The organism is Duganella lactea (assembly GCF_009857505.1).
Classification (GTDB): domain Bacteria; phylum Pseudomonadota; class Gammaproteobacteria; order Burkholderiales; family Burkholderiaceae_D; genus Rugamonas; species Rugamonas lactea.
The window spans coordinates 57,672-114,932 of the sequence record NZ_WWCP01000002.1; the positions used below are offsets into that span (position 1 = coordinate 57,672).

Annotated in this window: 53 protein-coding genes (1 of these 53 cut by a window edge); 22 read left to right on the forward strand and 31 right to left on the reverse strand. The window is 63.6% G+C overall.

Features of this window, described 5'->3' with window-relative positions; translation table 11 throughout:
* The 3 genes in view from GTP44_RS27800 to GTP44_RS02920 are tightly spaced (at most 1 nt apart) and all read left to right on the forward strand, a layout consistent with a single transcriptional unit that may run on beyond the window.
* Positions 1–527 carry the 3' end of a serine protein kinase gene (locus tag GTP44_RS27800; RefSeq protein WP_371867130.1) on the forward strand. 949 nt of this gene lie to the left of the window's left edge, so the window shows 527 of its 1,476 coding nt (coding positions 950–1,476); its start codon lies off the left edge, out of view; its stop codon occupies positions 525–527.
* A gap of 1 nt (position 528) precedes the next feature.
* Positions 529–1,650 carry a DUF444 family protein gene (locus tag GTP44_RS02915; RefSeq protein ID WP_161018251.1) on the forward strand — a complete coding sequence of 374 codons (1,122 nt, stop codon included), beginning with the start codon at positions 529–531 and terminating at the stop codon, positions 1,648–1,650.
* Positions 1,647–3,038, forward strand: a complete 1,392-nt coding sequence (locus GTP44_RS02920; protein ID WP_161018252.1) for a SpoVR family protein — start codon at positions 1,647–1,649, stop codon at positions 3,036–3,038. The genes GTP44_RS02915 and GTP44_RS02920 overlap by 4 nt, the downstream gene beginning before the upstream one ends.
* On the opposite strand, the gene GTP44_RS02925 is transcribed toward GTP44_RS02920, so the two are convergent.
* Positions 2,995–4,056: an SDR family oxidoreductase gene (locus GTP44_RS02925; RefSeq protein ID WP_161018253.1), complete on the reverse strand. Its 1,062-nt coding sequence runs from the start codon at positions 4,054–4,056 to the stop codon at positions 2,995–2,997. The two genes, GTP44_RS02920 and GTP44_RS02925, sit on opposite strands and share 44 nt — an antisense overlap.
* Positions 4,056–5,666 (reverse strand): TIGR03013 family XrtA/PEP-CTERM system glycosyltransferase, encoded by a 1,611-nt coding sequence (locus GTP44_RS02930; RefSeq protein WP_161018254.1) that lies wholly within the window; start codon positions 5,664–5,666, stop codon positions 4,056–4,058. The genes GTP44_RS02925 and GTP44_RS02930 overlap by 1 nt, the downstream gene beginning before the upstream one ends.
* Positions 5,667–5,831: 165 nt before the next feature.
* Here GTP44_RS02930 and nadB point away from each other — a divergent pair, with 165 nt between their 5' ends.
* Entirely contained in the window at positions 5,832–7,442 is a 1,611-nt protein-coding gene (nadB, locus tag GTP44_RS02935; protein ID WP_160990392.1) for an L-aspartate oxidase, read from the forward strand.
* Positions 7,439–7,978, forward strand: coding sequence for a GNAT family N-acetyltransferase (locus GTP44_RS02940; protein WP_160990391.1), 540 nt, complete (start codon positions 7,439–7,441; stop codon positions 7,976–7,978). The genes nadB and GTP44_RS02940 overlap by 4 nt, the downstream gene beginning before the upstream one ends.
* Here the strand turns inward: GTP44_RS02940 and GTP44_RS02945 are convergent.
* The 9 genes from GTP44_RS02945 to queE all read right to left on the reverse strand — a co-directional run bounded on the left by GTP44_RS02945 (position 7,965) and on the right by queE (position 16,070).
* Positions 7,965–8,744 carry a substrate-binding periplasmic protein gene (locus GTP44_RS02945; protein WP_160990390.1) on the reverse strand — a complete coding sequence of 260 codons (780 nt, stop codon included), beginning with the start codon at positions 8,742–8,744 and terminating at the stop codon, positions 7,965–7,967. The genes GTP44_RS02940 and GTP44_RS02945 overlap by 14 nt on opposite strands.
* Positions 8,745–8,795: 51 nt before the next feature.
* The gene (nadC, locus tag GTP44_RS02950; protein ID WP_161018255.1) at positions 8,796–9,662 is read right to left on the reverse strand and encodes a carboxylating nicotinate-nucleotide diphosphorylase; all 867 of its coding nucleotides are present in this window, start codon (positions 9,660–9,662) and stop codon (positions 8,796–8,798) included.
* Positions 9,659–10,813 carry a quinolinate synthase NadA gene (nadA, locus tag GTP44_RS02955; RefSeq protein ID WP_161018256.1) on the reverse strand — a complete coding sequence of 385 codons (1,155 nt, stop codon included), beginning with the start codon at positions 10,811–10,813 and terminating at the stop codon, positions 9,659–9,661. Before nadA ends, nadC begins: the two co-directional genes overlap by 4 nt.
* Before the next feature lie 6 nt (positions 10,814–10,819).
* Complete coding sequence (locus GTP44_RS02960) at positions 10,820–12,421, reverse strand: ABC-F family ATPase (RefSeq protein WP_160990387.1); 1,602 nt, start codon at positions 12,419–12,421, stop codon at positions 10,820–10,822.
* 149 nt (positions 12,422–12,570) lie between these two features.
* The gene (locus tag GTP44_RS02965; RefSeq protein WP_161018257.1) at positions 12,571–13,491 is read right to left on the reverse strand and encodes an LD-carboxypeptidase; all 921 of its coding nucleotides are present in this window, start codon (positions 13,489–13,491) and stop codon (positions 12,571–12,573) included.
* 10 nt (positions 13,492–13,501) lie between these two features.
* Positions 13,502–14,446 carry an alpha/beta fold hydrolase gene (locus GTP44_RS02970; protein WP_161018258.1) on the reverse strand — a complete coding sequence of 315 codons (945 nt, stop codon included), beginning with the start codon at positions 14,444–14,446 and terminating at the stop codon, positions 13,502–13,504.
* A gap of 50 nt (positions 14,447–14,496) precedes the next feature.
* Positions 14,497–14,979: a tRNA adenosine(34) deaminase TadA gene (tadA, locus tag GTP44_RS02975; protein ID WP_161018259.1), complete on the reverse strand. Its 483-nt coding sequence runs from the start codon at positions 14,977–14,979 to the stop codon at positions 14,497–14,499.
* Positions 14,969–15,418, reverse strand: coding sequence for a 6-carboxytetrahydropterin synthase QueD (gene queD, locus GTP44_RS02980; protein ID WP_161018260.1), 450 nt, complete (start codon positions 15,416–15,418; stop codon positions 14,969–14,971). Before queD ends, tadA begins: the two co-directional genes overlap by 11 nt.
* A 16-nt stretch (positions 15,419–15,434) precedes the next feature.
* On the reverse strand, positions 15,435–16,070 hold the full coding sequence (gene queE, locus GTP44_RS02985; RefSeq protein ID WP_161018261.1) for a 7-carboxy-7-deazaguanine synthase: 636 nt from the start codon (positions 16,068–16,070) through the stop codon (positions 15,435–15,437).
* 141 nt (positions 16,071–16,211) lie between these two features.
* Between queE and GTP44_RS02990 the strand changes: the two genes are divergently transcribed.
* Both GTP44_RS02990 and GTP44_RS02995 read left to right on the forward strand, forming a co-directional pair.
* Positions 16,212–16,988 carry a sensor histidine kinase gene (locus GTP44_RS02990; RefSeq protein WP_161018262.1) on the forward strand — a complete coding sequence of 259 codons (777 nt, stop codon included), beginning with the start codon at positions 16,212–16,214 and terminating at the stop codon, positions 16,986–16,988.
* Between the two features lie 18 nt (positions 16,989–17,006).
* Entirely contained in the window at positions 17,007–17,999 is a 993-nt protein-coding gene (locus GTP44_RS02995) for a sensor domain-containing diguanylate cyclase (protein WP_202423954.1), read from the forward strand.
* Here GTP44_RS02995 and GTP44_RS03000 read toward each other — a convergent pair.
* The 3 genes from GTP44_RS03000 to GTP44_RS03010 all read right to left on the reverse strand — a co-directional run bounded on the left by GTP44_RS03000 (position 17,996) and on the right by GTP44_RS03010 (position 20,839).
* A complete protein-coding gene (locus GTP44_RS03000; protein WP_161018263.1) occupies positions 17,996–19,714 on the reverse strand; it encodes a DUF4214 domain-containing protein in 1,719 nt (572 codons plus the stop codon). The two genes, GTP44_RS02995 and GTP44_RS03000, sit on opposite strands and share 4 nt — an antisense overlap.
* 97 nt (positions 19,715–19,811) lie before the next feature.
* A complete protein-coding gene (locus GTP44_RS03005; protein ID WP_161018264.1) occupies positions 19,812–20,060 on the reverse strand; it encodes a hypothetical protein in 249 nt (82 codons plus the stop codon).
* Positions 20,057–20,839: a DNA/RNA non-specific endonuclease gene (locus GTP44_RS03010; RefSeq protein ID WP_161018265.1), complete on the reverse strand. Its 783-nt coding sequence runs from the start codon at positions 20,837–20,839 to the stop codon at positions 20,057–20,059. The genes GTP44_RS03005 and GTP44_RS03010 overlap by 4 nt, the downstream gene beginning before the upstream one ends.
* Positions 20,840–21,163: 324 nt before the next feature.
* On the opposite strand from GTP44_RS03010, the gene GTP44_RS03015 reads away from it, so the two are divergent.
* Entirely contained in the window at positions 21,164–23,857 is a 2,694-nt protein-coding gene (locus GTP44_RS03015; RefSeq protein ID WP_161018266.1) for a sensor domain-containing diguanylate cyclase, read from the forward strand.
* On the opposite strand, the gene GTP44_RS03020 is transcribed toward GTP44_RS03015, so the two are convergent.
* Positions 23,854–24,492 carry an FABP family protein gene (locus GTP44_RS03020; protein WP_161018267.1) on the reverse strand — a complete coding sequence of 213 codons (639 nt, stop codon included), beginning with the start codon at positions 24,490–24,492 and terminating at the stop codon, positions 23,854–23,856. The genes GTP44_RS03015 and GTP44_RS03020 overlap by 4 nt on opposite strands.
* Before the next feature lie 151 nt (positions 24,493–24,643).
* Between GTP44_RS03020 and GTP44_RS03025 the strand changes: the two genes are divergently transcribed.
* Entirely contained in the window at positions 24,644–25,942 is a 1,299-nt protein-coding gene (locus GTP44_RS03025) for an NCS2 family permease (RefSeq protein WP_161018268.1), read from the forward strand.
* Here the strand turns inward: GTP44_RS03025 and GTP44_RS03030 are convergent.
* On the reverse strand, positions 25,927–26,211 hold the full coding sequence (locus GTP44_RS03030) for a hypothetical protein (RefSeq protein ID WP_161018269.1): 285 nt from the start codon (positions 26,209–26,211) through the stop codon (positions 25,927–25,929). The two genes, GTP44_RS03025 and GTP44_RS03030, sit on opposite strands and share 16 nt — an antisense overlap.
* 118 nt (positions 26,212–26,329) lie before the next feature.
* Between GTP44_RS03030 and GTP44_RS03035 the strand changes: the two genes are divergently transcribed.
* Both GTP44_RS03035 and GTP44_RS03040 read left to right on the forward strand, forming a co-directional pair.
* Positions 26,330–26,788, forward strand: a complete 459-nt coding sequence (locus GTP44_RS03035; protein ID WP_161018270.1) for an Lrp/AsnC family transcriptional regulator — start codon at positions 26,330–26,332, stop codon at positions 26,786–26,788.
* Positions 26,789–26,890: 102 nt separating this feature from the next.
* On the forward strand, positions 26,891–27,241 hold the full coding sequence (locus GTP44_RS03040) for a DUF3325 domain-containing protein (RefSeq protein ID WP_161018271.1): 351 nt from the start codon (positions 26,891–26,893) through the stop codon (positions 27,239–27,241).
* Here the strand turns inward: GTP44_RS03040 and GTP44_RS03045 are convergent.
* On the reverse strand, positions 27,203–28,174 hold the full coding sequence (locus tag GTP44_RS03045; RefSeq protein WP_161018272.1) for an NAD(P)H-binding protein: 972 nt from the start codon (positions 28,172–28,174) through the stop codon (positions 27,203–27,205). The genes GTP44_RS03040 and GTP44_RS03045 overlap by 39 nt on opposite strands.
* 90 nt (positions 28,175–28,264) lie before the next feature.
* Between GTP44_RS03045 and GTP44_RS03050 the strand changes: the two genes are divergently transcribed.
* Positions 28,265–29,164 (forward strand): LysR family transcriptional regulator, encoded by a 900-nt coding sequence (locus GTP44_RS03050; RefSeq protein ID WP_161018273.1) that lies wholly within the window; start codon positions 28,265–28,267, stop codon positions 29,162–29,164.
* On the opposite strand, the gene GTP44_RS03055 is transcribed toward GTP44_RS03050, so the two are convergent.
* Positions 29,151–29,471, reverse strand: a complete 321-nt coding sequence (locus GTP44_RS03055; protein ID WP_229256542.1) for a DUF4124 domain-containing protein — start codon at positions 29,469–29,471, stop codon at positions 29,151–29,153. The genes GTP44_RS03050 and GTP44_RS03055 overlap by 14 nt on opposite strands.
* Before the next feature lie 177 nt (positions 29,472–29,648).
* Between GTP44_RS03055 and GTP44_RS03060 the strand changes: the two genes are divergently transcribed.
* On the forward strand, positions 29,649–30,413 hold the full coding sequence (locus GTP44_RS03060) for a DUF481 domain-containing protein (RefSeq protein ID WP_160991254.1): 765 nt from the start codon (positions 29,649–29,651) through the stop codon (positions 30,411–30,413).
* 16 nt (positions 30,414–30,429) lie between these two features.
* The gene (gene purT / locus GTP44_RS03065; protein WP_161018274.1) at positions 30,430–31,641 is read left to right on the forward strand and encodes a formate-dependent phosphoribosylglycinamide formyltransferase; all 1,212 of its coding nucleotides are present in this window, start codon (positions 30,430–30,432) and stop codon (positions 31,639–31,641) included.
* Between the two features lie 17 nt (positions 31,642–31,658).
* Here purT and GTP44_RS03070 read toward each other — a convergent pair whose 3' ends face one another.
* The 5 genes from GTP44_RS03070 to GTP44_RS03090 all read right to left on the reverse strand — a co-directional run bounded on the left by GTP44_RS03070 (position 31,659) and on the right by GTP44_RS03090 (position 37,277).
* Positions 31,659–32,420, reverse strand: coding sequence for a LytR/AlgR family response regulator transcription factor (locus GTP44_RS03070; RefSeq protein ID WP_229256776.1), 762 nt, complete (start codon positions 32,418–32,420; stop codon positions 31,659–31,661).
* Between the two features lie 20 nt (positions 32,421–32,440).
* Positions 32,441–33,607, reverse strand: coding sequence for a sensor histidine kinase (locus GTP44_RS03075; protein WP_161018275.1), 1,167 nt, complete (start codon positions 33,605–33,607; stop codon positions 32,441–32,443).
* A complete protein-coding gene (locus GTP44_RS03080; protein ID WP_161018276.1) occupies positions 33,604–35,073 on the reverse strand; it encodes a carotenoid oxygenase family protein in 1,470 nt (489 codons plus the stop codon). The genes GTP44_RS03075 and GTP44_RS03080 overlap by 4 nt, the downstream gene beginning before the upstream one ends.
* Before the next feature lie 10 nt (positions 35,074–35,083).
* Positions 35,084–35,491 carry a DUF2141 domain-containing protein gene (locus GTP44_RS03085; RefSeq protein WP_161018277.1) on the reverse strand — a complete coding sequence of 136 codons (408 nt, stop codon included), beginning with the start codon at positions 35,489–35,491 and terminating at the stop codon, positions 35,084–35,086.
* A 76-nt stretch (positions 35,492–35,567) separates the two neighbouring features.
* Complete coding sequence (locus GTP44_RS03090) at positions 35,568–37,277, reverse strand: PAS domain-containing hybrid sensor histidine kinase/response regulator (RefSeq protein WP_229256749.1); 1,710 nt, start codon at positions 37,275–37,277, stop codon at positions 35,568–35,570.
* A 117-nt stretch (positions 37,278–37,394) separates the two neighbouring features.
* Between GTP44_RS03090 and GTP44_RS03095 the strand changes: the two genes are divergently transcribed.
* On the forward strand, positions 37,395–40,919 hold the full coding sequence (locus tag GTP44_RS03095) for a CHASE domain-containing protein (protein WP_161018278.1): 3,525 nt from the start codon (positions 37,395–37,397) through the stop codon (positions 40,917–40,919).
* 71 nt (positions 40,920–40,990) lie between these two features.
* Complete coding sequence (locus tag GTP44_RS03100; RefSeq protein ID WP_161018279.1) at positions 40,991–41,272, forward strand: TehB family protein; 282 nt, start codon at positions 40,991–40,993, stop codon at positions 41,270–41,272.
* Here GTP44_RS03100 and GTP44_RS03105 read toward each other — a convergent pair whose 3' ends face one another.
* The 5 genes from GTP44_RS03105 to GTP44_RS03125 all read right to left on the reverse strand — a co-directional run bounded on the left by GTP44_RS03105 (position 41,273) and on the right by GTP44_RS03125 (position 49,132).
* The gene (locus GTP44_RS03105) at positions 41,273–42,619 is read right to left on the reverse strand and encodes an MATE family efflux transporter (RefSeq protein WP_229256751.1); all 1,347 of its coding nucleotides are present in this window, start codon (positions 42,617–42,619) and stop codon (positions 41,273–41,275) included.
* Between the two features lie 69 nt (positions 42,620–42,688).
* Entirely contained in the window at positions 42,689–45,439 is a 2,751-nt protein-coding gene (locus GTP44_RS27985) for a sensor histidine kinase (RefSeq protein ID WP_161018281.1), read from the reverse strand.
* A 104-nt stretch (positions 45,440–45,543) separates the two neighbouring features.
* A complete protein-coding gene (locus GTP44_RS03115; protein ID WP_161018282.1) occupies positions 45,544–46,206 on the reverse strand; it encodes a hypothetical protein in 663 nt (220 codons plus the stop codon).
* 50 nt (positions 46,207–46,256) lie between these two features.
* Positions 46,257–47,651 (reverse strand): alkaline phosphatase, encoded by a 1,395-nt coding sequence (locus GTP44_RS03120; RefSeq protein ID WP_160991244.1) that lies wholly within the window; start codon positions 47,649–47,651, stop codon positions 46,257–46,259.
* A 26-nt stretch (positions 47,652–47,677) separates the two neighbouring features.
* On the reverse strand, positions 47,678–49,132 hold the full coding sequence (locus GTP44_RS03125; RefSeq protein WP_161018283.1) for an alkaline phosphatase: 1,455 nt from the start codon (positions 49,130–49,132) through the stop codon (positions 47,678–47,680).
* Positions 49,133–49,316: 184 nt separating this feature from the next.
* Here GTP44_RS03125 and GTP44_RS03130 point away from each other — a divergent pair, with 184 nt between their 5' ends.
* Together GTP44_RS03130 and GTP44_RS03135 are read left to right on the forward strand one after the other, a co-directional pair.
* Positions 49,317–49,784: a GNAT family N-acetyltransferase gene (locus tag GTP44_RS03130; RefSeq protein WP_267875222.1), complete on the forward strand. Its 468-nt coding sequence runs from the start codon at positions 49,317–49,319 to the stop codon at positions 49,782–49,784.
* A 40-nt stretch (positions 49,785–49,824) separates the two neighbouring features.
* The gene (locus GTP44_RS03135) at positions 49,825–49,998 is read left to right on the forward strand and encodes a hypothetical protein (RefSeq protein ID WP_161018285.1); all 174 of its coding nucleotides are present in this window, start codon (positions 49,825–49,827) and stop codon (positions 49,996–49,998) included.
* Between the two features lie 68 nt (positions 49,999–50,066).
* Here GTP44_RS03135 and GTP44_RS03140 read toward each other — a convergent pair whose 3' ends face one another.
* Entirely contained in the window at positions 50,067–51,686 is a 1,620-nt protein-coding gene (locus GTP44_RS03140; protein WP_161018286.1) for a methyl-accepting chemotaxis protein, read from the reverse strand.
* A gap of 250 nt (positions 51,687–51,936) precedes the next feature.
* Here GTP44_RS03140 and GTP44_RS03145 point away from each other — a divergent pair, with 250 nt between their 5' ends.
* Genes GTP44_RS03145 through GTP44_RS03160 form a run of 4 tightly spaced genes read left to right on the forward strand, consistent with a single transcriptional unit; the run spans position 51,937 to position 54,838 of the window.
* Positions 51,937–53,094 carry a SpoIIE family protein phosphatase gene (locus GTP44_RS03145; RefSeq protein WP_371867131.1) on the forward strand — a complete coding sequence of 386 codons (1,158 nt, stop codon included), beginning with the start codon at positions 51,937–51,939 and terminating at the stop codon, positions 53,092–53,094.
* 10 nt (positions 53,095–53,104) lie between these two features.
* Positions 53,105–53,662, forward strand: a complete 558-nt coding sequence (locus GTP44_RS03150) for a SiaB family protein kinase (protein WP_161018288.1) — start codon at positions 53,105–53,107, stop codon at positions 53,660–53,662.
* 19 nt (positions 53,663–53,681) lie between these two features.
* A complete protein-coding gene (locus tag GTP44_RS03155) occupies positions 53,682–54,068 on the forward strand; it encodes a DUF1987 domain-containing protein (RefSeq protein WP_160991236.1) in 387 nt (128 codons plus the stop codon).
* The gene (locus GTP44_RS03160; protein ID WP_161018289.1) at positions 54,068–54,838 is read left to right on the forward strand and encodes a GGDEF domain-containing protein; all 771 of its coding nucleotides are present in this window, start codon (positions 54,068–54,070) and stop codon (positions 54,836–54,838) included. Before GTP44_RS03155 ends, GTP44_RS03160 begins: the two co-directional genes overlap by 1 nt.
* On the opposite strand, the gene yjjJ is transcribed toward GTP44_RS03160, so the two are convergent.
* Together yjjJ and GTP44_RS03170 are read right to left on the reverse strand one after the other, a co-directional pair.
* On the reverse strand, positions 54,792–56,174 hold the full coding sequence (gene yjjJ / locus GTP44_RS03165; RefSeq protein ID WP_161018290.1) for a type II toxin-antitoxin system HipA family toxin YjjJ: 1,383 nt from the start codon (positions 56,172–56,174) through the stop codon (positions 54,792–54,794). The genes GTP44_RS03160 and yjjJ overlap by 47 nt on opposite strands.
* A 98-nt stretch (positions 56,175–56,272) precedes the next feature.
* Complete coding sequence (locus tag GTP44_RS03170; RefSeq protein ID WP_161018291.1) at positions 56,273–57,223, reverse strand: 2-hydroxyacid dehydrogenase; 951 nt, start codon at positions 57,221–57,223, stop codon at positions 56,273–56,275.
* Between the last annotated feature and the right edge of the window lie 38 nt (positions 57,224–57,261).

Genomic DNA, 57,261 nt, shown 5'->3' on the forward strand with positions numbered 1-57,261 from the left:
ATTATCTGGTGCTGACCCGCAAGGAGTTCTACAACCGCTGGGTCAAGGAGGATGTGCACAAGGCGCTGTTCGTGTCCTTCGAGCAGGAGGTCGCCGACCTGCTGGACAAATACCTGGACGAGGTGGAAGCCATGCTCGACAACCGCCAGGTCAAGGACCCGATCACCAATGAGGAGCGTCGCCCGGACGAGCGCTTCCTGCGCGCGGTAGAGGAAAAAATCCACATTTCCGACTCCGGCAAGCAATCGTTCCGCCAGGAAGTGGTGCGCAAGGCGATGAGCGCCTACAAGCGTGGCGAGCGCTTCGGCCTGGGCAGCCACGCGCAATTGCGGGACGCCCTGCAACACTATCTGTTTGAGCAGCGGCGCGACGTGCTGCGGCTGGTCAGCTCCTCCAAGCGGCCCGACGACGAGGTGCGGGCCAAGATTTCCGCCGTCGAGCAACGCCTGGTGGACGAATACGGCTACGACCGCCATGGCGCGCGCGAAGCGCTGAACTACGTCACCACCTTGCTGGCACAGGAGTGATATGCGCACCGACTGGTACGACCTGTTCTCACGCGGCGCCCGCGACTGGCTGCGCCACAACGACAAGGTGCGCGACGCGGTCCGCGCGCACCTGCCGGACGCCATCTCATCGCCGGACCTGATGACCGGCAATGGCCAGCGTGGCGTGCAGGTGCCGGTCAAGTTGCTGGAGCATGCGCGCTTTCGCCTGTCCGACGACTATGCGCACGCCGGCGCCGGCCAGGGACCGGGCCAGCCGGGCGACATCCTGCGTTCACCCTACTTCGATGACGACGACAAAGGCGCCGGCAACGACAGCGGCGCCATGACACTGCTGATGGAGTTTGCCATCGACGACATCATGGACTGGTTATGGGAAGACCTGGCGCTACCGCAACTGGAACCGCGCGGCAACGCCACGCTCGACGACACCGACATGGTGCGCGCCGGCTGGGACAAGCGCGGCGCCCGCTCCAGGCTGGACCGCCGCCGCACCGTCAAGGAAGCCGTCAAACGGCGCGCCGTGCAAGCGGCACCGGCCGCCTTCACCAACGACGATCTGCGTTTCCACCAGCTGGTGCGACAGCCCAAGCCGAGCTGCAACGCGGTGGTGTTTTTCATGCTGGACGTTTCCAGCAGCATGACCACCGCCGAGCGCCGGCTGGCCAAAACGTTTTTCTTTCTCGCGCTGCAAGGCTTGCGCCGCAAATACCAGCGCATCGACATCCGTTTTCTTGCCCACGCCGCCGAGGCCTGGGAATTTAACGAAGGCGATTTCTTCGAAGCCAGCGGCATGGGCGGCACGATGGCGTCCACCGGTTTCAAGCTGACGCTGGAATTGCTGGGACAGCGCTACGCCCCGGCCGGCTGGAACAGCTACCTTTTCTATGCCTCGGATGGCGACAATTTCTCGGAAGACCGCGGCAGCGCCAAGCTGCTGCTGGGGACCCTGGCGCAGCAAGTCAACTACCTGGGCTACGTGGAAACCTTGCCGGGCATGCCGCGTATTCAGGAAACCGAAATGAGCCGTCTGTGGAGAGAAGGCGAAAGTCAGGGGTGGCCGATGTCCACCGTGGTGCTGACCAGCGGCGACGATGTGTTCACCGCCATCCGCCAGTTCCTGATCCGTCAGGCGCAAACATGAACCTCGACGACTACACCGAACAGCTGCAGCCATTGGCCGCAAGCCTGGGGCTGGATTACTATCCGGTCGATTTCGAACTGGTGCCGCAGAACTTCATGCTGGAGATCGCCGTCTACGGCATGCCGGTGCGCATGCATCACTGGTCGTTCGGTCTGCGCTACATTCATCAACTGCTGCATCAGAACATGGGACACTCGCGCATCTTCGAGGTGATGTTTCCCGGCAATCCCTGCCGCGCCTACATGATGGACCGCAATTCGCTGGCGGAAAACGCGCTGGTGACCGCCCATGTGATCGGCCACGCCGACTTCGTCAAGCGCAACGAGCTGTTCGCCCGCTTCATGCGCATGGCCGGCGGCCATATCCTGGAACAGAGCGCCGCCCGCGCCCACAATCTGGAGAACGCACTGTTACGCCACGGCCAGCAAGCGGTCGAAACCGTGCTGGACGCGGCGCTGGCGCTGGAGCCGCACATCGACGTGCATCAGCGCTTGTACCGGCCGCCCTACTCCGCGCCACCGCAAGACCAGCCGCCACCACCGCGGCAGGACGCCTTCCGCCAGCGCTACCACCAGTTACCCGGCGAGCCGACGCCCATTCCCGCCGCTCCCAGCCGGCGCGCGATACCGCCGCATCCAGAGCAGGATTTACTGTGGTTCATCGCCCACTACGCGCCGGAACTGCAGGACTGGGAGCGCGACATCTTCCTGGCCGTGCGTGAGGAAGCCTTCTACTTCTTCCCCGTCCACGCGTGCCAGATCATGAACGAGGGCTGGGCCTCCTACTGGCACGCGCGGCTGCTGCGCGAGGCCGATTTCCTGCCGCATGAGCTGTACCTGCAAGCGCTGCGCGCTCATTCCGACGTGGTGCGGCCCTACGACAACGAACAGCAGTTGGCGCTGTCCATCAATCCCTACCACCTGGGATTTTGCATCTGGGAAGACATCATCGAGCGCGAAGGCATTGAGGCGGCGCGCCGCGTCTGCGCCGAAGAGGATGATTTCGGCTTCATCCGCAATTATCTGAGCCCGGCATTGGCGGACAAGCTCGATCTGTTCAGCTACCAGGAACGCAAGGACGGCGAAACCCGCGTGCTGAGCCGCGACATCCATGAGGTACGCGAAGCCATACTCGCCCCCAAGTACAATTACGGCGCGCCGTGCATTGTGGTCGAACAGATGAACGATGATTTCAGCCTGGTGCTGCGCCACGATCATGCCCGTGACGGCCGCGGGCTGGACCTGGCGCAGTCCGAGCAGGTGATGCATTACGTGGCGCGCGTCTGGCGCCGGCCGATGACGCTGCGCACCGTGGACTTTCGAGGGGCGCCGCGCTCGGTCGAAGTCAAACCGGCAGATTCTGCTCGTACCAGCGCAAAGCCTGCCTGAGACCACGCCGCAGATCGTGGGTCGGCACGTAGCCCAGCAGACTCGTTGCCTTGGCGATGTCGGCCTGCGAATGGCGCACGTCGCCAGGCCTGGACGGCGCGTACTGCGGCTGATAGTCGCGCAGATGCGCATGCCGCTCGACCAGCAGCTCGTGCAGCAGCAGGTACAACTCGTTGAGGCTGGTCCGCGCGTTCAGCGCCACGTTGTAGACCTGATTGACCGCGGCCGGCTTAACGGTCATGGTCGCCAGCAAATTGGCCTGCACGGCGTTGGCCACGTAGCAAAAATCACGGCTGGTCTCGCCATCGCCGTTGATCACCAGTTGCCGCTTGCCGATCATGGCCGCGATCCATTGCGGAATCACGGCGGCATAGGCGCCGTTGGCGTCCTGGCGCGGACCGAACACGTTGAAATAGCGCAGGCCGATGGTTTCCAGGCCGTAGCAACGCGCGTAGACGCCGGCGTACAGCTCATTGACGTACTTGGTCAGCGCATACGGCGACAAGGCGCAGCCGATATGCTGTTCCTGCTTCGGCAGTCCCGGATGGTCGCCATAGGTGGCGCTGGAGGCGGCGTACACCACGCGCCGGACGCCGGCATGGCGGGCCGCCTCGAACACGTTCAGTTGGCCGGTGATGTTGATGTCGTTGCACAGCAAGGGATCGTCCAGCGAGCGGCCGACCGAGCCTAGCGCCGCCTGATGCAGCACGTAATCGGCGCGGTCGCATGCCTGGCGGCAGACAGCCATGTCGCGTACGTCCCCTTCGATCAGCTCGAAACTGCGCCAGGCGCCGGGACCGACCAGCTCGCACACTTGGTCCAGATTGTGCCGATAGCCGGTGAGGAAGTTGTCCACGCCCACCACGCGCTGGCCCAGCTCCAGCAGCGATTGCAGCAGGTTGGAACCGATAAAGCCCGCCACGCCGGTGATCACCCAGCGATATTGCGCATTCTGCAGATGCTCGCGCACCAGTTGATAGGCGCAGGTGTCGGACGTGCCGTTTTCGTAGTCGCTCATCACAGCCTCCATACGCTCAGACCGCTCTCGCGCAGCGGCGTGGGATCAAATTGCGACTTGAGGTCGATGAAGCAGCCGCCAGGCGCGACTTTCGTCAGCATCTGCGACAGCGGCCGCGCCATCAGTTCGCGGTGCGCGACGGCGCAGATCAGGGCTTCCGCAGCGGGCAGGTCTTCCCATGCCGCCAGTTGCACCCCGTATTCGTGCAAGGCCTCGTCGGCATCGGCGACGGGATCGTGCACGTGAACGTGCAGGCCGTAGGATTCCAGCTCGTGGATCAGGTCGGCCACCTTGGAATTGCGCAGGTCCGGACAGTTCTCCTTGAAGCTCAAGCCCAGCACATTTTGCAGCGCATCCTCCACCGACGCGCCATAGCGGTAGCGTACCTGCGCCAGGCCGGTGATGCCAGGCTTGATCCCATGCCGCACGTTGTAATACGCAATTTGCTCGCACAACTGCTCGACGAAATACGCCCGCTCCGGCCGCGGCCCGACAAAACTCATCTCGCCCTTGAACACATTCAGCATCTGCGGCAGTTCGTCGATGCGCAGCTTGCGTATCCAGTGCCCGACCGCAGTCACTCGCGGATCGTCCTGCTCTGCCCATTTCGGCCGGCCATCGCGCTCCGCATCCTGGCGCATGCTGCGGAATTTCAGTACCTTAAACAGACGCATATCGCGGCCTACCCGCTCCTGCCGGTAAAACACCGGACCTCCGTCCTCGATCTTGATCGCCAGCGCGGTGAACAGCATCACCGGCGCCGCCAGTACAACGATGGCGGCGCTGGCCAACAGGTCGAACAGCCGCTTGACGGTGGCGCGCAACAGGCTCTGATCGAAGCCGCCGCCAAAAATCAGATAGCTGGGCTGCAGCGAATCCACCCGGATCTGACAGGCTTCGCGTTCAAAGAAGCTGGCGGCGTCGGTCACCGGTACGCCGCCCAGCGCGCACTCCAGCAACTGGCGCACCGGGAAGGCGCCGTTGCGGCGATCGCTCACCGTCACCACGATTTCGTCGGCGGCGTAGCGCCGCGCCAACGTAAGCAGCGGCAGGTCGGCGGGCAGCAACATGGCGGGCGGCACCGCCCGCATCTCCCCCTGCACCGGCACGAAGCCCACCACGCGAAATGGATGAAAACCGGCGCTGCTGCCGGCAAGCGCCAGGCATTCTCGCGCGAGGGCGCCATCGCCGACGATAATCAGGCGCTGTTCCAGCATGCTCGATTGCGCCGAGGTGAACACCACCAGCCGCGCCAGCAGCACGGCGCCGCCGCTCAGCAGAAACACCATGCTGCCCGGCCGTCCCAGTTGCATCGCCGGCAACAGCACCGCCAGCAAATGCATCAGACAAAATCCCAGCACGAAGGACGGCATGATGCGCAGGCAAGTGCTTTTGATATGTTCACGCGATTGATCGTGCTGATACATGCCCAAGGTGCCCATGCTGAACACCATCACCAGCGCAAACGCCAACGCCGGCAGATACAGCTGGCTCTGGTTCGACAACCACAACGGCGCGCTGGCGACCGCGGCGGCAAGCAGAATACATAGCTCCAGCAGCAACAGCATGAAGGCTATCTTCGACACATAATGATGAAAGATCCTGATCACGATACGCTCCCAAAAAGGAGCTTTCATGATGCGCAAGCGCTGCAACGCCACTTTGAGCCTACACAACCGTCACGCAATCCCCGTCGTCAGAAGGGCTTTTTATGACGGAACTGTGACAAATGGACTATAGTCATGGTTCATTTACCTTCGAGTAACGACGTAATCATGAAATTTGATGTTGCAATTGTCGGCAGCGGCTTGGCCGGCCTGTCAGTCGCCCTGCATCTGGCAGAGACGCGTACCGTAGCGATTATTTCCAAACGTGCCCTGAAGGACGGCGCCAGCAACTGGGCCCAGGGCGGCATCGCCGCCGTGCTGGACTCCGGTGACAGCCACAACCAGCACATCGACGACACGCTGATCGCCGGCGGCGGCCTGTGTGACGAAGGCGCCACCCGCTACATCGTCGAGCATGGCCGCGAAGCGATCGAATGGCTGATCGAGCAAGGCGTGCCGTTTACCCGCGACGAATCGGCGGAACTGGGCTTTCACCTGACCCGCGAGGGCGGCCACAGCCAGCGCCGCATCATCCACGCCGCCGACGCCACCGGCAACGCGGTGCAGACCACGCTGGAAGAAAAAGTGCGCGCCCACCCGAACATCACCCTGTTCGAACACCATTGCGCCATCGACCTGATTACCTCGGACAAAGTCCACCCGGCAAAGAAAAACGCCCAGCCGAAGTGCTACGGCCTGTATGTACAGGACGAGAAGACCGGCCAGGTGCACACCTTTGCGGCCGAACACACGGTGATGTGTACCGGTGGCGCCGGCAAAGTGTACCTGTACACCACCAATCCAGACACCGCCAGCGGCGACGGCATCGCCATGGCCTGGCGCGCCGGCTGCCGCGTGTCGAACATGGAATTCATCCAGTTCCACCCGACCTGCCTGTATCACCCCTACGCCAAGTCCTTCCTGATCACCGAGGCCATTCGCGGCGAAGGCGGCTTGCTCAAACTGCCGCCGGAAGCCGGCGCCGCCGCCGGCCAGCGCTTCATGCTGGCGCATGACGAGCGCGCCGAACTGGCGCCGCGCGACGTGGTGGCGCGCGCCATCGACTTTGAGATCAAAAAGCGCGGTCTGGATTACGTCCACCTGGACATCAGCCACAAGTCCGCCGAATTCCTGATCGAGCACTTCCCGACCATTTACGCCCGCTGCATGGAGCTGGGCATCGACATCACCAAGGAACCGATTCCGGTGGTGCCGGCCGCGCACTACACCTGCGGCGGCGTGGTCACCGACATGCACGGCCGCACCGACCTGCCCGGCCTGTACGCGGTGGGCGAAACCGCCTGCACCGGCCTGCACGGCGCCAACCGCCTGGCCAGCAACTCGCTGCTGGAATGCGTGGTGATCGGCCGCGCCTGCGCGCTGGACATCACCGCCAAGGAAAAAGGCGAAGTGCCTTATCTGCCGGACTGGGACGAAAGCCGCGTCAGCGACGCCGACGAGGAAGTCGTCATCTCGCACAACTGGGATGAGCTGCGCCGTTTCATGTGGAATTACGTCGGCATCGTGCGCACCACCAAGCGCCTGGAGCGCGCCCAGCACCGCATCACGATGCTGAAGGAAGAAATCGACGAGTACTACCGCAACTTCCGCGTCACGCACGATCTGCTGGAGTTGCGCAACCTGGTCGACGTGGCGAGCCTGATCGTCAGCAGCGCCCTGCTGCGCCGTGAAAGCCGCGGCCTGCACTTCAGCCGCGATTATCCGGAAACGCTGGCCAAGGCCTTGCCGACCATCCTCACGCCGCCGGCACGAAAATGATCGCGGTCCGCCACGCCACGCACGCCGACATTCCCGCCATGGAGGCGCTGATCGCGCGCTCCGGCATTGAATTGAGCGCGGGTTTTTACACGCCCGAGCAGGCGCAAGCGGTAACGCGTTACGTGTTTGGCGTGGACACCCAACTGGTGGCGGATCAGACCTACTTCGTCATCGAGAAAGATGGCCGGCTGGCGGCATGTGGCGGCTGGAGCAAACGCAGCACGCTATTCGGCGCCGACCGCACCAAGCAAGGCGCCGATCCGCTGCTGGACCCGGCCACCGAGCCGGCGCGCATCCGCGCGTTCTTCGTCGAGCCATCGGCGGCGCGACAAGGCCTGGGTCGCATGCTGCTGCAACACTGCACCGAGGCTGCCGCCGCCGGCGGCTTTCACACGCTGGAACTGGCAGCCACCATGCCCGGTGTGCCACTGTACACCGCCTGCGGGTTCGAGGTCGTTGAACCGATCGAAATCACTTTGCAAGGCGACGTCAAAGTCCCGCTATCGAAAATGCGCAAGTCGATCAAGGCGGTATAGCGCCATTGCGGCGCGCCAGCTTTTGCAGCTCGCCATTCTTCTTCATCTCCAATAACATCTGATCCATCTGCGCCGTCAGCTCGGGGTAACGCGGCGTAAGCGGAAAAGTGAAGTAGGCTTGCTGTACATCGATCAGCGGCGCCAGCGCCATTACCTTGTCCTGCAGGCCCAGCGCCGTCAACGCCGGTTCGGTATCGCGCCGGTTGGAGGCAAACAGTTCGACATGGCCGCGTTCCAGCATGCGCAAGCCGTTGGCCACTGTATTGGTCACACTGATCAGCAGTTGCGGTGCGGCGCGGGCGAATGCCGGACCATAGCTCCAGCCGTTGATGACGGCGATGCGCCGCCCTTCCAGCAACGCATAGTCTCCCTGCCAAAGCGGCAAGCCGTCGATACGCCCGTAAAACGCCAGTTCATCGCGGAAGAAATCCTGCTGGCTGTAGCGCATGACCCGCTGCCGTTCAGGCGTCTTGTATGCCGCCGCCAGTATGTCGGCCTGGCCGCCGGCGACCACTTCCAGCGCACGGCGCCACGGATAAATCTGGAAACGGACCTGATAGCCGTGGCGTTGCGCCAGCAGCCGGATTAACTCCACCGCCATGCCGGAGAACTCGCCGTTGTCGTTGCGCTCGAAGATGCCTTCGTTGCGGGTGCCGGCGGCCACCAGCTCGCGCACCGCTGGTGGGCGTGCAAATGACAAAAACGGCAGCGCGCTCAGCGCCATGCCGCATAGGCCAGTCAAATACAACCGACGTGCATTCCGCAAGCGGTCCTCCTCTGCCGGGAATCCGGCGTCCTTCGTTTTATTCTACGCGGCTTAGCCGACGATGCGCAAAGAATAATCGGTGGCCCGAATGTCCTTGGTCAGGCTGCCGATGGAGATGCGGTCGACGCCCGTTTCCGCAATCGCGCGCACGGTATCGAAGTTGATGCCGCCGGAAGCCTCCAGCAACGCGCGACCGGTGTTCAGCGTCACCGCCTCGCGCATCATATCGGTGCTGAAGTTATCCAGCAGGATCGAGACGGCGCCGGCATCCAGTGCTTCCTTCAGCTCATCGAGCGATTCCACCTCCACCTGGATGGACACACCCTTGTTCAGCGCCTTGGCCGCCAGCACCGCATTGGTGATGCCGCCCGCCGCCGCGATATGGTTTTCCTTGATCAGGATGCCGTCGTACAGCGCCAGGCGCTGATTCTGACCGCCACCCACGCGCACCGCGTACTTCTGCGCCAGGCGCAGACCCGGCAAGGTCTTGCGGGTGTCGAGAATCGCGGCGCGGGTGCCGGCGATAACGTCCACGTACTTGCGGGTGGCTGTGGCCACGCCGGACAGCAGCTGCATGAAATTGAGGGCGCCGCGTTCCGCCGTCAGCAGCGCGCGCGCCGGGCCTTCGATGGTGCAGACCACGCTGTCGGCCTTCATCAAATCGCCTTCCGCATACCGCCAACCGACTTCGATCCCGGCCTGCATGCAGTTCATCACGCCTTCAAACCACGGCGCGCCGCATAGCACCGCGTCTTCGCGCACGATCACGCGCGCCTTGGCGCGACCGCCTTCCGGCACCAGCAGGCCGGTCAGGTCGCCACTGCCCACGTCTTCCAGCAACGCGGCCAACAGATTGGCCTCGAAAGCCGACTTCAATGCGTCATCAAACGGCGCGAATTTGTTGATCAGAGTACTCATGCCGGACCGATTCCCGAAAACAGTTGTGCTTCTTGCGCCAGATCCGGACCTGGCTGCACCTTGGCTTTTCTGGCCGCAGCGAAGTCCAGCATGCGGGTGATCGAGGTCACCGCCTGCTTGCCGACTTCCGCATCGACGAAGACTTCATTGGCAGCGCTGATCGCCGGGCTGTCGATATTCTCCAGCAGGTCGGCCAGATTCTGCAGGCCGTTCATCGCCATCCATGGGCAGTGCGCGCAGCTCTTGCAGGTGGCGCTGTTGCCGGCGGTCGGCGCGACGATGAAGCGCTTGTTCGGCGCGGCGGCCTGCATCTTGTGCAGAATGCCGTTGTCGGTGGCGACGATGAAGGTGTCGGCGTCCATCGTCACGGCGGCGTTGATGATCTGCGTGGTCGAGCCGACGACATCGGCCAGCGCCACCACATTGGCCGGCGACTCCGGGTGCACCAGCACCTTGGCGTCCGGATACTGCGCCTTCAGCAGGTCCAGCTCAACGCCCTTGAATTCATCATGCACCAGGCAGGAGCCCTGCCACAGCAGCATGTCGGCGCCGGTCTGCTTCTGGATGTAGGAGCCCAGATGCTTGTCCGGCGCCCACAGAATTTTCTTGCCCTGCTCGTGCAGGTGCTTGACGATCTCCAGGCCGATCGACGACGTTACCATCCAGTCGGCGCGCGCCTTGACGGCGGCACTGGTGTTGGCATACACCACCACCGTGCGGTCCGGATGCTGATCGCAAAAGGCGGTGAATTCATCGGCCGGGCAGCCCAGATCCAGCGAGCAGGTGGCGTCCAGGTCCGGCATCAGGATGCGTTTTTCCGGGCTCAGAATCTTGGCGGTTTCGCCCATGAAGCGCACGCCGGCGACGATCAGCGTTTTGGCCGGATGATCGCGGCCGAAGCGCGCCATCTCCAGCGAGTCGGAAACGCAGCCACCGGTTTCCTCAGCCAGATCCTGCAGATCGGCGTCCACGTAGTAGTGCGACACCAGAACCGCCTGCTTTTCCTTCAGCAGGCGCTTGATACGTTCCTTGAGTTCCACGCGCTGTTCGGCGCTGGGAGTCGCTGGCGTGCGCGCCCACGCATGGGCAACGCAGCTGGCGCCGTCTTGTGGATGCTCATACTCGACGGGTTTGATCTCGATGGCTTGCATGGTGGTTTAATCGATGCCTTGGCTGGTCAGATAATCCTCGTAGCCGCCGCGGAAATCGACGACTTCATTGTCTTTGATCTCGATGATGCGGGTCGCCAGCGACGACACGAATTCACGGTCGTGCGAAACGAAGACCAGCGTGCCGGCGTATTTGTCCAGCGCGATGTTGAGCGACTCGATCGATTCCATGTCCATGTGGTTGGTCGGTTCGTCCAGCAGCAGCACGTTGTGACGGCCCAGCATCAGCTTACCGTACATCATGCGGCCCTTCTCACCGCCGGACAGCACGGTGACCGACTTCTTCACCTCGTCGCCGCCGAACAGCAGCCGGCCGAGGATCGAGCGCACCGCCTGATCATCGTCGCCCTCCTTGGTCCACTTGCCCATCCAGTCGGTCAGCGTAATCTCTTTGGCGAAATCCTCAGTCGGGTCTTGCGGCATGTAGCCGACGTTGGCGTTTTCCGCCCACTTGACGGTACCGTGATCCGCGTTCAGACCGGTGATGTCCTCGCCGCCGATGCAGCGCAGCAGCGTGGTCTTACCGGCGCCGTTGGCGCCGATGATGGCAATGCGCTCGCCCGCTTCCACCATGATGCTGAAGTTATTGAACAGTGTGCGGTCGTATTTTTTGCTCAGGCCTTCGGTCTCCACCGCCAGGCGGTGCAGCTTCTTCTCGCCTTCGAAGCGCACGAACGGATAGGCGCGCGACGATGGTTTGATATCTTCCACCTTGATCTTGTCGATCATCTTGGCGCGCGACGTCGCCTGACGGGCCTTGGACTTGTTGGCCGAGAAGCGGCGCACGAAGTCCTGCAGTTCGGCGACTTTCTCTTTCGCCTTGGCGTTGTTGGCCAGCTGCTGGTTACGCGCCTGGGTCGATGCCAGCATGTAGTCGTCGTAGTTGCCCGGATAGATCTTCAGCGTGCCGTAGTCCATGTCCGCCACGTGGGTGCACACCTGATTCAGGAAGTGGCGATCGTGGGAGATGATGATCATGGTGGAGTTGCGCTCGTTGAGCACATCTTCCAGCCAGCGGATGGTGTTGATGTCCAGGTTATTGGTCGGTTCGTCGAGCAGCAGGATGTCCGGATTCGAGAACAGCGCCTGCGCCAGCAGCACGCGCAGTTTCCAGCCCGGCGAGACGGCGCTCATCGGCCCCTGGTGCAGGTCGATGGCGATGCCCACGCCCAGCAGCAGCTCACCGGCGCGCGATTCGGCGGTGTAGCCGTCGTACTCGGACACTTTGCCTTCCAGGTCGGCGGCGCGCATGTAGTCGTCGTCGGTGGCGTCCGGGTTGGCGTAAATCGCGTCGCGTTCGGAAATGGCGGCCCACATCTCGGTGTGACCCATCATGACCACGTCCAGCACGCGCATTTCCTCATAGGCGAACTGGTCCTGGCGCAGCTTACCCAGACGCTCGTTCACATCCAGCATCACGTTGCCGGCCGACGGTTCGAGGTCGCCGCCGAGGATTTTCATGAAAGTGGACTTGCCACAACCGTTGGCGCCGATCAGGCCATAACGGTTGCCATCGCCGAACTTGACGGAGATGTTTTCAAACAACGGCTTGGCGCCGAATTGCATCGTGATGTTTGCTGTAGAGAGCATTGTGGAATTGGACCTTGCAGAATGGGTATAGCGGAAAGGCGAGATTATACAGTACACCAGGCGCTTTGCGTGTTATGCCATACAAAACAAGCACTTACACCAATTGAACCACCTCAGGCCCTGATCACCCAGCCCTCCCCAAGGGCTGACTACAACGTCGGATAGTCGCTGATGGTCAGCTCGAAAGCACGCTCGCCGGAAACCAGATGCGCCAGACCGCCATACGGCAGCGTCGCCCGCTCCTTGATGTGACCGAACGGCAGGCCGGTGAGCACCGGCATCGGCAGCCGCTCGCGCAAATAGGCCACCATCGCCTCGAAGTCGTAACCATTGTCCATCGGATTCAGCTTGTAGGCGGAGAAGTCGCCCAGCACCAGCGCCCGCTGGCCGTCCAGCGCGCCGGCGTAGAACAGTTGCAGCACCATGCGTTCCACACGGTACGGATGCTCGCCGACATCCTCGATGAAGCAGATGCCATCCTCCAGCACATGAAAATACGGTGTGCCGAGCAGGCTGACCATCATCGCCAGATTGCCGCCCCACAGCCGGCCGCTGACATTGACCAGCGGGTTATCCGTCCCGCCCTCCGCCACCGCGCCGCGCACCGCGTGCGTCGGTCCACGCAGACAATCCCAGAACTGGCGCAAGGTGTACTCCACCGGCTCCGGACGAATGAAGTCATCGCAGATCATAGGCCCGGCGAAACTGATCCGGCCGGTCTGCTTCATCAACGGCATCTGAAAGGCGGTGAAGTCGCTGTAGCCGACAAACAGCTTGCCGCTGTCGGCCATCTTGTGAAAATCGATCATCGGCAGCAGGCGCGACATGCCGTAGGAGCCGCGCAGCGCGATCACCAGCTGGACCTGCGGATCGGACGCCGCCGCGTTCAGTTGCGCCAGACGCCACGCGTCGGTGCCGCCGAAGCGCTGGAATTTCTTGTCGTCGTCGTAATAGTTGTGAACCCGGAAGCCCTGCCGCTCCAGCCGTTGCACGCCTTGCAGGAAAGCGTCGTTGTCAGGCGGGCGGCCGCTGGGCGCCGCAATCGCGATACCGATAGTCGAAGTGCTCACAATATCTCTGTCAGTGATGTGTGCCGCTGCCCGCGCGATGCGCCGTCAGCGGAGGAAGGTCCGGCGTCATATTACCGCGCAGGTGCTGGTCCAGCAAGGCCAGCAGACGTTCGGTCAGTTGCGCCGGCAAATCGTGGCCCATGCCCTCGATGATATGCAGGCGCGCGCCCGGTATCGCCTGCGCGGTATCGATGCCGCACGCCACCGGGACCAGCGGATCGGCCGCGCCATGGATCACCAGCGCCGGACAACGGATCTTGCGCAGCAGCGGCGTGCGGTCGCCACTCGCGACAATGGCCAACAGCTGGCGCACCATGCCGTCCGGGCTGACACTGCGGTCGAGCGCTCGCTCGATGGCGGCACGCAGCGCGCGTTCCGGCGTCGGGAAAGACGGGCTGCCGATCAGCCGGAAGATCGCCACACCCCGCTCCACCACCTCGTGACGGTTAGCGGGATAGGCGGGCGGCCGCATCAGCGCCATGCGCGCCGCCGGCGTCGGGCCGGGCAAACCGCGCCGGCCGCTGCTGGACATGATGGAAGTCAGGCTGAGCGTGCGCCCCGCGAAGCGCGACGCGAATATCTGGGCGATCATGCCGCCCATCGACATGCCGATGATGTGCGCCCGGTCGATGCCGAGCGCATCGAGCAAGCCGGCGGCATCGTCCGCCATATCGTTGAGCGTGTAAGGAACAGCCTGCTTCCAGCCCAGCAGCGATTTCAGATACGCCCGCCACAGGCTCGGCTTTTTGTGATGATGAAGTTTGGTGGACAGCCCAATATCCCGGTTGTCGAAGCGAATCACGTAGTAGCCCTGCTCAACCAGCCCATCCACCAGATCCCGCGGCCAGGCGATCAACTGCATCCCCAGCCCCATGATCAGCAGCACCGGCGGATCATGCGGATTACCACTGGTTTCGTAGGCAATCGTGATGCCGTTTGCATGCGCGGTAGCCAAAGCGAGGTCCCTCCATCCCATTCAAATACTTGGGATCGAGCATACCACTTTTACTCCGGCACGGCGCGTCTGGCTGCCGCGAGCGCGGCGCGGCGCGCGGCGAAAAACTGCTTCAGCATGGCGCCGCACTCGTCGGCCAGCACGCCGCCTTCGATTTCCGTGTGATGATTGAGTTGCGCCTGCTCGAACAGATTCACCACGGAGCCGCAAGCGCCGGTTTTCGGGTCGGCGGCGCCGAACACCACTTTCGCCAGGCGCGCATGCATCATCGCGCCCGAGCACATGACGCACGGTTCCAGCGTCACATACAGTTCACAGCCGGGCAAGCGATAGTTACCCAATTTCGCCGCCGCCGCGCGCAGCGCGACGATTTCCGCATGCGCGGTCGGATCGTGCTTGCCGATCGGCTGGTTGCAGCCGACGGCGATCACCTCGCCATCCTTGACGACCACGGCGCCGACCGGCACCTCGCCCAGGTTCCACGCCTGTTGCGCCTGTTCCAGCGCCAGGCGCATGTAGGCGTCAGACGCCATCGGTGATTTCTGCCCAGCAGTTCGGCGTTTCGTGCAGCACCAGCTTGTGCAAGTGCAGACCGGTGCCGTAGCGGTCTTTGTAGGCCGCCTTCAGAATGCCGAAGGCCACCTGCGCCAGGTTTTCCACGGTCGGAATGCGGTCGATGACCACGGTTTTGTGGTCGGGCAACGTCGCCAGGAATTCACGTACGGCATGGTCCTTCTCGTAGACGATGAATGCGTGGTCCCAAACGTCGACCAGGTGTTCCTTGGCCAGCGCCTTGATGTCCGAGAAGTCCATGATCATGCCGTTGTCGGAGTTGCCTTCAACGTCGATGATATTGCCGGTCAGCGTGATTTCCAGCGTGTAGCGGTGGCCGTGCAGATTGCGGCACTGGCTCTTGTGGTCGGGGATGCGGTGGCCGGCGTCGAATTCCAGCTTGCGGGTAATGGTCAGCATGAGGTAAAGCCTAAATTCAAGGTATCTGTAAAAGTTTGTGGGTTTGCAAGCTCAGCTTCCACTTCGGGTTGCGCTTGCAGGTGTCGATGGCCAGCTTGGTATTGAACTCGGCCAGCGGGCCGTCCATCGCCTGAACAAAGAAATTCTCGAAATCCAGCTGTTCGTAGACGGACAAATCCTGATTCGTCTGCGGAATCACCACCTTGATCTCGCTGCCCTTCTTCACCACCAGTTCCGAGCCCATCTTCGGGCTGACGCAGATCCAGTCGACGCCTTCCGGCACCGGCAGCGTGCCATTGGTTTCGATGGCGATGGTGAAGCCGACCGCGTGCATGGCGTCGATCAGCGGCGCATCCAGCTGCAGCAGCGGCTCGCCGCCGGTGAACACCACATACTTGCTGGCGGTATAACTCTCCGGCCACAGCGCGTTGATGGTCGCGGCCAGTTCCTCCGGCGATTTGAACTTGCCGCCGCCTTCGCCGTCGGTGCCGACAAAGTCGGTGTCGCAGAACTGGCAGATGGCGCTGGCGCGGTCGCTTTCACGGCCGGTCCACAGGTTGCAGCCGGCGAAGCGGCAAAACACCGCCGGACGGCCAGCGTGGGCGCCCTCCCCCTGCAACGTGTAGAAAATCTCTTTGATGCTGTAAGTCACGATAGTTCCTGATAGGACAACCCTCGATTATATCTCACGCCACACATTTCCGGAAAGCAGCAACAGAAGTTGACTTTCCACAATGCTTTCACCAGGTCAGCGAGCTAAGGTAGCTCGTGGGTCCATCCTGGGAGGTACATCATGCGCTACGCCCCGCCCCTGCTTGAAATCGACGTCATTGGCGCCTGCGCCGGCCTGCTGGTGTGCGCCGCCGCCCTGTGGCTGTGGTGGCGACAGTGCCTGGTCATGCAGCACGAACTGACCGAAGCGCGTCAGCAGATCGCGCGCCTCGCCGCCAGCCAGCAATCGTTGCGCGATGCCGAGCGACGCCGCATCGCGCGCGACCTGCATGACGATCTCGGCCAGCACTTGCTGGCGCTCGGCCTGGAGGCCGGCACACTGGCCCGTCAGCATCCGGCCCTGCGCCCGCAACTGGCGCGGATGGAGGAACGGCAGCAGCAAGCCACCCGCGCCATGCGCTCCATTGTCCACGATTTACATGCCGAAGCGCTGGAATCCGGTCTGGAAGGCGCGGTCCAGCAACAAATTGCCGAATTTACCCAACTGAGCGGCATCCGCTGCCGGCTTGACGCCGCGCCGGGCGCCTTCGCCGCCACGCCCAGTGGCGGCATGGACAACGTGGTCTACCGCGTGCTGCAGGAATCGCTGAGCAATATCGTGCGTCACGCGCAGGCATCCGAAGTGTGCGTCGCCTTCTGTCGCCAGGGCCGCAGCATCAATCTCACGGTGCGTGACAACGGCGTCGGTCTGCCGCGGCAGCAAGCCCTCGACGGCGGACGTCGCCGACACGGCCTGCGCGGCATCGCCCAGCGCGTCGCCGAGGCCGGCGGCCGGTTCGACATCGCCAGCACGCCCGGCGCCGGCACCGCCCTCAGCATGTCCTTTCCTCTTCCCTGATAACGACCAAGGCCCGCCATGACAGGAACACCCAAAATTCAGCACCTGATGGAGTTTTCGCAGGCAGACCAGCAGCACGGCTTCGCCCTCAAGCTGATGGAATTGCTGGTGATACCCACCTTCGTCCTCGACCTCGCTGGCAAGGTCATCATCTGGAACCGCGCCTGTGAGCGGCTGACCGGCACGGCGGCGTGGGAAGTGCTGGGCACCGCGGACCACTGGAAAAGCTTCTACCACGAGCAACGCCCGACGCTGGCCGATCTGGTGATCCAGGGCGACGCCACCGACCTGCATCGACTGTTCCGCCAGCACGGCCGGCGCAGCGATGCCGACCACAACCTGTGCGCGGAAAACTGGTGCGACATGCCGCGCATCGGCCGCAGCCGCTACCTGGCGGCCGACGCCAGCCCGATCTTCGACAGCCACGGCAAGCTGGTGGCGGTGGCGGAAACGCTGCGCGACATCACCGACGAGAAACGCGCGCAGGTGGCGCTGGAACAGCTGGCCACGCGTGACGGCCTGACCGGCCTGGCCAACCGCCGCTGCTTCGACGACACGCTGAACGCCGAATGGCAGCGCGCGCTGCGCAACCCGCAGCCGCTGTCGCTGCTGATGGTGGACGTGGACAATTTCAAGCAATACAACGACGCCTACGGCCATCTCGGCGGCGACGAGTGCCTGCAACGCATCGCCAGCGCGGTGGCGAGCGAGATGCGCACCAACGACCTGGTGGCGCGTTATGGCGGCGAGGAATTCGCGGTGATCCTGCCGAACCAGTCATTGAAAGGCGCGGCCATCGTGGCCGAGCGCATCCGCTGCCGGGTCGAGCAATTACGGCTGCCCAACCTGGGCTGCGAACAGCATGTGGTGACGGTGAGTATCGGCGCGGCGACCGCCCTGGCCGCGCCGGAAACCGATCCCAGCCAGCTGGTGGCGACGGCCGATTCGGCGCTGTACCGCGCCAAGCACATGGGCCGCAACCGCATCAGCCTGCCGGGCGCGTCGTCTTAGCCCGTGTAGGGTGTGTAGGAAATGCCAGCGCCGATCACCTGCGCCATCATGCCGGCGTACTCCGGCGACTCCGAAAATCCGGTCAGCACTTCGCTGCGCGTGGCGCTACCACTCGCCATCGCCGCTTCCCAGTACTGCAAGCCGGCCGCATCCGGCGCGCGGTGCAGCACGTTGCTGTACAGCGCGGTCAGAAAAGCCGTGTTGGCGGGGTTGGCACCATATAAGGCGGTGAACTCGGGGCTACTGATGAAGTCCTCGGCAATCCGATTCAGGCTAATGCCCTGGTCTATCGCGCTTATCCAGTAGCCCATGCCAACCTTCTCCGGCGCGCGGTTGAGCACGGCACCGTACAGCCGATAGATCGAGCCGGCACCGCTTAGCGTGTCCAGCGCGACCATGCCATCGGCAAACTTCAGCCGCTCGACGCCCGTCAGGAAGTCGCTGCCATTCGTTTCAGCAAGGTCGGTGAGCGTGACCGCCGAACCGCTCGAAGCCAGCTTGTAGCCGCTTTCGTTACCGCTCAGCACCAGCGTGTCGCGGCCGGGACCGCCGGAGATGAGCTGATTGCCGGCGGTGGCGCTGAACACATCGTTATTGTCCGAGCCGACCAGCAGCGAAGCGTAGTTGGACAGTTGGATGGCGGTATCGCTGAACTGCAGCTTGCTGATGCCGGTCAGCGTGTCGACGCCCTCGCCGCTGACGCTCAAATTGCCCAAGGTGCCGCCCAGCAGGTAACTCGACAGCACCTTAGACAGCACCACGGTGTCCGAACCGCCTTTGCCGGTGACCCGATCGCTGCCTGCGCCGAGATAAATCACGTCGTTGCCGGCGCCGCCGATGATGACGTTGCCGGCCGCATTGGCATAAATGGTCGCGCCGCCGCTACCGGCGATCGCGCGCTCGATGGTGACGTTGTAGGCGATCGAGATATTGTTGTAGCCGGGCGCGGTGGAACTGAAGGTGCCGGCATTGAGGTTGATGAGGGTGGAGCCGGTGGTTGCCGAGAAGTCCAGGGTGTCGGTGCCGCCGGCATCCCAAATGGTTTGCAGCGCCGAGCCATTGACAAAGCGATAGGTGTCGCTGCCGGTGTGATAGCTCATGTTGGCGCCATACAGATACTGCATGGCCTGGATGTCGTACAACATCGGCGTGCTGCCATACAATCCGTTCAGCTTGTAGCCGGCGCCCTGGTGATACGACATCTGCGTATAGTCGAGGTTGTCCGTGGCGCTCGGCAGGAACGGTCCATCGACCTGGCCACCGGTCGAATCGTAGTCACCCGGGTGCTTCAGACCCAGCGTATGGCCCAGCTCGTGGATCAGCACCGACAAGCCAAACGTGCCTGCCGTGAAATTCGCATTTTCCCGCACCGTGTTATTCAAATACAGCGGCGTTGAGTAATGGCGACCATCGGGCAAGTAAGCATAGCCGCTGCTGCTCTGGCCCTGGTCATTGGTGCCCAGCTCGATATCGCCGCCGGACGCCACCTCCCGGAACGTGATGTTTGCCACGGCGGCCCAAGCCGCCATCGCCGTGCGCACGCCCGCCATCTGAATTGCCGTCATCGGCGCGAAACCGTTCGCATCGTCCGTCGAGGCACTGGCTGGCACGGCGGTCAGGAAACTGTAAGTCAAAATGACGGCCTGGCCCGCTTGGGCATTCCAGCTGGAATACACCAGCGCATCGATCGAATTATTTCCAGTGGTGAGGCTCATGGCGCAATCTGCACGGTGAAAAACGTAGATGCAGAATAGCATCATTCATCACGGCACCACTCGCTGCCCAGGCAAAAAAGTGCCTAGCAGCAACGCCCTACTCGAATGGATTGGCAACGATGGTGTTGGCGGCCGGCGGCAGCCGAGCCGGCAGGGACTGGGCTTCCAGTTTGGCCACCACGTCCACCAGCAACTGACCCAGCGCGCGGGCGTCCGCCAGGCCGGCCTGGTCGGCGGTGAGGTCGATATCACCGCTGATGGTGATGCGGTCCAGGCGGTTCTCAATCATCAGCCCGCCGATGTGCAGCACGTCCGATTCGTTCTTGTAGGGAATAAATTTGCTCATTTCTTCTCCTTGCGTTGTCGCACGTTAGGCAGGCGCAGCACCACCGCCTTTTGCGCCGGCGTCAACGATGGCAACAAGTTGATGCCGACCTTCTCTTCCAGTTGGGCGATGCTCAAGGTTTCATATTGCGCATCGGCGCGGTTGGCGATAAAGAACGCGGCGCCGGCGCCCTGACGCGGGCTGTACACCAGTTTATACAAATGCGTCGGCACCAGCACATTGCCGACTTTCTGCAGATTGCCACCGATGAAGGCCGGACCGGTAATGACATACAAGTCACCCTCCTTTTGCGCCATCTTGCGCACCACGCCCTCGATACCGGCCCAGATATGGCGGTTGACCTCGGCATCCTGCGGGACCATATTGGCCAGCGTAAAACTCTCGTGCTGGGAGGTCCGGTCCGGCATGTCGCCGTTCGGCGCCATGTGGCCACGGTCGAAGCCGCTACGGGCGTAATCGGCCAGTTCGGCGCGGGCCTGGGCCGGCAAGCGCGATTCCGGGTGGAAGGAGTTCTCCCGCGACAGATTCTTCGCCGATGCAAGGTTTTGCGCGGTCAGATGTTCGGCCGACCACAGTGGCGTGCGAGTAATGCCCGAGTGCATGACGCCGAACACCTCGTAGCACAGCTCGGTGGTGGCGGCCGTCATTTTGGTATTGCTGATTTCGGGCAGGCGGCCATCGACATAGTGGGCCGGGCATTCGCCGGCGGCGGCGAGGCTGGCGGCGAACAGGCCGCAAGCCAGTGTGGTAAGCGCCACGGCGCGCTGGATCCGATACATAATTTCCTGGGGCAAAAAAAGGTCGCCGCATTCTAGCGAAACCCCAGGCAAACAAAAAGGGCTTGCGTTCAATCGAACACCAGCCCTTCCGAACATCCAGCCCTACCAAGGCAATGTTTTTGTTGCATATTGCTTAAAGCTTATTGCAAGTATACAGCATGTGACGACAGCTTCGCAAGCGGATTGCAGTGGGCAAGCGGACTGTGGCATGGCGACAGCGCGCATTGTGACGGCAGGTCGGGTGTGACATACTCAACGCCACCGCAGACCACCTGACGCACCATGCCCTTTCTTGCAACGTTACCGCGTAGCCTCAAATTTCGCATGACCGCCGTTGTGGTGATGCTGGTTCTGACCGCCACGCTGGTGGTCACGCTGGCCGCGCTGCTGCTGGCGGAACGCGACATGCGCGCCGTCATCGGCAACCAGCAGTACGCGCAGCTGTCCGCCGCCGCCGCGCAGGTTGACGCGCAACTGGCGGCGCACAAGACACTGCTGGCCAGCCTGGCCGACACTATCCCGTTCGGCGCCGGCGAAGATCCAGCGGTGTTGCAAGCCTTTGTCGCGCGCCATCCGGTGGCACGCGGCGCGTTCGACAGTCTGCACGTTTTCACCCGCCACGGCACGCTGCTGCATACGCAAGGCGACCGCGCCGAAGCGACGCCGGCGATCAATCCGCGCCGCCGCGCCTTGCTCGAAAACGCGCTGGCCAGCGGCAACGCCACCATCGCGCCGCCCGATACCAGTATATTGACCGGTCAGCCGTCGATCACCATCCTTCAGCCAGTGCCGGATGCGCGCGGCCACACCGCCATGCTACTGGGCGGCAGCATCGGCCTGACCAACGCCGCCCTGCTCGAACAGATTGCGGTACAAAAGCCTGGCAAGACTGGCTTCATGTTTATCATGACCAAAGATGGCATTCTGCTGCATCATCCGGACCAGAAACGGCTGCTGGAGCACATCAACGCCCATGGTGACCACGACCGCGCCACCGACATGGCGCTGCGCGGCTTCGAGGGCTGGACCGAGGCCGTCAACCAGGATGGCAGCGAAGGCATTTACGCCTACAAGCATCTGCGGCAGGCCGACTGGATCATCGGCGCGCGCTTCCCGGTGGACGAGGCCTTCGCGCCGATGATCCAGATGCGCAGGCACGCCATGCTGGCCGCCGCCCTCTTTGCCGCCGTCGCCGGCCTGGTGGCCTGGCTGGCAATCCGCACGCTGCTGCGGCCATTCGACCGGCTGCACCGCAATATCAGCGCCATCCGCGCCGGCGCCGCCGGCATCGGTGCGCTGCAACTACACCGCGCCGACGAAATCGGCGAATTGAGTAACGCCTTTCATGAGCTGATGGCCGAGCGCGAAAGCGCCCAGAAGGCCATCCGCGACAGCGAATCCCTGATCAGCAGCATTCTGGAGTACGCGCCCGATCCCTTCGTTAGTTGCGATAACAGCGGCATTGTCACCAAATGGAATGGCGCCGCCGAACACACCTTCGGCTACGCGCGCGAGGAAGCGCTCGGCCGCGACATCGCCGATCTGATCGTGCCGCCATCCCAGCGCCATGCCCACCGCACCGGCATGCTGTACTTCGCACGCGGCGGCGCCTCCCAGATGATCAATTCCCGCGTGCGCATGAGCGCCATGCACAAGGACGGCCACGAGATTCCAGTCGAACTGTCGCTTGGCGCCCTGCGCCACGACGGCGCCCACCATGTCACCGCCTTCCTGCATGACATCACCGAGCGGGTCCTGTACGAACGCCAGATCGCCGACAGCGAAAGACGCCTGCGCACCGTCGCCGACGCCGTTCCGGCCTTGATCGCCTACATCGACCGCGACCTGCGCTACCGCTTCAGCAACGAGCATTTCCGCACGCTGCTGGGACACGATCCGCGCAAGATGCAGGGCAAGACCGTGTTCGAAGTGTTGGGTCCCGGGTTTGCCGGCAGCCTGGCGCAGCACAGCCAGGCCGCATTGCGCGGCCAGCGCGTGCACTACGAACGCGAAGGCATACACAATGGCGCCATGTACCAGATGATGGGCGACCTGGTGCCGGATATCGGCGCCGATGGCACCGTCTGTGGTTTCTACATGATGGCGCTGGATATCACCGAGCGCAAAAACGCCGAGCTACGGCAAGCCGCCAGCGAAAAGCGCCTCAAGCTGCTGACCGACAACCTGCCGGTGCTGATCGCCTATCTGGACCGCGAGCGCAAGTTCCAGTTCCTGAACGCGACCTTCCAGCACTGGTTCGGCCTCGCTCCGCAACCGTTGATTGGTCACCACGTGGTCACAGGCGTCGGCGCGGACCACTACTACACGGCGGAGCCGTACCTGGACCGCGCCTACCGCGGCGAGATGGTGACCTATGAACTGAGCGCGCGCGTCGGCGATAGCATGCGCACGCTGGAGACGACCTTCGTGCCCGAACTGGGGCCGGACGGCGATGTACTGGGTATCTACTCGCTGACGCACGACACCACGCGCATGAAGGAGATCGAGGAACGGCTAAACCAACTGGCGCGCACCGACAGCCTGACCGGCATCGCCAACCGGCTGATGTTCGAGGAAGTGCTGCACGTGGCGATCATGCGCGCGGGACGCGGCTACAAGCAGCTGGCGCTGGCCTATCTGGATATCGACTGCTTCAAGGAGATCAACGACACGCGCGGCCACGGCGCCGGCGATCAGGTGCTAAAGGAGTTTGCCGCGCGCCTGACTGCCAGCGTGCGCGCCTCCGACACGGTGGCGCGACTGGCCGGCGATGAATTCGTCATCGTCTTCGAACAGGTGCCGAATGCCGAGGAAGCGGCGCGGCTGGCGGACAAGATCGCCGCAGCCGTGCGGCCGCCTTTCACGCTGCAGGAACAAACACTGCGCGTCACCACCAGCATGGGCATCGCCCTGCACGATGGCGGCGCTGAATCGGCGGCGCAACTGGTGGCGCGCGCCGATGGCGCGCTATATGCGGCCAAGCGCAATGGCCGCGATCAATACGTGATCGCCGATTAAGCCGGCACGCCGCTGGCCAGCGGATTCGGCACCGGATCGGCCACGCGGCGCAGGATATTGCGGTCGCGGTGATGGAATTCTTCCTCGCCGCGCAGCAGCATCACGGTATCCTCCTCGTATCCCCAGGTGCCGTCATCATTGATGGTGACCTTGATGCGGTACTCGGTGGTCTTGAAGCCGAACTCCAGGAACGGGTTGGAACGGATACCGTAGGTATCGGACTCCAGTCGCGCCACCAGCTCAAACTCCTTGGCGTCCGGCGCCACCACGGCGGACGCCATGGCAATCTGGCCGCGCGGTATGCCCAGCGTCTGGATCACGGTCTTGGTTTTCGGCTCCCACAGCCAGTAGCCAACCTGCTCGTGATAGGTCTTGACGTTATCCGGCTTGTTCACGATGATCAGGTAGCGCAGGCCGTAGAACAGCTGCGGGCCATTTGTCACCGGGTCGATCGGATACAGTTCGATACGCTCAACGTAGGCCTGCTTGCGCGCGCCATCGGCCTTCGGCTTGATATCCAGGCCGCGTTCACCTTTCCAGATGCCGGCCATCGGCGCCAGCGGGCCAAGGTTGTTGAGGGTATTGACATCGATGGGATGCGGTTCGGTGTAGATATCGCTGGAAAACTCGGTCATGCCTGATCCTGTGAATAAGGTGCCATAATTAGGGTGCCATATTATAAGGGCGCTTTTTGCGTCACCATATATTTTTGTGGCCGCGGCAGCGCTGGCGATCCTGGTCATCCATGATATTCTTCGGCCTCGATGTATTCGCAGGAGCGCGCCCATGCCGTCACTTAATCACTACTTCAAGCTCTCGGAGCACGGCACGAACGTCCGCACAGAGGTCGTCGCCGGGGTGACCACCTTCCTGACGATGGCCTACATCATCTTCGTCAATCCCGCCATTCTCGGCGAGGCCGGCGTGCCGAAAGACGCCGTCTTCGTCGCCACCTGCCTCGCCGCGGCGCTGGGCACCATCATCATGGGCGTGTACGCCAACTACCCGATTGGCATGGCGCCCGGCATGGGACTCAACGCCTACTTCGCCTATGCCGTGGTGCTGGGCATGGGCGTGCCGTGGCAGACCGCATTGGGCGCGGTGTTCATCTCCGGCTGCCTGTTCATTGTGGTCAGCGTGTTCAAGGTGCGCGAGCATATCGTCAACGGCATACCGCATTCTCTGCGGGTGGCGATTACCGTGGGCCTGGGGCTGTTCCTGGCGCTGATCGCCATGAAGAGCGCCGGCCTCGTGGTCGCCAGTCCGGAAACGCTGGTGCGCGTGGGGGACATGCACAACCCGCACACCATCATGGCGATCTTCGGCTTCATGCTGATCGTCACACTGGACCGGCTGAAGGTGCCGGGCGCGCTGTTGATCGGCATCGTCGCGGTAACGGCGCTGAGCTTCTTCTTCGGCGGGAATACCTTCCACGGCTTTGTCTCGCTGCCGCCGTCGATCACGCCGACGCTGCTCCAGCTGGACCTGAGCGGCGCGGTGCATATGGGCCTGTTCAACGTGGTGCTGGTGTTCTTCCTGGTCGAACTGTTCGACGCCACCGGCACGCTGATGGGCGTCGCGTCGCGCGCCGGCCTGCTGGTGAATGGCCGCATGCAGCGGCTCAACAAGGCCCTGCTGGCCGACAGCTGCGCCATCGTCGCCGGCTCGGTGCTGGGTACGTCGAGCACCACCGCCTATCTGGAAAGCGCGGCGGGCGTGCAGGCCGGCGGCCGCACCGGCCTCACGGCGCTGGTGGTGGCCGCGCTGTTCCTGGCCGCCCTGTTCTTCGCGCCGATTGCCGGCGTGGTGCCGGCCTACGCCACGGCGCCGGCGCTGCTGTTCGTCGCCTGCCTGATGCTGCGCGACCTGATTGACGTCGACTGGAGCGACACCACCGAAAGCGTGCCCGCCGCGATCACCGCGCTGGTGATCCCCTTCACCTACTCCATCGCGCACGGCATCGCCTTCGGCTTCATCACCTACGCCGGACTCAAGCTGCTGACAGGCCAGGCGCGCCAGGTCAAGCCGGTGGTGTGGATGATCGCCATCGTCTTCCTGATCAAATACAGCTACGTCGCCGCCTGACGCAGGCCGTTGTTGACCACCAGCGTCGGCATCTCGCGGATCGGCAGCACGCCGATCAGGTTATGCAGCCGCATGCGGCATAACGTCAGAATATCTTCCTCCGGCGCCGACAGCCGCATTTGCACCTCCACACCATACGGCGTGGCGGTGGTGCGCAGCGCGCGCAGCTCAATATCCAAACGGCGCACGACCTGCAACGCAGCCTCCAGTGTGGCGATAGCGGCATCCGGCTCGATGCAGAAACGGTAGCTTTTTTGAGTGGTGTCCATGCTGCTAGCATAGCCAGAAACACGAAAAATAGGCTTCCTGTATTAACGGGAATTTCGCCAATTCATAGTAGAATATCCTGCATTAATAAAAATATCTGGAATATCTCTCCTTAACCCTATGGAAATCGACGAACTGGATCGCCGTATCCTGCGCGAATTGCGCAAAGACGGCCGCCTGAGTAACACCAAGCTGGCCGAGAAAGTCGGCCTCTCCACCACGCCATGCTGGAACCGTGTGCGCGCACTGGAGGAAGGCGGCATGATCGAAGGCTACACGGCGCTGGTCAGCCAAACGGGGCTCGGCTATCCGGACACCGTGATCATCGAAGTGACGCTGGACCGCCACGACGACGACATCTTCGAGAAATTCGGCGAAGCGCTGGCCAAGCTGCCGGAGGTAATGGAGGCCTACCTGCTCACCGGCGATTACGATTACCTGATCAAGGTGGCGGTGGCCGGCACCGCCGGCTACGAGGAATTCCTGCGCAAAAAACTCTACAAACTGCCGGGCCTCAAACATAGCCGCTCCACCTTCGTGCTGCGCTGCCTGAAGCGCGCCCACTCGGTCGAACCCTGACGATGGTTTCTTGCGGCCACTGCATGCCTGCTGTAGAATCAACGCGAATGAATCTCATTCTCAAGCCATGACAGAATGGCGATCATCAGGGAACGCTGAATTATGAGTTATGCCATCAACTTTTTAAGCGCGCTGGGATTGTGCTTTGCCGGCATGGCCGCGCTGTCACTGGCGATCGACCGCCACCACCGCCAGGCATATGGCGACGACGCGCCAGTGCGCAAGCGCCACCTGCTGCGGACCGCCGGCACGGCCATGCTGGCGTTGGCGATTGCGCCGTGCGTGGCATTGTGGAGCGCCGGCGCCGGCTTCGTCGCATGGGCCGGCATGCTGACCGTCGGCGCGCTGCTGGCCGCCGTGATGCTACCCTACTGGCCGCGCCGCGTCGCACCGCTGGCCGCAAGTGCCGGAGCGCTAAGCCTCACGGGCCTGGCCGGCCTCGCGCTCAACTGACGGCCGCAGGCACCCCAGTCCTTCGAGCGTCCGCTGCACCGCCTCGTCCAGCGGCGTATGCGGTTCGCTGCCCAGTACTGCCAACAAGCGTGCATTCGACAGCCGTACCGGCTGGCGCCACAGATAGCGCATCTCGCGCAGTTCGCGGAACACGGTCACGAACGGTGCCGCCACCGTCGTCAGCCACCACGGGAAGGCGCCAGCGCGCAGTTCCGGCTTGCCCACCACCCGCGCAATCGCACCCGTCATCTGCAAGCCGTCCGCATCCCAATATCCTTGCATCGCGTACCTGGCGAATACCGGCAACACGTCACCGCGCTCCACCAGTCGCACCATCGTTTCCGCCACATCGGGCAGATACGCCCACTGATGACCAATTCCCGGCGCACCCGGATTACTGATCGACGTCACCGGCTTGCCAGGCTTGACCAGCCCCTGCGCAAACCAGCTATTGCCGGCCCTCGGCCCAAAAAAATCGCCGCAACGGACGATCAGCACCGGCAATCCGCAATCCTTCAGCCGGCGCTCCATCTCCACCCGAATCGCCCCCTTGCGCGTGACGGGCCGCTGCGGCGCATCTTCGGCGATAAACGGAAAGACATCCGGCCCGTAGTTGTAGACGGTACCCGGCAACAGAATGCGGGCGCCTGACGCACGCGCCGCTGCGATGGTGTTGTCCAGCATCGGCAGCACCAGCTTGCCCCAGTTGCGATAGCCCGGCGGATTCACCGCATGCACGATCAGTTGCACGCCATGCGCCGCCCGCAGCACGTCGTCGCGATTCATCGCGTCGCCAACGATCCAGTCCAGGCCATCACCGCGCCGCTGCCCGCGATGCAGCGCCTTCACGCGCCAGCCCCGCGCCACCAGCAGACGCGCCACCTCGCCGCCCACGCCGCCCGTCGCACCCAATACCAATGCTGTTTGTTCCATGTCCGCTCCTTGAAGTTGATGGAAGCAGTGTGCCGGACCGACAGCTAAAAGAAAATTACCGAAAACTGCATAGCCGCTATACAATTTCGCATGACCGAACCAAACTGGGACCTCTACCGATCATTCCTCGCCGTGCTGCGGGAAGGCTCACTTTCCGGCGCGGCGCGCTCGCTCGGCCTGACGCAGCCAACGGTCGGCCGCCATATCGAGGCGCTGGAACAAGCGCTTGGTTTGTCGCTATTCATCCGCTCCCAGGCCGGATTCCTTGCGACCGATGCCGCCCACGCGCTGCAACCCTATGCGGAAACACTCGCCTCCACCTCCGCCGCGCTGCTGCGCGCCGCCTCCGGCATGGGCCATGAAGATACGCAGATCAACGGGGTGGTGCGCGTCACCGCCAGCGAAGTGGTGAGCGTGGAAGTGCTGCCGCCGATACTGGCCTGGCTACGCGACCGGCATCCCGGCATCACGATTGAACTGGCGGTCTCCAACCGCATCGAGAACCTGCTGCGGCGGGATGCCGACATCGCCGTGCGCATGCAGCGCCCGGAGCAGGACGTGCTGGTGGCACGCCGCATCGGCGATATCGAGCTGGGATTCCATGCAAGACGTGATTATCTGGCGCGCCACGGCACACCGCACACCTGGGAGCAACTGGCGCGGCACACGCTGATCGGCATCGACAAGGAGAACGCCTTCACCCGCAAGCTGCAACCGCTGCTCGGCGATTTATCGGCCAGCGCCTACGCGATCCGCAGCGATAGTGACCTGGTCCACCTGGCGTCGATCCGCGCGGGGCTCGGCATCGGCATTTGTCAGGTGCGTCTGGCGCAACGCAATCCGGAACTGGTGCGCATCGCGCCCGACCTGCTCAACATCGCCCTCGACACCTGGCTCGCCATGCACGAAAACCTGCGCAGCAATCCCGCCTGCGCGGCCGTCTACACCGCGCTGGCGGCGGGACTGGACGACTACATCAGCGGGAGCTGAGCAGGCGCCGCTGCTTGTCCTCTTCGTCGCGCAGCAGCAAGGCTTGGCGCGCCATTTGCAAGGTGGCGACGTCCGTGCTGACGCTCTTGCGCGCCGCAGGACGCGGCAAATCGGCCCAACGGCTGCGCGGCGCCGGCGATACTGTCGCCGGCAGCGTGGTCTGCTCCACATACGCCTCCGCGCGGCTGCCCTGCGGACACGCGGTATCTGTCAGCGTCACCTGGCCATCGGCGTCCACGCATTTGTTGACCGTGGCGCCGGCCACGCCAGTCATCGCGGCCAGTACCGCGCACAGGATAAGTTTCATGATCATGCACCTCCGACAAGAGCCTCCATCGTGCCACTTGTCACAGGCGCGGTCTGTACGGTCGCACACGCCAAAGTGCGGCATTCTCACTCATTCTCACTCTATGTCGGGTACAATAACTCCTTCTTTCCGTATCGTGATACGCGGTGTCGTCGTGCGGCATCGCTCCATCTGCCTATGAAATCTCTCCTTATCGTTACCGCGCTGGCGGCAGGCCACAGCTACGCAGCAGCGGCAGATTCGCTAGACCCAGTCAACGCCAACGGCTGGAACACGTCCGCCGAATTGGGCGCCATTTCCACCTCCGGCAACACAGTCGGCACCTCGGTGACCGGCAAGATCGACGCCAAACATGAAACGGCGAAGTGGAGCAATGAATACGTCCTCGCTGGCTACTTCAAGGACGAGGAAGTCACCAACGCCGACGGCGACAAGGTACGCGAGCGCTCGGCGCAGCGCTACTCGGCGTCGGCCAAAGCCGGCTACAAGCTGCTGAGCGATGACCACGACAAGCTGTTCGCACTCGCCACCCATGTCGACGACCGCTTCGGCGCCTACACCCGCTATTCGACCATCGGCATCGGTTATGGCACCCAGACCTACCAGTCGGACACCCACACGCTGGACGTGGAAATCGGTCCTGGCTACTTCCGCGGCGTGCGCACCGAAAACAATGTGCAAACCGTGGAAACCGGCGGCACCATCCGCGGCGCGGCGCTGCTGAAGTGGAAACTGAGCGACAACGCGCAATTCAGCCAGAACCTGATCGTCGAGCGCGGCACCGACAACACGCACTCGATCGCGGAAACGGCGCTCCGCACCAAAATCAACAGCACCATGCAGATGAAGGCTGCCTTCAACGTCCGCAACGACACCAACGTCCCCGCCGACAAGAAGAACACCGACACGCAAACGTCGGTCACTTTGGTTTATTCTTTCTAACTTCGCCCACGATCCAATGAACACACCCCGCACTCTCGGTACGCCCCTGTCCCCAACCGCCACCAAAGTCATGCTGCTCGGCTCCGGTGAACTCGGCAAGGAAGTCATCATCGCGCTGCAGCGCCTGGGCGTGGAAGTGATCGCGGTGGACCGCTACCCGAACGCGCCCGGCCACCAGGTCGCGCACCGCGCCCACGTCATCAACATGACCGACGGCGACGCGCTGGCCGCGCTGATCGCACAGGAAAAGCCGGACCTGGTGGTGCCGGAGATCGAAGCCATCGCCACCGACAAACTGGCGGAACTGGAAGCCGCCGGCAAGATCACCTGCATCCCGACCGCGCGCGCCGCGCAGCTGACCATGAACCGCGAAGGCATCCGCCGCCTGGCCGCCGAAACGCTCGGCCTGGCCACCTCGCCATACCACTTCGCCAGCAGTCTGGAAGAACTGGAAGCCGGCGCCGCCGCTGTCGGTTTCCCGTGCGTGGTGAAACCGGTGATGTCGTCGTCGGGCAAAGGTCAGTCGAAAGTGGATTCCGCCGCCGATGTGAAAGCGGCATGGGACTACGCCGCCGCCGGCAGCCGTGTTGACTCGGGCCGCGTGATCGTCGAAGGCTTCATCGATTTCGACTACGAAATCACCCTGCTGACCGTGCGTTCGCTGGGCGAGGACGGCAAGGTCATTACGCAGTTCTGCGATCCTATCGGTCACGTTCAGGTGCAAGGCGACTACGTGGAATCTTGGCAGCCGTGCCGCATGGACCCGGTGGCGCTGGAACGCGCGCGCGACATCGCCGGCAAAGTCACCGGTGACCTTGGCGGCCTGGGGCTGTTCGGCGTGGAGCTGTTCGTCAAGGACGATATGGTCTGGTTCTCGGAAGTGAGCCCGCGCCCGCACGATACCGGCATGGTGACCATGGCCACCCAGGCGCAAAGCGAATTCGAACTGCACGCCAAGGCGATTCTCGGCCTGCCGGTCAATGTGGCGCTGAAGGCGCCGGGTGCTTCGGCGGTCATCTACGGCCAGCACGAAGCGGCGGGCATCGCCTTTGAAGGTGTGGCCGACGCGCTGCGCGTGCCGAATACCGATATCCGCCTGTTCGGCAAGCCCGAATCGTTCGCCCGCCGCCGCATGGGCGTGGCGCTGACGACCGCCGACGATGTCGACACCGCCCGGGTGAACGCCAAGCTGGCGGCGTCCAAGGTCAAGCCGGTCATCGTCAAGTAAGCGGATTTACCTCCGCGTCACATCCCCCGGAACAGGTCGACGTAGTTACGGCTGACGACCAGTTGTTCCGGGCGGCCCTTCAGCTGCACCATCAAGCGCCCGCGAAAATCCTGCTTCGTGCCGGCCACGTGGCGGGCGGCGACGATCACACTGCGGTGTATCTGCCAGAACCGCTGTTCATCGAGCTGCTCGCGCAGCTTGCTGATCGGCGTGCGGATCAGACTCTCGCCGTCCTCCACGAACACGCTGGTGTACTTGTCATTACTCTGGAAGTAGATCACGTCATCGATCGGAATCAGCCGTGTTTCGTCGCCGTGCGTGGCGCGTATCCACTGCAATGGCGCCGACACCGGGGCCGGCGCGGGAGCGGCAATGGCCGCGCCGCCCGCCAGTTGCGCCAGCAACGCCTGTAATGCGGCCGCCGGCACGGCGCCCTCGCCCGCCGCAGGCTTCAACCGTGCCTTCAGTTTCGCGACAGTCTTCTCCAGCCGTTCCAGATTCGCTGGTTTCAGCAAGTAATCCACCGCCGCATGCTCGAACGCTTCGACCGCGTACTGGTCATACGCGGTGACGAAGACGATATGCGGCGGCTTCGGACTATCGACCAATTTGGCGGCGACATCAAGACCGGTCAGGCCGGGCATGCGGATATCGAGGAATGCCACCTCCGGCGCCTCATCATCGATCATGCGCAGCGCTTCAAGGCCGTTGGCGGCGCGGGCGACCACGCGCAACTCCGGCCAAACGGTTTTCAGCTGGCTTTCAAGGTATTCGCGCAGATGGGCTTCATCATCTGCGATCAGGGCACGGACGGTATCGATGTTGGACTCGCATTCAAAGGCAGCATCAGGCGAACCGTCATGCCGCAGGGGTTATTTTCTAATAATTCTACCTTGGCGGAAGGGCCGTATAAACTGCGCAAGCGCTCGCGCAGATTGCTCAGCCCCACGCCGCCGCCAGGCTTGCGCGGCGCGTTCTCGTTCAGGCCAGCGCCGGTGTCGCTGATGCGCACCGCCACATGCTCGCCTTCGATGCGGGCGCTGACGACGATCTCACCTCCTTCCACCTTCGGTTCAAGGCCATGTGCGATGGCGTTTTCCACCACCGGCTGGAGCAGCATCGGCGCAATGCGAAAATGGCGCAACTCATCCGGCACGTCGATGCGATAGCGCAGGCGCTCGCCCATGCGCACCGCCAGCACGTCCAGATAAGCGGCGATCAGTGTCGACTCCGAGGCGAGCGTCACTTCGTCGCTGCGGCTCGCCGCCAGGCTGGCGCGCAGATAATCGATGAAGCGCTCCAGCATGTTCTGCGCCCTGGCCGGCTGTGGGCCGATCAGACTGACCACATTGGCCAGCGTGTTATACAGGAAGTGCGGCTCGATCTGCGCCTGCAAGGCCCGCAGCCGCGCCTCGGCCAACATGCGCGCGCTGGCGGCGGCGAACTCCTTCTGCTGTGCTTCGGCCACGGCCAGCGCGGCGCGCCGCTCTGCGGCTTTGCGCACCAGGTACATCAGGAACGCCACGATGGCCGCAACAATCAGTGCCTGCATCAGTATTCCCGGATGCTTAAGCACCTTGATCGGATCAACGCCCTTCCAGATCAGGTTACCCACGCTGATGCCAAACAGCACACTGATGCTCATCAACGTCATGCTGAACAGGAGACGCGGCAGCCCGCGCGCGCGGCTCGGCCAACCGCTCAGCAAGTGGTTCGCGACGACCAAGCCACCGTGGATCATGGCGCCGATCAGCAAGGACATGATCAATATCGGCCATAGATGTTCAGTCACCGGGAGGCTCTCTGGTCCGAACAGCATCGACATGCCGGTGAACGGCAGCGCCATGAGGCAGCTCCAGATCACGGTGTACAGGATGTCGTGCGGCCACGCTTGCGGCCAGCGGCGGAAAAACGGGATCAGTTCCAGCGGGTGCGCCCGCTGAGGCGCGCAATTTTGTTCAGTCATGCTTGAAAGTTACCATGAAAGCAAACCGGCGCGCGATAAGGCAGCCGCGCCAACGCCAATGGGCCGGCCTTGATGTTGTGCGCATCAAACACCGTCAGCACGCTCTGAGCGCGGCGCGTGTCTTGCGCCACGCCGACCACATAGCCATCGGTCTCCGAACGCGCGCCGCGACGCGGCACCAGCACATGCTCCTCGACCTGCCAGCCGGTGCCGAAGGCGTAGCCATCGACCTTGCCGGTGTCGGTGTCGATCAGATTCACGCTATCGAGTATCAGTTCGCGTCCGCTGGCGCCCAGCACCAGCAGCTTGCGATGGCGCGCCGAGACCACCTGCGGCATCACGCGCGGGAATTCGCTCACGCCGAACAACCGCGCTTCACGCGCCACGCCACTGGCGTAATCGAGCGTGATCTGCACCGTGCTGGCGGGATTATCGGCCACCATGCGGGCGGCGCCGCGCATTGGCAAGCCGACTTTGCGCAAGGCGTCGCCTTCATGCAGGACCGCGTCCAGCCGCGTGCAGGCGCCGTCCTCGTAGGCATTCCCCAGATGAAAAACCGAACGCGCCGGCAATTCAAAGACCTGGCGCAGCGCCAGCGTGTCCTTGGAAATCACCACCGCGCGCAGCGGACGACGATCCCCCGCCCAGTGCAGGCGATCCGCGAAACTGGTGTCCGGTTCCGAGCCCAGATCATACGGCGAGACCAGGAAAATCAGATGACGGCCGCTGACCACAAAGTCGTGGACCATATTCAATTGCGGCACGGGCAGCCCGGCGGTGCGCGTGACCTCGCCCTGTGCGTTGAGGCGGTAGATGATCAACTGGTTCGCACCCGGCGCGCTGCCGAAGTTCCACAGGCCGCCATCCGGGTCCATCTTGGGATGGGCCGAAAACGGCATCGCCTTCAGGTCCTTGCGCCAGGTCTTGATGCCTCGGATGGCCAGGGTGTCCGGGTCCAACTCGGTGGCCGAGCCGCCTTCCCACAGCGCATAAACGCGGCCATCCAGCGGCAGCAGGTTGGTGTTCGCGACATTGATCGCGTCATTATTCTTGACGCCCTTGCGGTCTATATAAGTGCCAAAGGCTGGATACAGAAATTTTCCGGCATTGCTCTCTTCAATAAACTTTTGCGTGACGACGAAGCGGCCGATGTGGCTTACCTTGCCGTCGCGGATCTGCCAGCGCTGCGCAAAGCCGTCGCCATCGAACCAGTGGTGATAACGTTCGCCCCCCAGTTCAAAGCGTCCCGGCCCGTTGCGGTAAAAAACGCCATTCAGGTCCTTGGGCAGATGGCCCAGCACGGTGGCCTCGCCGGCCACGTCGCCGGTATGATCGGCATACGTCAGCAGACGCGCGTTGCACTCCAGCGCGGCGTGAAAACTCTGGTAAGTCAGGTTGTCGGCCAGCGCGGAGGTGGACGCGAGGCCCAGTGCCGCAACGCTCAGGAATTGACGGCGATTGCTCATGACGGTCACCTCAGCGCAGGTTGACGGTGGCGGTGGCGCCGGCTTCCGGCAGCACGATGCGCGCGTCCTCGTAGCGCGGCGCACCACGCTTGCCCATGGCGTTATTGCTGAAACCATAGTCCTCGGTGGGAATGCCCATCATATTGAGGTCCATTTTGCCGTTGTTGTTGGCATCGTGGTAGACCGCGAAAGCATAGTCACCGGCCGGCAAGTCAGACACCTTCAGCTCCACCGTGCCCTGGCGCGCCGGCGCGGCGGTGGCGCCCACCGGCTTGGCGAGGAAGGTCTCGGCCGAGTTGTAGATAGCCACCTTGACGTCGCCATCCACGCTGGCCACACCGTCAACACGGATAGTCAGGTCGGCGGCGTGGGATGGCAAGGCGGCGGCAAACAGCAAGGCGATGATCAAACGGTACATGGTGTGCTCCTGGGTGGATGAAAGTGTGATGCCACTTTATCCAGGCGCCAGGGCCGCCGGGCCGCCGTGCGACCAACTACCGCTGGCCGGCGCGAAGTGCATCCCAGTGGCGCGAAATGATGTCCAGCATCTGCTCCACGTCCAGCGGTTTGGCGATAAAGTCGTTCATGCCGGCCGCCATGCACTGATCCTGTTCGGATTTCATCACGCCCGCCGTCATGGCCAGCACCGGCAGTGTGAGACCCAGCGCATGGCGGATCTGGCGCGTGGCCTCGTAGCCATCCATCACCGGCATCTGCACGTCCATCAGCACAATATCGTAGTCGCTGGCGCGCTCGCGCAGGCGCTCCACCGCCAATTGACCGTTTTCGGCCATGTCCACCAGCGCCCCCGCGTGCTCCAGCATGCCGCGCGCCACCACCTGATTCAACGGGTGGTCCTCGACCAGCAGCAGACGCAGTCCTTGCAGGCGTGGCGTCGCCTGCACTGGCGGAGGCGCCTCGACCACCGGCGCCGACATCACCCAACCCTCGGCGGTCGATTGCTGGAAGGCCGGATGCTCCACTTCAGCGCCTTCCTCGGCCACCGCCAACGGCAGCGTGACTACAAACTCGCTACCCGCGCCAGGCGTGCTGCACACCGTGATGCCACCGCCCATCAACTCCGCCAGGCGCCGGCAGATCGCCAGCCCCAGGCCGGTGCCGCCGAAGCGGCGCGTGGTCGAGGCGTCGGCCTGATGAAACGCCGAGAACAAGCGCGCCTGCTGCACCGCGTCCATGCCGATGCCGGTGTCGCGCACCGCAAAGCGCACACGCGCCATCCCGCGCTGCACCGCGCCATCCAGTTGCACGCGCAACCTCACGCTGCCATGCTCCGTGAACTTGACCGCGTTGCCCACCAGATTAATCAGAATCTGCTGCAGCCGCATCGCGTCGCCCACCAGCACCGCCGGCACGCCGTCATCGGCGCCGACATCGAGCGTGATGCCACGGGAATTCGCGTGTACCGTCATCACGTTGGACACCGCGTCCAGCACCTCGGCCAACATGAAGGTCCGCGGCGCCAATTCCATGCGTCCGGCCTCGATCTTGGAAAAGTCCAGTACATCATTCAGGATGCCCAACAGGCCCTGGCCGGATGAACGTATCATGCCCACATATTCCTTCTGCGTTTGAGTCAAAGGGGTATTTTCCAGCAAGTAGGCCACGCCCAGCACCGCGTTCATCGGCGTGCGGATTTCGTGACTCATATTGGCGACAAACTCGCTCTTGGCGCGGCTGGCGGCTTCCGCACGTTGCTCGTTCTGCTTGCGGTCCGTGATGTTCATGGCGGTCAGGTAGAAGCCTATCACCTTGCCATCCTGCGCCATGTCCGGCACCAGATCGACCAGGAAGTGACGCACACCCTCGGCGCCGGGAAAGTCGCGTTCGAACTGCAAGCGACGGCCGGCCAGCGCTGAACGCAACTCGTCCAACCACGGATCGGCTTGAGGGCCAAACACCTCGCTGACGGTTTTCCCCAACATCGACTCGGTATCAAACCCGAATTGGCTGCGATAATAGGCGTTAACGAAACGGTAGCGCAATTCATGGTCCAGGTAAGCGATCAGCAGCGGCAAGGTATCGGCCAGCACGCGGGCGCGCCGCCGACTTTCCTCGACACGCTGCTGCGCCTCTTCGCGACCGGCTTTCTGACGGGCGTTGCTCATCAGGGACAGCAGGCCGACCAGCGCGGCGAAGACCACCGACACGGCAACGATCACGGTATCGTTGGAAGGCAGAGACAAGGTTAACTCGCTGTGAACAGAATGAGAAAATATAACCCGTCAGGGCGCCGAATGCCAAACCAATATGACAATATTTACGTTATAGTGGTTCATCGTTGACAACCACAGATTACCGCCATGCGCGCGTTTGTGCTGCTTACACTGTGCTACGCAATGACAGCCCACGCCAGTCTGATGCTGGCGTTCGCGCATACCAACGCGACGCCGGTCTGGCCGCCGTCGGGCATCGCCTTCGCCGCGCTGCTGGTGATGGGCTACCGCGCCTGGCCGGCGATCTTCGCCGGCGCCCTGATCGCCAACCTCACCACCTTCCATGCCAACGGCGTCACGCTGGACGGCAGCGCGATCATCGCGTCGCTGTGCATCGCCTTCGGCAACGTGCTGGAGGCACTGTCCGGTGTATGGCTGGTGCGGCGCTACTTCGACGTCAAGGGCCCCATCGGCCAGCAGCAGAACGTCTATAAATTCGCGGTGGTGGCGATGGCCATGTGCGCGGTCGGCGCCGGCATCGGCAGCACCACCATGGTGCTCAGCGGCTTGGCGCCGCAGGCGGCCCACGGCGTCATCGCGCTGACCTGGTGGATTGGCGACACCACGGGCGTGCTGCTGTTCGGGCCCGCCATCGTGGTCTGGTGCGTGCGGCGTCCGCCGCGCTGGAACTGGCGCGGCGGCCTGAGAATCGGCGCCGCGCTGGCAATGCTGGTGGCGCTGTCGTATCTGGTGTTCGGCCGCCGCTACACGTCCGACGATGGCCTCGGATGGCTGCCCTACCTGTTTGTGCTGGCCATCGCCTGGTCTTCCCACCGTTATGGTTTGCGCGGCGCCAGCACGGTATGCATCATCACCGCCGGCGCGGCGGTGATGGGCACCATCAATGGACGCGGGCCGTTTGCGGTCGGCACGCTGAACGATGCGCTGATCGCGCTGGCCAGCTTCATCATGCTGTGCAGCCTGATCGCCATGGTGCTGAGCGCCGACGCCAGTGAGCGCAAGCGTGCCGGTGACGACGCGGTCAACTACAGCGCGGCGCAGTGGGCCACGCTGCTGATCGGCGTCGGCCTGACGGTGGCGGTGTGGCATCTGCTGGCGGCCAGCACCGAACGCCGCGCGCAAGAGCAGTTCGCGGCCGAATGCGAAGACATCGCCATGCGCATCGCGCGCCGCATGACGCTCTACGAATCGGGCCTGCGGGGCGCGCAGGCGCTGTTCAAGGCGCAGGAAAATCCCACCCGCGACCAATGGCGCGACTTTGCCGAGGCCATGGATCTGCCGCACAACTTCCCCGGCGTGATGGCCTTGGGCTACGCCACAGTGCTGCGTCCCGAGCAGCGCGCGGCCGCCGAGAAAGAGATCCGCTACCAGGGCTACGAGGACTTTCACATCTGGAGCAATCACCAGGGCGACGATCCGGGGATGTCGGCGGTGGTGATGTACATCGAACCATTCTCCGGCCGCAATCTGCGCGCCTTCGGCTATGACATGATGTCGGAGCCCACGCGCCGCGTGGCGCTGACGCAGGCGGCGATCAGCGGTACGCCAACGGTCAGCGCCAAGGTGGTGCTGGTGCAGGACGAACTAAGCGCCACCCTGCCTGGCTTCCTGATGTACTTCCCGGTGTACCGCAAGCAAGCGCATCTCGCGGCGGAGGCCACGCCGGAGCAGCGCATCGCGGCGCTGCAGGGCTTCGCCTACAGCCCGATACGCGCCGACGAATTAATGCGCGATCTGCTCGGCCCCGTCGATCGCACGGTGCGGATGGAGATCTTCGACGGCAAGGCCACCACGCCGGCGGCGCTGCTGTTTGCCAGCGAACCAACGCAGGCCGATCCGCGGCAATATCCCAACCCTTACCAACGCACCATGCCGCTGCCGCTGATGCATCATCAGTGGACGCTGCGTTTCGCCTCGCAGCCAGCGTTTGAAGACGCGATCGACCGGCAGAAATCGCACATCGTGCTGCTGGCCGGTGTGATTATCAGCCTGCTGTTCTTCGGCGTGGTGCGCGCACTGACGGCGCGCCAGGCCTACGCCACCGCGCTGGCCAAACAGATGACCGGCGCGCTGCGCAAGTCGGAAAGCTCGCTGATCGCCGCGCGCGACCAGGCGGAGGCGGCCAGCCACGCCAAGAGCGAGTTTGTCGCCAACATGAGTCATGAAATCCGTACGCCGCTCAACGCGGTGCTGGGCATGGCGCATTTGCTGGGCAATACCGCGCTGTCCGCCGAGCAGCAGAAATATGTCGAGATGATCCGCTCGTCCGGCAACTCGCTGCTCAGCATCCTGAACGACGTGTTGGACTTTTCCAAAATCGAAGCCGGCCGCATGGAGCTGGCGCCGGCGCCCTTCCAGCTGACCGCCATGCTGGAAGCGGTCGCCACCATCATGACCGTCAACGCCGGCGAAAAGGATCTGGAACTGGCGATCGGCGTCGAGCCGGGCGTGCCGCAGTCGCTGGTGGGCGACGGTCACCGCTTGCAGCAGGTGCTGGTCAACCTGGTGGGCAACGCCATCAAGTTCACTGAAAAAGGCGCGGTGTCGGTGCTGGTGGAACTGGCCGACGCGCCGGCCACGCTGCGCTTCACAGTGCGCGACAGCGGCATCGGCATCCCGGCCGATCGTGTGACGCAGCTGTTCGCGCCCTTCTCGCAGGCCGACGCCTCGATGACGCGCCGCTTCGGCGGCACCGGCCTTGGTCTGGCCATTTCGCGCCGCATCGCCGCGCTGATGGGCGGCGCCATCGACGTCCGCAGCACACCGGGCGTCGGCAGTGAATTCATGCTCATGGTGCCGCTGCAAGTCGGCGCGGAAGCGGTGCACGAGCGTTTGGGAAGCGTGCAGCACTTGCTGGTGGTGGACGACGACGCCACCAGCGCCGACTACCTGTGCCGCAGCATCGCCGCGCGCGGCTGGACCTGCGACAGCGCCAGCACCGGCGAACAGGCACTGGCGCTGCTGCGCCGTGCGAACGCCCGCCATGACGCCGTGCTGGTGGACTGGGACATGCCAGGCATGTCCGGCCTGGCCACCATGCAGGCCATCCGCGCCGACGCCGCCATCGCCAAGGCGCCGGTGCTGCTGATGATCAGCGCATTCGGCCAGGGCAAGCTGCTGCACACCGACGGCGCGCAGGCCGCCGACGCCGTGCTGCTCAAACCCGTCACCGTCACCCGCCTGGCCGAAGCGCTACAACAGGCGCACGCCCAAGACGCCACGCCGGCGGCTGACAGCGACGCCGGCCAGCGCCTTGACGGCGTGCGCATCCTGCTGGTCGAGGACAACCCGGTCAACCAGCTCGTCGCCAGCACCATGCTGGGCCACGCCGGCGCGCTGATCGAAACGGTGGACAACGGCCGCGCCGCCGTCGAGCATCTGCGCGGCGAAGCGCACCGCTACGATCTGGTGCTGATGGATGTACAGATGCCGGAGATGGACGGCTTCGAAGCCACCACCATCATCCGCAACGAGCTGGGACTGCGTCTGCCGGTGCTGGCCATGACCGCCGGCGTCATGGCGTCCGAACGCGAACATTGCATCGCCTGCGGCATGAACGACTTCATCGCCAAGCCAATCGACGTTGAAGAAATGCTGCGCGCCATCGCCCGCAACCTCCCGCCCCCACAGCGCGCCGCCACCATCGGTTAGGATTTTCGCCACGTGTGCAAGCGGCCCGGATTTAATGTAGTATTCTATATATACCTTTTAGGACGAACGTCATGAAAACCATTCCCGATAGCGCGGTCTTCTACAAAAGCACCGCCGTTTTTACCCAGGACACGGTGCCCGCCGCGCTCCAACAAGGCCATACCACCGCCGGCGACGTATGGGCGCGCATCCGCGTCCTCGAAGGCAGCCTGCGATACCGCATCACCGATCCGTGCGTGCCACCGGAAGAGGTGCTGCTAACGCCCGATCATCCCGGCGTGGTGGAACCGCGTATCGAACATCAGGTCCAGGTGGTCGGGCCGGTGCGTTTTCAACTGGACTTCCACCGCTAACTAACCTTCGATCACCAGCGGATCGCGCAAGCGCTTGCGCGAGTTGCGCGCGTGCGGCACCCAGGCGTGGGTTTGCCAGCGGCGCCACATGATCAAGCCGCGTATCCATTCGTCGGCGGCGTAGGCGATCCACACGCCAGGCAGGCCCCAGCCCAGCACCACGCCCAGCAACCAACTGCCGCCGGCCAGCACGAATAGCATCGAGAACGCGCCCGCCATCACCGGGAAGCGGGCGTCGCCGGCCGCGCGCAGGGCGTTGATCACCACCAGATTGAAGGTGCGGCCCGGTTCCAGCACCACCGTGATCCACAGCAGCGTGGCGCCGGCGGCCAGGATCTCCTGATCCTGCGTGAACCAGCCTAGCAGCCATCGACCCAGCAACGCCGCGCTGGCGGCGATCAGCACGCAAACCACCAGCCCACGCGCCAGCGCGCGCTTGACGACGCGATGCGCCTCGCGCAACTGACCGGCGCCGATCAGATAACCCACGACGATTTCCACCGCCAGCCCGGTGGCGATACTGAACATCATCACGCCGCCCATCAATTGCAGCACGTAGGCCTGCGTCGCCAGCGCCCTGGCGCCCAGTTCCGCCGCCGTCGCCACGCTGACCATGAAGGCCAGGCGCCAGGCGATGTTCTCCGCCGCTCCCGGCAGGCCGATATGCAGCACCGCCGCCAGCTCGCGCCGCGGCAGCCGCCACCAGTCCGCGCGCACCAGCGTGATGCCGAGGTGGATACGCCACATCAGCAAATGCAGCGCCAACCCGAGCATGCGGCTGACCGCCAGCGCCAGCGCGTAGCCCGGCAGCCCGAGCGCCGGCAGCGCCCCCCAGCCGTACATCAACGGCAGCGCAAGCAGCAGATGGCTGACGTGCATGATGACCAGCACCACCAGCGTGTCGCGCGTGCGCAGGTGTGCGCGCATCACACCGGCCATCGACGCGTTCCAGGCGTCGAACAGCATCGCCGGCCCGAGCGCGATCAGCAAGGGCGCGGCCAGCGGGAACACCTCGGCCGGCGTATTCAACAGATGCAGCAGGCCATGCGAGCCGGCCATCGCAATCAGGCCGGTGGCGACGCCCAGCCAGGTGCTGGCGCCGACCACGGCGCGCGCCACCTTGTTGGCCGCCTCGCGCTGACCGCCGCCCAAGTTTTGCGTGACCACCACGCTGACGCCCGCACCGATGATGCGGAACAGGATGAACAGCGCCGCCGACACCTGGCTGGCGATGGCAAACGCGCCGCCCGCCTGGTCCGAGATGCGCGACGCCAGCGCGGTGCCGATAATGCTGGAGGCGATCGCCAGGCCCAGTTCCACCAACAGGGGCCAGGCGAGGTTGAACATCGGAGGCGTGCGGACAGTGGTTCTGGCAACGGGCATAAAAAAAGGAGGGGTCCACTAAAGGACCGTATTTTATAACACGCGATACGCCTGGCTGGCGGGAATGGTGAAGCGCACCAGCGTGCCGCCTTGTTTGTCCCGGCGCGCGATATTCAGATTGCCGCCCATGCGCTGCAACCGTTCGCGCATGCCGACGATCCCGAAATGGCCGGTCTTGCCGGCGCCGGCCAGCGCGCCGTCGATACCCACGCCATCGTCGATAACCTGCCCCACCACCTGGTCGTCGTCGAATTGCAAGTGCACCTGGATCTGGCTTGCCTGCGCGTGCCGCGCGCTATTCAGCACCGCCTCGCGCACCACGCAGATAATCTCCTCGACCGTCGTTGCGGTGACGCGTCCAGCGCAGCCTTCGACGACAAACTCCAGTTTCTGCGCAATGTCGGGCGCCATGCCGGCGATCATGCGCCGCAATTCACCGGTCCAGTCATCCTCCAGATTAACGCTGCGCAGTCCCATCACCTCGTCGCGGGTTTCCTGCACCAGTTGCTGGGCGTGGTCCAGCACCGCCTCGATCTTCGCTTGCAGTTCCGGCTCCCTGGTCAGTTTGGACTGCACTAGATGAAACTGCATCATCAGCGCCTGCACCGCCTGCAGCAGGTTGTCATGCAACGAACGGACGATGCGGCCGCGCTCCTGCAACGTGGCATGCCACTGTCCTTCCGCGTAATCGAGGGCGCGCGCCTTGACGATGGCCACGCGCCAGCGGTACAAGCGCCAGGCCGTCAGCGCCAGCAACAGCCCACACACCGCCCGGAACCACGCGGTCTGCCAGAACGCCGGGGCGATGGTGAACACCAGTTCCGCGCCCTGCAGATTCCAAACGCCGTCCTCATTGGCGGCAATCACCTGAAAGCTGTATTTGCCCGGCGCCAGATTGGTGTAATGCGCGGCGCGCTCCTGCTGGATTTCGCGCCACTCCCGGTCAACGCCATCGAGCCGGTACTTGATGCGTACCCGCTCCGGGATCGACAACGACGGCGCGGTAAAGCCGATATCCACGGCGGTGGTCAGCTCCGGCAGCACCGTCCCGCTGACCGGGGGATATTGCCTGTCCGGCGTGGCAAGCGAGCGAATCAGCACATCAGGCGGACGGGGATTGCGGCGTATCGTGTCCGGGTCCGCCCACCCGACCTGTAACATCGTCGCGTAGTAGACGCGGCCTTCGCCGTCGAGCGCCAGCGATGGCAGCGGTCTGGTGGGCGAGGCCACGCCGCGCACGCCGTCTTCAAAATTGAACAATTCCGTCTCCAGGACCGTCCGCGGCGCGTGCCAAAACTTTTCCAGCCCGCCAGCCGACAGCACGTGCAAGCCCTCGTCGCCATGCATCCACAGCCGGCCCGCGTGGTCGAGCACCATGCCGGTGACGCGTTGCACCGGCTGCGCTCGACGGAACTGCATCATTTGCACACCTTGCGGCGCCACCCAGGCCACCCCGGCATCGCCGCTGATCAGCAACCGGCCGCCGATCTCCAGCATGCTTAACACGTTGCCGATCTGGAGCTTGAGCCGTGCCGAGACCAGGTCCATGCCATCGGGCGTCAGCAGTCCCAGCCGGCTATCGGTAAAGCCGACCCAGGTTCGGCCGGCGCCATCCGTCAGCATGCTGATCGGCGTCGCGTCCTTGAGATGCGCGGCCCGCTGGTCCTGCGTCCAAACACCCTGATCGAACCGCCATAGACCATTGCGCATGATCGACACCAGCAACGTACCGCCCGCCTCCCTGGCCAGCGCCTGGATACCGAACTGATTCTGCAGTTGCGCCGGCAGCGGCCAGCGCCGCTCGCTGTTTTGGTTAAACTCCCATAGCTCGCTTTCGGTGCCGAGCCACACCTGCCCCGGCGATACGCGCAGCGAGACATTCGGCGAGATCAATTGGGTTGCCTGCACCGTGCCGTCGGATTTCAGGCGTTGCATCGTGTCACGGGCGCCGCCGATCCACATTTCGTCCCCGATGCCGCGTTGGACGAACCAGAGCCAATCTTGCATTTTAATGTGATGGAAACGCTGAAGCCGCAAGCGTTGCACCGCCGCCGTCCTGGCCTCCCACAGATTACCTTCGCGATCCAGCAGCGCTAAAAAAGGCAAGTTGCCCAACGCCGCCACCGCGTCATAAAAGGGGGGATAAAACTCGGTCTCTCGCCAGCGCCCGTCGGCGTCCTGCACCAGCTGGCCCAGCCCACCGTCGCGTGCGCCCAACAAGATGCGCGCCGGACCTTGGACCAGGCTCGCATAACGCCGGGGTTCACCGAGCGGCAACAGCTCAATCCGACCGGAGCGTTCGATATTGGCGAATTCACCGCTCTCCAGCTTGACACGGAGCACGCCATTGACGGATGAGATGGTCGATGACGGATTGATCCTGGCGACCAGGGAAAATTGATCCGTCGCGTTATCGAACGCATACAGACCGGTGCCCAGCTGGGCCCACAGTGTGCCGCTGCGATCGATGGCGATGATGCTGGGGGTTTTCTTCGGAAAACTTCGGGTACCGAGCGCTTGCCACGTCTGGCCCCGCAGCGCGACGATGGCCGTCGAGGTACAGGCATACAAATGCCCCTGCGCGTCGCTGATGATTTGCTGGGTGGAACCCAGCGGAAAATCTGTCCCCGGCCGGAAGTGTCGCACGCCCTGCGGTGAAAACAGGCTGACGCCGCCGAACTTGTAGCCCACCGCCAAGCCATTATCGGGCAAAGCCAGCACCGATAAGGTATTCGACGAGACCAGCGCGTGGCCAAACACTTCGGTCTCGCGGCGAAATGTCACGCCGTCAAAGCTGTACAGCCCCGTCAGCGACGAAAAGGCTTACCGAAGGCAGTTCACTCCCTCTATCGTAGTATTTTTCAATCGCTACGGGCGGAAGCAACGTTTTAGTCCAGGAAGTCCGCAAACTCCTTCTGCGAATAGCCCTTGAGCTTTTGCCAGGGCAAATCACGCGTCAGGCCCGGCTGCACGGTGATGTCCACGCGGTTGACGAAGGTGCCGGCCTTGTCGCCGCTCTCGATGGCCAGCGGGATCTGGCGCTGGTCATCCCACAGCACACGCTCGAACAGGCCCTTGTCCTCGCGCTCGCGCCAGCGGGCGCCGGCCACGGCCGAAGGGCGCGACGACAGCGGCATGGTCTTCAGCCGCTTGCTGTCCAGCAGATAGTAGGCGTGATCCCAGGAACCGTCGAAGCTGACGTTGCCGTATTCGGACGGCGGGATCGCCACCACGTCCTTGTCGTGGGCATCGATGAATTCGATGCGGGTCTTGCCGCCCTCCTGCACCACATGGCGCGCCAGCACCACATGGTTGAAGTGCTTGTGCGCGCCCGGCTGGTCGTCGTGGTGTTCGGCGGCGTGGGCCGGCAGCACGCGCATGGTCCAGACATGGCCGGCGCGGCGCAGCATCGTATCTTCGTAGCGCGCCTCGCGGGTCACGCCTTCGGGCGTGATCACCTTGCTGTAGTATGCGATTTTCAAGTCCAGATCGGTGGCGGAAGCGCAAACAGCCACGCTCAGCGTGGCGGCAAACAGAAACAGATTTTTCATACAACTCTTCAAGTAAAAAGGGAGCGGGTCTGTCCCGCTCCCCCAGATCATCAGAAGCCGAAGGCCGATTTCAGCAGGCTGAACACCTTGGTGTTGTCCAGCGTGCCTTTGAACGGCTTCGCGCCGGCGCCGGTGGCAAACAGCTTCACATCGCCGCCGCCGTGGGTCTCGCTGGCCAGGCGCACGCCGGTTTCCTGCAGATAGTTATCCGCCAGTACCTTGGTGCTGTCCAGGCTCACGCGGGTGTTCGGACGGTTCGGGCCGTTACCGAACACCAGCGTAGTGTAGGTGTTGCCGTCGGCATCCTTGCTGGGCTGGTTGTCGCGGTAGCCACGATTGATGTCCAGAATCGGATTGCCGCGCTTGCCGTAGCCGTTGAACGCCAGCGTGTGGTCATGGTCGGCGGTGACGATGATCAGCGTGTTGGCCAGCGTCGGGTCGGTCAGCTTGGCCTTGTCCAGCGCGGCCTTGATGGCATCGTCAAACGCGATGGTGTCGGTCAGCGCGCGCTTGGCGTTGGTGCCGTGCAGCGCGTGGTCGATCCGGCCGCCTTCCACCATCAGGAAGTAACCGTTGCTGTTCGACGCCAGCAGGTCCATCGCCTTGACCGTCATCTCAGCCAGGCTCGGCTGGGTCGCGCCCTCGCCCAGTGGCGGCGTGGCGGTGCGGTCCAGTTCGTATTCCAGATGGCTCTTGGTGCTGTACAGGCCGATGAACTTCTTGCCGGCGGTGGCCGCGCTCATCTCGGTCTTGCTGGCGGCCACGGTGTAGCCCTTGGCCGCCAATTCGGTCAGCAGGTTGCGACCATCGGCGCGGCCGGCGGTGTTGGTGGCGCTGTACGGCGTGAAGTGGTTGCGGCCGCCGCCCATCAGCACATCAACACCGTCGCCCAGCGCGGTATTGAAGCCGGCGCCGCCCGGCACCAGTTGCGCCGCGATCTGGTACTGCGCGTTGCGGTTGCAGATGTGCGACCAGGCCGTGGCCGGCGTGGCGTGGGTCAGCTCGGTGGTGGTCACCGTGCCGACCGCTTTGCCCTTGGCCTTGGCCAGTTCCAGAATGGTCGTGGCGCTGGTACCGTTGCCGGCGGCGCAGTTGTTCACGCCCAGGTTGCCGTTGACGTCCTTGCCCGGATTGGTGGCGACGGTTTCCGGCGACATCGAGATGACTTCGTTATTCATCTTCACGCCGGTCATGTAGGCGGCCATCGATGGTGCGCTGTCGGTGGTCTGCGCATCGTTCGAGTAGGTCTTGATGCGGGCGGTGCGCTCCAGCGTGTCCATGGTCAGGCTGCCCGCTTCGCCGTATTTGTAGATGCGCGAGGCGGTGATGGTCGACGGCCCCATGCCATCGCCAAGGAAGAAAATGATGTTCTTGGCTTCACCGGCGGCGTAGGCGGCCTGGGTGAAGGACAGCGCCAGCGCGGCGGCGACGAGAGTACGTTTCATGTGTGGTTCCGTTCTTAAAGTATGACTCACAGGCCAGCTGCGTTTTTCACCAGCGTGAACACCTTGGTGTTGTCGATGGTGCCGGTGAAGGTCTCGGCGCCCTTGCCGATGGCGCCCAGGAAGACATCGGTGCCGCCGTGGGTTTCACCGCCGGCGCCCATGCGGATCACCGCTTCCTGATGGTAGGTGCTGGCGCCGGTGACGCTCTCGTCCAGCGAGGCCTGGCTGGTACGGCTGCCCTGCACACGGTTTTCACCGTTGCCGAAACCGATGATCGGATACGGCGCGCCGTCCAGATCCTTGTCGGCCGCGCCGGTGACATAGTTCTTCACCACGCCCAGCACGCCGGCGCTGGCGGCGGTGGTCTTGCCGGTGCGCTTGGCGTAGCCGTTCAGCACCAAGGTGTGGTCATGGTCGGCGGTGACGACGATCAGCGTGTTGGCCAGCGTCGGATCGGTCAGCTTGGCCTTGGCGATGGCGGCCTTGATGGCGTTGTCGAAGGCCACGGTGTCCTGCAGCGCTTTCTTGGCGGTGGTTTCGTGCAGCGCATGGTCGATGCGGCCGCCTTCGACCATCAGGAAGTAACCCTTGCTGTTACGCGACAACACATCCATGGCCTTGGTGGTCATGTCGGCCAGGCTGGGCTCCTTGGCCGGATCGCGGTCCAGGTCGTAGCTCATGTGGCTGGAGGTGAACAGGCCCAGCAGCTTGTCGGTCTTGGTGCCATCGATGGCGCTGAACTCGGTGGCGTTGCTGGCGTAGGCGTAGTTTTTGGCCTTCAGCTCGGCGATCAGGTCGCGGCCGTCGGCGCGCTTGCCGCCATCCTTGACCGGTTTGAAGAACTGGCTGCCGCCGCCCATCAGTACATCCAGGCCGGTGGTGCCCAGCGCGCTGTTGTAGCCGGCGCCGCCCGGCACGGCGGCCGCGGCGATGTCGTTTTCCAGATCGCGGTGGCAGATGTGCGCATAGGTCGCGGCCGGCGTGGCGTGGGTCACGCGCGCGGTGCTGACCACGCCAGTGCCGAGGCCGGCGGTCTTGGCCAGTTCCAGCAGCGTGGTGGCGGCGGTGCCGTTGTTGGTGCCGCAGTTATTGCCCAGCTTGTTGCCGGCGGCATCGGTGATCGGATCGATGGCGTTGGTGTTCTGCGACATCGAGATCACTTCGTTGTTCATTTTCACGCCGGTCATGTACGCGGCCATCGACGGCGCGCTGTCGGTCACCTGGGCGTCGTTGGAGAAGGTTTTAACGAAGGCGGTTTCCGGCAGCGTGTCCATGGTCAGCTCGCCGTCCTCGCCGACCGCGTAGATGCGGGCGGCGGTCATGGTGGTCAGGCCCATGCCATCGCCGAGGAAGAAGATCACATTCTTCGGCGCGGCCGCGACCGGTGGCGTGGTGGTGGCGGGCGTATTATTGTCGCTGCTGCTGCAAGCGGCCAGGAAGGCGGCGCTCAATGCAGCGATCAGAAGAGACTTACGGTTCATGTCGTCAATCCAACTTGTTATAGAGATTTGCAAGATAACAATTCTTTATGACAAGACTATGACCACAGCAACTTTCATCTCAGCATATTCAGCTTAGGCATATGGTTGCGAATACGTGTAAGATTGCCATCCTGTCTGAAAAGCAACATCACAAATGCATCAACCACTTGAATTACTGCCAAAAATGCAGAGCCAGCGGTTGGTTCTCCGAGAAATGGCGGATGACGACGCCGCCGCCCTGCTCGCCATCTATGGCGATCCGCTGGCCATGCAATATACCGACGAGGCGCCGTTTCCCGATCTGGCCACCGTCAGCGTCATGCTTGCCAGTGTCCGCAAGCTGCTGGCGAGCGGCGAATCGCTGGAGTGGGCCATCATTGAGCGCGATACGCATCAACTGATCGGCACGTGCGGCCTGCACAGCTTCGATGGCGGGCAGGCCGAGGTCGGCTGCCTGCTGAAGCAAACCGCCTGGGGCCAAGGCTACATGGCCGAGGCGATCACTTTGCTGACACGATACGCCAGGGACGATTTGCGGCTGACCGAGCTGATCGCAGACGTCGCGCCCGCCAACGAGCGGGCACAACGCCTTTTCCATAAACTCGGCTATCTGCCGGATAGCGCCAGCCTGCTGCGTAACGTTTTACGTTGAAGCCCTCCGCCGCCGATGGCGGCCCGAAGAAGCTGGTGATGTGATCGAATTCGGCATCGCTGGTCTGGAACGCGTGGATTTGCCGGCGGCTATTTTCCCGCAGATCAGGTGCAACATGGAACGCTCCTTAAAAAATGCCGAGGGCGGCGCTCCAAATAGAAAAGCCGCCTCTCAGGCGGCGTCTACGATGGAAGTTAAGCCGCCACAGGAATAATGGCGGTAATAATCGAAAGTGGCGGCATCTTGCTCATCATTTCAGCGTCACAGAATTCGCCACTGGCGTCAAGCGGCGTATCGCAACGCGCTTGCGGCCGGCATCGGCAGCGACGCACGGGCTGGCATCGGCTGGACGCGGGCCGAGTCCAGTTTGAACGCCCCGACCAGTTGCGCCAGTTCACGCGCCTGCGCTTGCATGGCGGCGGCGGCGGCGGCGGCCTCTTCAACCAGGGCGGCGTTCTGCTGGGTCACACCGTCGATGTCGACGATGGCCGTGTTGACTTGCTGAATACCGTGCTCCTGTTCGCTGCTGGCCGCGCTGATCGAACCCATGATGGCGGTGACCTTTTGCACGCTGTCGACAATATCGGTCATTGTGGCGCCGGCCGTCTCGGCCAGTTCGGCGCCGCTGGCCACACGATCGGCCGAGTCGTTGATCAGCTTCTTGATTTCCTTGGCCGCCTCGGCCGAACGCTGCGCCAGATTGCGCACCTCGCCCGCCACCACCGCAAAGCCGCGCCCCTGCTCGCCGGCGCGCGCCGCCTCCACCGCCGCGTTCAAAGCCAGCAGATTGGTCTGGAACGCGATGCCATCGATCACGCTGGTGATGTCGACAATCTTGTGCGCATAGTCGTTGATGCTGGCCATGGTGCGTACCACTTCCGCGACCACCGCCCCGCCCTTGCACGCCACGTCGGAGGCCGACTTGGCCAGTTGGTTCGCCCGGCGGGCGTTGCCGCTGTTCTGCTTGACCGCCGACGTCAACTCGTCCATCGCCGACGCCGTCTCTTCCAGCGCGCCCGCCTGGTGCTCGGTGCGGCGCGACAGATCCATATTGCCATTGGCGATCTCGCGCGACGCCAGATCAATCGCCAGCGCGCCGTCGCGCACACGGCCGACGGTATCGGCCAGCCGCGCCGTCATGTGGCTGAGCGCATCGAACAGCTTGCCGATCTCGTCACTGCGGCCATGCGTGATCACGGCGCGCAGCTCGCCGCCGGCCACCTGTTCGGCCAGCGCCACCGCCTGCGTCAGCGGCCGGACGATGCTGCGCGTCAGCATCCACGCCAGCAACACGCCCAGCGCCAGCGTGCCCAAGCCAAAACCGATCAGCAACGCTCGGCTGCCAAGGTACTGGCTTTCCGACGCGGCCGCCAGCGCCTTGGCCTGCTGGGTCTGATATGCCAGCAATTTATCCAGCGCGCCCGAATAAGCCTTGAACACGCCCGGCCACTGGCGGTCCAGCAGATCGCCGACCTCCTGCACGCGGCCGCTGTCCTTGAATTTGAATAGCGTGGCGCGCAGCGCCATGAAGGCCGCCTTCCTGGTCGCTACCGCGCGCAGCAGTTCGGCCTCCTCGCCGCTGGTCGGCATGGCCGTCAGCTGACGCTCCATGTCGGCCGCCAGCTTGTCGCCGGCGGTCAGTTGGGCCTGGAACAGATCCGCCACCTCCAGGCTGTCGCTGCGGCCGATCGAGATCGCCCGCAGTCCATTTAATTCGGTCACGCCCAGCAGTTCGGAGGTGAGCTGCTGCCGCGCCAGCTTCTCATGAACCAGGTTGGACGCGGTATCGTTGGCCGATTGCAGCCGCCACAGCGACACCAGCGACATGCAGGCCATCAGAAACAATAACACTGCGAACGATGCCATCACACGCATGCCGGTATTTAGTTGGGGTAATTTCATAGCTGTATAAAGTGAGTAAAAATACGCCCTCCAGGCGAATTCTCACCAATCTACACACCGAATATGACATCGAAGTTACCGCAAGGCAACCACGTAGAAATATTTTCCGTTAAACAATATGTAATGATGTCGTAACAATTGCCTTGTAGTATGAAATGCTCAGTGTTGATAAAGGTTTCCGACCGTGGAGTTCAATGCCTCTCGTTTGCACCTGCCCCGCTTTCGCTTGTCCGTTGCGGCAGACCTGTGCGTGGAGACGATCTCGGTCGTGTCCGACACCACCAACTTCGCGGTGCTGGCGCTGTTCACCGAACGCCGCGACCTGATGAGCCTGCCCGTCGTCGAGATGGACCGGCCGATCGGCCTGATCAGCCGCAACATCTTCATGTCGCAGATGTCCAAACCCTTCTATCACGAGCTGTACGGCAAGAAGAGCTGCATCGCCTTCATGGACAAGGAGCCGCTGATCGTCGACGCCAACGTCAGCATCGAGGCGTTGACCTTCCGCGCGGTGGAATCGGGCGAGAAGACGCTGGCCGATGGATTTATCGTAACGCGTGACGGCACTCTGGCCGGCGTGGGCTTCGGCCTGCAGTTGATGAACGTGGTGGCCAATATGCAGGCCGAGAAAAATCGCCAGATCATGCACAGCATCGACTACGCCAGCGTGATTCAGCGCTCGCTGCTGCGGCCATCGGATCTGGCGCTGTCCAACGCGCTGGACGACGCCCACCTCGAATGGCAGCCGCGCGACGTGGTCGGCGGCGACTTCTATCACTTCGCCAAATACGACGACGGCTGGTTCGCCGCCATCGCCGACTGCACCGGCCACGGCGTACCGGGCGCGTTCATGACGCTGATTTCCTCTTCCACACTGGCGCAGGCCTTGCAGCAACTGGGCCCGCGCGATCCATCGCTATTGATCGCCGAAGTCAATCGCGGCGTCAAGCGCCTGCTGGGTCAGGTCGAAGGCGATGGCCAGGCCGAGTCCAACGATGGTCTGGACGCGGCGTTCCTGTGGTTCGACAGCGCCACGCGCCAGCTGCACTTTGCCGGCGCCAAGCTGCCGCTGTTCCAGCTCGATCCCGATCAGCAGGCGGTGCAGACGGTCGATGGCGAGCGCATGGGCGTGGGCTACATCGACACGCCGATGGACTACCGCTGGACCAATAAAATCATCCACATCCCGGAGGGCAGCCTGCTGTTGCTGACCACCGACGGCTTGATCGACCAGATCGGCGGCGCCAAGGATATCGCCTACGGCAAGCGCCGCATGCGCGATGTGCTGCTGGCGCGACGCACCGAATGCGCGCGCCACGTGGCACAGGCCATGCTGGACGACCACCAGGCGTGGCAAGGCGTGCAGCCGCGCCGCGACGACCTGACCTTTTTCTGCCTACGCCCGTAAGGAGCATCACTTGTTGTACGAAGAATTCAGCGATTTTTATGAGGTGGCCCGCAAGCGCCACATCATCTTTTTCTACATGGGCTACTTCTCGCAGCCGGTGGTGGCGGCCATTTCGGAAACCATCCGCGCGCGGCTCGACACGGCCGGCGCGGCCGGGCCAACGCGGCGCAGAATCTTCTCGTCGTTTGTGGAAATGTCGCAGAACATCATGCACTATTCGTCGGACACGCTGACGCCGGACGACGACGCCGAACACCAGATGCGCCGGGGCTCATTCTGCATCGGCATGAAGGATGACAGCTTCTTCCTGCTGTGCGCCAATCCGGTCGACAGCCTGAATGTGGAGCGCATCCGCAGCCGCCTCGATCCGCTGCACACCATGACCATGGAAGAGATCAAGCTGGCCTACAAGAAGGCGCTGCGCGAGGAAACGCCGGCCGACAGCAAGGGCGCGGGTCTGGGCTTCCTGACCATGGCGCGCGATGCCAGCGAACCACTGGAATTCGAGTTCGTGCCGGATGAGCACCAGCCGCAATCCACGGTGTTCTGCATCAAAGCGATTATCTGACGACATACCGAGAACTATAATGGAACCAATGTTTATCGCCGCTTCGCCCACCTCGCCGGAAATCGACTTCCGCTTCGCGCAGCACACGCTGTCGATCAAGGGCGAGTCCTATCCCGAAAACGCCGCCGCCTTCTACGGCCCGGTCATCGCCCGCGTGCAGGCTTACCTGGACAGCTGCGACGAGGCCGAGATCACCGTCCACGTCTCGCTGGCCTACTTCAACAGCTCCAGCACCAAGATGCTGTTCACCTTTTTCGACGCGCTGAACAAGGCCGCGCTGGCCGGCAACCAGGTGCGCCTGAACTGGTATCACGATGAAGACGACGACACCATCCTCGAATTCGGCCAGGAACTGCGGGACGATTTCGGCGCGCTCGATTTCCATGACCATGCAGTGAGCAACTGATGCCCCCCAAGGCCGACGCCGACTTGTTTGCGCAGGAAAGCGCCGCACTGGCCCAGGCCAAGGCGGCCCACGCCGATCCGCGCGCCGACGCCCGCGCCGCCTTGGCCGACATGATAGGCCACTACGAGCGCCTGATGCGCGAGAGCCGCCGGCTGATCCGCCGCAGCGATCGCGCGGAGCTGGACATGAATCAGATGAACCGCCAGCTGCACGAACTGGCGCAGCAACTGGAATACCGTGCCACCCACGATCCACTCAGCGGCGCATTGAACCGGGCGGCGGTCATCGACCAGGCCAGCGCCTGCCTGCAACAAGAGGACATGGCGCTGATCGTGCTGGACATCGATCACTTCAAATGGATTAACGACGATTTCGGCCACCCGGCCGGCGACACCGTCATCAAGACGGTGGTCAGCTGCCTGCGCAAGCTGCTGGGGTCCGATGCGGCTGTGGGCCGGGTGGGCGGTGAAGAGTTTTCGGTCATCTGGCCGACCGCCGATGCGGAGGAAGCGCGCGAAGTGGCCGGCCATATCTGCGACGCCATCGCCGACCAGGTCTTCGGCGCGCCGATCAACCGCCAGATCACGGCCAGCGTCGGCGTCAGCTGGAACCCGCGGGGCACCTGCTTTGAACTGGCCTACAGCCGCGCCGACGAGGCGCTGTACGCGGCCAAGCGCGCGGGGCGCAACTGCGTGAAAATACATTCGCAGTTGCCGCTTCCGGTCACGCCGCCACCAGCGCCTTCAGACGCGTCAACTCCTTGCCATTAGCCTTGCAGATGGCGCGGAAGGCCGCGCCGATGCGTTCATCGCCGCCCGCCGAGCGCCAGAAGGCGATCGCCGCGTCGGCGGCAGCCAGCCAGTCTTCGCGCTCCGCCGGCAACGGCAGCACCGGCATGAATTCCCGCTGCGGCAGCTCGACACCGCGCGCCGGCGCGTACAACATCGGCAGCATATCGTAGGCCGGCGCCAGTGCCAGCGGCGGTTGGCCGTCTTCGCCAGGCACGAAGGCCAGATTCCCTTCATGCATGTCGGTGTTGGCGATCAACCGGCCGAAATGCCACAGGCGATTGATCGCCGAATGCGTGGCGACGCCGATGTGGCGCTCCGCCAGCATGCGCGCCGCCGCCCTGCTCCAGTTCTCACCGGCCATGCCGAATAAGGCGGCATCGATTGCCGCCCAGGTGCAGACCGCCGAGCGGCCAAATTCACCGTGGCGGTCAAAGCGCTCCACCTCCAGGAAGGTCCGTTTGTCGGCGCGGACAATGCGGCTGCGCGCGGCGGGCAGTCGCAGTTCCTTCATGATCGTCTCCAGCGCCAGATGTTCGCACACCAGCAAATCCGACCAGCGCTGCACGCCCGGCGTGCCATCGTTTCCGGAGAATTTGACGATGACGTGCGCACGTTCGCCGTCATGCTCGCGGAAGGCGGTAAATTTCGGGAATTCCCCGCCGGCTGAAGATCCGGCATCGCCGGCCTGCATCGCGGCCGCGGCAAGTGGTGGATACGAGGCCTGCGCCGACACGGCATGGCCCTGGCGCACGGTCTCCAGGTGACGCCGATAGGCCGCCTCGCCGATGATGTAGTTGCCAGCGCTGTCGGCGCCCAGGTTGGCCAGCACATAGAGGATATCGTCCTCAGGCCACTTTTCCGGATCTGGCCCCACTTGCAGCAGCCCGGCGTAATTGCGTGCGAAATTACGGCCCAGGAAACCCTGAGGACGCATATCATCCAACGGATACGGCAAGCCGGGGAACCAGCCATCCCGCATCTCGGGCGCCAGTGGCCATGGCCATTCAAACGGTTCCGCATAACGCAGCGCGCAGCCGGCGGGATAGATGGGATCAAGCGTGGCTATCTGCTCGCCACGCCCATCGCGGTCGACGCGATAGATCGGCAGCGACTCGGTGCTGCCGCGCAGCGGACGGCGCGCCGCATAACTGGTACGGCGCGCGGCGCCGCGCACCACCACCTGATCCCCCAGCGCGCGCACCATGCGCATCATGGTGGCGCGGCTGAGCGTCGGACGGCTTTTTTGCAGCTGTAGCAGCAGGTCGGCGCCGGATAGCACGCGCGCCAGCCGGAGCCTATGCAGGATATCAGTCATATGAAACGCTTAATGAAACGCTTAATGAAACGATTTTATTAGACCAAATATAGCATATTCAATGACTTACCAGCATTATATCCGCAGTGGTGAAACGATTATTGCACCGGAGTGAGCAACGGTTGGCCGGCGAAATGGGCGCGCAGGTTATCGACCACCAGCTGGCCCATGGCGTGGCGCGTCTCGACCGTCAGACTGGCGACGTGCGGCGTCAGCACCACATTGCCCAGCGCGCGCAGCGCGGCCGGCACGCGCGGTTCGTCGGCAAAAACGTCCAGCGCGGCGCAGCCCAGTGTGCGCTCGCGCAGCGCCACGATCAGCGCCGCCTCGTCCACCAGCGAGCCGCGCGCGATATTCACCAGCGTGCCCTGCGGTCCAAGCGCCGCCAGCACGTCAGCGTTCACCACGTGATGCGTGGCCGGGCCGCCCGGCGCCGCCACCACCAGATAGTCGCTGGACTGCGCCAACGCCAGCAGCGACTCCGCGCGCGGCGCTTTCACGCCTTCGATGGCGCGTGGCTGGAAGTACTGAATCCGCATGCCGAACGCCTCGGCGCGCGCCGCGATCGCCTGGCCGATGCGGCCAAAACCGAACACGCCGCACACCTTGCCGCGCAAAGCGCGGGCGGTCGCAATCGGCTTGCCCGCCTCCCAGGAACCATCGCGCACAAACGCATCCAGGGCCGGCAGGCGGCGCGCGGCGGACAGCAGCAGCGTCAGCGCCAGGTCGGCCACGTCGTCGGTCAGCACGCCGGGCGTGTTGGTGACGGCGATGCCGCGCGCGCGGGTCGCGTCGAGGTCCACCGCGTCGGTGCCGATACCGTTGACGGCGACGATTTCCACCTTGGGCAGCCGCGCCAGCAGATCGGCCTTGATGCCGATGGCGCCGGTGGTCAGCACGCCGCGCACCGCCGGTGCCACGCCGGCCAGCCAGGCCTCCTGCGGCTGGCGCGGCTGCTGCCACAGATGATGACAATGAAAATACTGCTCCAACTGCGCCATCACATCGGCCGACGGGCTGGCCGCCATTACTAATATCTCGGGTTTCATAACACTACCTAAGCTGGTTTGCATGTGGCGATTGTACA

Coding starts and splice junctions, on each gene's coding strand:
- GTP44_RS02960 (WP_160990387.1), bottom strand. CDS start 12,421: ATGCTCTCTACAGCAAACATCACGATGCAATTCGGCGCCAAGCCGTTG.
- GTP44_RS03030 (WP_161018269.1), bottom strand. CDS start 26,211: ATGGACACCACTCAAAAAAGCTACCGTTTCTGCATCGAGCCGGATGCC.
- GTP44_RS03095 (WP_161018278.1), top strand. CDS start 37,395: ATGCGCGCGTTTGTGCTGCTTACACTGTGCTACGCAATGACAGCCCAC.
- purT (WP_161018274.1), top strand. CDS start 30,430: ATGAACACACCCCGCACTCTCGGTACGCCCCTGTCCCCAACCGCCACC.
- GTP44_RS03040 (WP_161018271.1), top strand. CDS start 26,891: ATGAGTTATGCCATCAACTTTTTAAGCGCGCTGGGATTGTGCTTTGCC.
- GTP44_RS03020 (WP_161018267.1), bottom strand. CDS start 24,492: ATGACCGAGTTTTCCAGCGATATCTACACCGAACCGCATCCCATCGAT.
- GTP44_RS03160 (WP_161018289.1), top strand. CDS start 54,068: ATGCCCCCCAAGGCCGACGCCGACTTGTTTGCGCAGGAAAGCGCCGCA.
- GTP44_RS03075 (WP_161018275.1), bottom strand. CDS start 33,607: ATGACTGAACAAAATTGCGCGCCTCAGCGGGCGCACCCGCTGGAACTG.
- GTP44_RS03035 (WP_161018270.1), top strand. CDS start 26,330: ATGGAAATCGACGAACTGGATCGCCGTATCCTGCGCGAATTGCGCAAA.
- GTP44_RS03050 (WP_161018273.1), top strand. CDS start 28,265: ATGACCGAACCAAACTGGGACCTCTACCGATCATTCCTCGCCGTGCTG.
- tadA (WP_161018259.1), bottom strand. CDS start 14,979: ATGGCGTCTGACGCCTACATGCGCCTGGCGCTGGAACAGGCGCAACAG.
- GTP44_RS03010 (WP_161018265.1), bottom strand. CDS start 20,839: ATGTATCGGATCCAGCGCGCCGTGGCGCTTACCACACTGGCTTGCGGC.
- GTP44_RS03000 (WP_161018263.1), bottom strand. CDS start 19,714: ATGAGCCTCACCACTGGAAATAATTCGATCGATGCGCTGGTGTATTCC.
- nadC (WP_161018255.1), bottom strand. CDS start 9,662: ATGAGTACTCTGATCAACAAATTCGCGCCGTTTGATGACGCATTGAAG.
- GTP44_RS03155 (WP_160991236.1), top strand. CDS start 53,682: ATGGAACCAATGTTTATCGCCGCTTCGCCCACCTCGCCGGAAATCGAC.
- yjjJ (WP_161018290.1), bottom strand. CDS start 56,174: ATGACTGATATCCTGCATAGGCTCCGGCTGGCGCGCGTGCTATCCGGC.
- queD (WP_161018260.1), bottom strand. CDS start 15,418: ATGCTGACCATTACCCGCAAGCTGGAATTCGACGCCGGCCACCGCATC.
- nadB (WP_160990392.1), top strand. CDS start 5,832: ATGAAATTTGATGTTGCAATTGTCGGCAGCGGCTTGGCCGGCCTGTCA.
- GTP44_RS03130 (WP_267875222.1), top strand. CDS start 49,317: ATGCAGAGCCAGCGGTTGGTTCTCCGAGAAATGGCGGATGACGACGCC.
- GTP44_RS03060 (WP_160991254.1), top strand. CDS start 29,649: ATGAAATCTCTCCTTATCGTTACCGCGCTGGCGGCAGGCCACAGCTAC.
- GTP44_RS02925 (WP_161018253.1), bottom strand. CDS start 4,056: ATGAGCGACTACGAAAACGGCACGTCCGACACCTGCGCCTATCAACTG.
- GTP44_RS03105 (WP_229256751.1), bottom strand. CDS start 42,619: ATGTTCAACCTCGCCTGGCCCCTGTTGGTGGAACTGGGCCTGGCGATC.
- GTP44_RS03125 (WP_161018283.1), bottom strand. CDS start 49,132: ATGAACCGTAAGTCTCTTCTGATCGCTGCATTGAGCGCCGCCTTCCTG.
- GTP44_RS02995 (WP_202423954.1), top strand. CDS start 17,007: ATGACAGGAACACCCAAAATTCAGCACCTGATGGAGTTTTCGCAGGCA.
- GTP44_RS03140 (WP_161018286.1), bottom strand. CDS start 51,686: ATGAAATTACCCCAACTAAATACCGGCATGCGTGTGATGGCATCGTTC.
- GTP44_RS02940 (WP_160990391.1), top strand. CDS start 7,439: ATGATCGCGGTCCGCCACGCCACGCACGCCGACATTCCCGCCATGGAG.
- GTP44_RS03005 (WP_161018264.1), bottom strand. CDS start 20,060: ATGAGCAAATTTATTCCCTACAAGAACGAATCGGACGTGCTGCACATC.
- GTP44_RS02915 (WP_161018251.1), top strand. CDS start 529: ATGCGCACCGACTGGTACGACCTGTTCTCACGCGGCGCCCGCGACTGG.
- GTP44_RS02920 (WP_161018252.1), top strand. CDS start 1,647: ATGAACCTCGACGACTACACCGAACAGCTGCAGCCATTGGCCGCAAGC.
- GTP44_RS03025 (WP_161018268.1), top strand. CDS start 24,644: ATGCCGTCACTTAATCACTACTTCAAGCTCTCGGAGCACGGCACGAAC.
- GTP44_RS03100 (WP_161018279.1), top strand. CDS start 40,991: ATGAAAACCATTCCCGATAGCGCGGTCTTCTACAAAAGCACCGCCGTT.
- GTP44_RS03120 (WP_160991244.1), bottom strand. CDS start 47,651: ATGAAACGTACTCTCGTCGCCGCCGCGCTGGCGCTGTCCTTCACCCAG.
- GTP44_RS03170 (WP_161018291.1), bottom strand. CDS start 57,223: ATGAAACCCGAGATATTAGTAATGGCGGCCAGCCCGTCGGCCGATGTG.
- GTP44_RS03115 (WP_161018282.1), bottom strand. CDS start 46,206: ATGAAAAATCTGTTTCTGTTTGCCGCCACGCTGAGCGTGGCTGTTTGC.
- GTP44_RS02990 (WP_161018262.1), top strand. CDS start 16,212: ATGCGCTACGCCCCGCCCCTGCTTGAAATCGACGTCATTGGCGCCTGC.
- GTP44_RS03045 (WP_161018272.1), bottom strand. CDS start 28,174: ATGGAACAAACAGCATTGGTATTGGGTGCGACGGGCGGCGTGGGCGGC.
- GTP44_RS03085 (WP_161018277.1), bottom strand. CDS start 35,491: ATGTACCGTTTGATCATCGCCTTGCTGTTTGCCGCCGCCTTGCCATCC.
- GTP44_RS03055 (WP_229256542.1), bottom strand. CDS start 29,471: ATGAAACTTATCCTGTGCGCGGTACTGGCCGCGATGACTGGCGTGGCC.
- GTP44_RS03080 (WP_161018276.1), bottom strand. CDS start 35,073: ATGAGCAATCGCCGTCAATTCCTGAGCGTTGCGGCACTGGGCCTCGCG.
- nadA (WP_161018256.1), bottom strand. CDS start 10,813: ATGCAAGCCATCGAGATCAAACCCGTCGAGTATGAGCATCCACAAGAC.
- GTP44_RS03015 (WP_161018266.1), top strand. CDS start 21,164: ATGACCGCCGTTGTGGTGATGCTGGTTCTGACCGCCACGCTGGTGGTC.